We start from the raw sequence: 57671 nt of genomic DNA, 5'->3' as shown, positions 1-57671 counted from the left end.
CGCCCCACGGCGCGCATGACGAGGACCGAGCAGGTCACGGTCACCAGGCAGGTGGAGGCGTCCAGGGCCACCAGCCCGCGCAGGCCCACCAGGGGCAGGAGCAGGCCGGCCAGCAGCGGGGACAGGAGGTAGCGGGCGGAGGAGGCGGCCTGCAGCATGCCGGCGCTGCGCACGTAGTCCGCCTCGTCCACCAGGTCGGACACGGAGGCGCGCAGGGCGGGCTCGGTCAGGGCCGCCAGGCAGGAGGAGGCCGCCACGCCCGCCAGGATGAGGCCGAGCCTGGGCGCGGACGTGCTCAGGGCGGCTATGACGACGCCCAGCCCGAGCACGGAGCCGCCGTCGCCGATCACCATCATGAGCCTGCGGTCGAAACGGTCGGCCAGGGCGCCGGCCACCGGGGCCAGCAGGACGATCGGGGCGAAGGCGCACAGCTGGACCAGGGCCACGGATGAGGCTGTTCCGTAGGCGGCGTAGGCGAAGATCGCCAGGCCGAAGGCGGTCAGCCCGCTGCCCACGGAGTTGACGAGGGTGCCGGTCAGCAGCAGGTGAAGGTGCTTCATGTCTCATCCTCCGGAGATGCCGAGAGCGCGCCGGGCCCGTGTCCCGGCCGGGGCTCGAATGGGTGCGCAGTGGGGGTCATGGGCTCCTCGCAGGGTTGTGCCGTCTGGGTCCGTCCCGGCCTCCGGGGCGGACGGCCGATCGGTGGCCCGGTACGCGAAAAGGGTTCCGGACCTCAACTAGACCGACCGTCGGTTTAGTGTGAGGCTAGCGCCTTCGGGAGGCGCGGTCAACTCCGGTGGCGCGGACCGGGCCGTGCCCCGTCCGGCCTGCTCGTGCCGGTCCCGGTCCTGCCGGCGGTGTGATCCGGTGCGTCCACGGCGGGTGGTTCGCGTGAGACGACCCGGTCGTGGCAGGGTTGACCCGCAAGAGCGGCGGCCGCGCCCGCCGAGTGGATCGAGAACAGGATTGTCCGCAGTGGAGATCTGGTACGGCTCCGGGCAGGTGCCCGCGAGGCTGAGGGATCCGCAGGGACCCGGGACGGTTGTCACCGTCGGCATATTCGACGGCGTCCACCGCGGGCACCAGGCCATCCTCGCCCGCGTCGTCGAACGCGCCAGACAGATGACCCGCCCCGGCGGCGAGCGCCCGCTGGCGGTGGCCGTCACCTTCGACCCGCACCCGGTGCTGGTTCACCGGCCCGAGACCCACCTGCCCATGGTCGCCTCCCTGACGGACCGGCTCGCGGCCCTGGCCGCCACCGGCCTGGACGCGGTCCTCGTGGTCCACTACACCCTCAGCTTCGCCGACCAGAGCCCCGAGGAGTTCGTGCGCACCTGGCTGGAGGGGCTGCTCGGGGCGCGGGCGGTCGTCGTCGGCGACGACGTGCGCTTCGGGCGCGGCAACAGCGGCGACGCGGCGCTGCTGGAGCGGATCTGCCGCGCCGACGGCCTCGAGGCGGAGATCCTCGACGACGTGCGCTCGCCCTCGGGGCGCCGCTGGTCGTCCACCTGGGTGCGCGAGCTCCTCGAGGCGGGGGACATGCGCGGCGCCGCCGAGGTCCTCGGACGCGCCCACCGCCTGCGCGGCACCGTCGTCCGCGGGCGGTGGCGCGGCCGCGAGCTGGGCTTCCCCACCGCCAACCTGGATGCGGCCAGCGCGGGCGTGGTCCCGCCCGACGGCGTCTACGCCGGCTGGCTCGTGCGCTCGCCGAGCGCCGCGGCCCCGCCCGGCTCACGGGACCGGGCGCGGCGCGAGCGGCGGCTGCCGGCCGCGATCTCCATCGGCACCAACCCCACGTTCGACGACGTGCCCCGGCGCACCGTCGAGGCGCACGTGCTGGGGCGAGCCGACCTCGACCTGTACGGGGAGGTCGTCGCCATCGAGCTCGTCGAGCTGCTGCGCCCCATGCGCGCATTCGACGGCCGAGAGCCGCTCATGACCCAGATGCGTCAGGACGTCGTCGATGCCGCTCACGTGCTGGCGGTGCCGGTTCCCGGGCCGATCCGCCCCGAGGACGTCACGGCCGGCCGATGAGGGACAGCCGAGCGCGGCTGGCGGCGCGGGCCGGGAGCGCCGCGCGCCGTCAGCCCTTGGGGTGCGCGGTGAAGAACTCCCACATGAGCTGGGAGGCGCTGATCTCCTGGGTCGTGGCTCCCAGCGCGCTGATGTCGGCCGAGGTGCCCGGCCAGGTGTGCCCGCCGTCGGTGACCGTGTAGGAGACGACCTCCGCGCCCTGGGCGCAGCCCTGGTGGGTCGTGCGCTGGACGTGCTCGGTGACCTGCTCGGTCGCCGTCTCGGTGCACTGGTCGAGATCGGCCCAGCTCTGGACGGCGGTGGCGACGTCGTAGCCCCAGCGCGGATCGCTGTTGCCGTTGTAGGGGTTGACCAGGTCGGCCGTCCCGTGGAAGGTCATGACTGACACGCCCTGAGCCGCGGCGCACTCGGTCGTGTCGACGGCGGCGGGGTCCTCGGCGCTGGGGCGGCCCGCGCGCAGGCCCGCCACCGGGGCGATGGCGGCGATCAGGTCGGGCCGGGCGCAGGCCAGGGCGGAGGCCATGCGGCCGCCGCCGGAGAAGCCGGTGACATAGACGCGCTGCGGGTCCGCGCAGCTCTCAGAGGTGAGCTCCTCGATGACTGCGGACAGGAAGGCGACATCGTCGCGCGCGTCGTCGGGCGGGAGCTGGCCGGTGGTGGTGGGGACGCCCGGGACGTTCCAGGCCCAGTTCCCGTCCGCCAGCGGACTGCTGGTCGTCATGGCGATCGCGGCGGACGGCTGCGCCACGATGAAACCGGTCTCGTCGGCGTCGGCGACGGCGTCCAGCTCGGAGATGGTGGCCTGGAAGACGCCGTTGGAGTCCGAGCCGTGCAGGTCCATGACCAGGGGCAGCGGGGTGGCGGGGTCGGCCGTCTCGGGAACGTGCACCCGCACCGGGTAGGAAATGCCGTCGAAGTCGACATCGACGGTCTGGGTCCCGCTGAGCACGCGGCTGCACTGCGTCGTGGCCGGGGCCGTGGCGGCCGGCGGGGCCTGGGACTCGCTGCTCTCCGGCGGCTCGGGGCTGGGGGTGGAGGCCGCGGGCTGCGTGGTGGTGCGCTGCAGGAACGTCGTCGCGGCGAGGAGCGCGGCGATGATGACGAGGGCGAGGCCTCCGATGAGGAAGGGACGACGTGACATGAGGTCTTCCTTGTCCGCCGGGGCTCCTGGCTACGGCTCGAGAATGGGCGGGGGACGGTCCGTGCAGACCCACCTTCCAGTGGACGAACCCGTCCCAGGGGCACGTCGAGATTATAACGACGGGGTCTCTGCGGCCGTGACGGGCCGCGCCAGCACGTGTGCGCGAGCCCACGGACCCGGCGGCGCGAGGCGGGCTCGGGCACTGGTAAAGTTGCCGCGCCGTCGATCGGCCGCGGACGTGTCATGCCCGGGAGGACCAGCCCCGGCGCTCCGCGCAACGAGAGTCAGGAGCCGCAGTGTCGATTTCCGCCAAGCGCAAGCAGGAGCTCATCGCCGAGTACGCCACCCACGAGGGCGACACGGGCTCCCCGGAGGTGCAGGTCGCCGTCCTGTCCGAGCGCATCGCCAACCTCACCGAGCACTTCAAGACCCACACGCACGACCACCACTCGCGCCGGGGCCTCTACCTGCTCATCGGTAAGCGCCGTCGTCTCCTGGACTACCTCATGAAGGAGGACATCGAGCGTTACCGCGCGCTGATCGCCCGCCTCGGCATCCGCCGCTGACGCGCCCGCGCCGCCCGCTGCCTCCCCGCCCTCGGCCGAGACCGGTCGTTTCCTCGTCGAGGCCGGTTCAGGAGTTCTGCGGGCGCCTTGCCTGCGGCCACGCGGACGGCGACGACGGGCCGGGCAGGACTGGCGCGCGCCAGCACCCCGGATGAGGAGGATGATCATGGACATTGTCGACGGGCGCCGCGACGGCGCGCAGGCGGCGGGAGCGGACCGCCCCGGGGCGCGGGCCTCCGGCGGCGGGTCCGGGACGACCGCCCCGCAGACCGCCGTCGAGGGGTCCACGACGCCGCGGCGCTCGTTCGCGCAGGCCGGGATCCGGCTCGACCGCAGCCGGTTCGCGGACGTCCTGTCCGCCTGCCTCGGCCCGTCGGCGGCGATCCAGGACGCGTGCGCGCAGATCGTCCTGGACGCCCCCCGGTGGTTCGTCGACTTCGACGCCGGCACCCTGTCCTTCGGCGAGGACTCCTACCCGGTGCAGCTCCTGGGCAGCGAGTCCTTGGCCGACGGCACGTGGATGTGGGGGTGGAACAATATCAACGGCTTCCCCGCATCCGTCCTGAAGGTGGCCGAGTGGGTCCGGGGCCTGGGCCGCGAGTGGGGCCTGAAGGAGCTGACCACCGACTGCTTCCCGCTGACAGAGGGGCTCAGCGGCCCCGGGCTCGCCGCGGTCGCCACCGTGCTGGCCCCCGGGTCCCTGTGCTACTACCGGGGCCCGCACGACGGCGGGGCCGTGCTCCTGGCCTTCTCCGGCCTCCCGAAGAGCGTCTTCGCGCCGGTCGACGCGGTCCGCTTCGCCCGCATCCTCGCCGACTGCCTCCAGGTCCCCTGCGACCACCGGATTCTCACCGAGAGCTTCCTGGCCTGGAACGGCACCGCCTACCGGTGGGAGGGGCGGCGGGTCATCGCCCGCTTCCCCGCCGAGATGGTCATCGAGTTCGACGAATCCGGGCGCCTGACGCGGATCGCGACCGCCTGAGGGGGCCGGGCCCGTCCTCCGGCCGGGCCCGGCCGGGCTCACGGCGCAGGCCTCACAGCAGCGAGCGGTAGAGGGCCTCGATGTCCTCGCGGGTCGCCGGGCGCGGGTTGCCCGGCGTGCACACGTCGTTGAAGGCGTCCTCGGTCAGGGCCGCGACGCCGGAGGCGTCCACGCCGACCTCGGAGATCCGCGTGGGGTTGCCCAGGTCGGCCGTCAGCGCCGCGACGGCCGCCACGGCGGCGGCTCGGGCGTCGGCCAGCTCCATGGCGCGGGCCCCCGCCACGCCGAAGGCCTCGGCGATGTCGCGGTACTTCTCCCCGGTGAACTCGGCGTTGTAGGCCATGACGGGTGCGAGCAGGATGCCGTTGGCCACCCCGTGCGGGGCGCCGTAGCGCCCGCCCAGGGGGTGGGCCATGCCGTGGACGAGGCCCAGGCCGACGTTGGAGTAGGCCATGCCGTTGATGTAGGCGGCCAGGCCCATCGCCTCGACGGCGTCGGGGTCGCCGTCGGCCGCGGCGCGCAGGCTCCTCGCGATCATCTGGATGGAGCGCAGGCACAGGGCGTCGCTCAGCTCCCAGGCGCCGGGGGTGATGTACCCCTCGATGGCGTGGGTCAGGGCGTCCAGGCCGGTGGCGACCTTCAGGGAGCGGGGCATGGCGTCCATGAGGTCGGGGTCGACGACGGCGACCACCGGGATGTCGTGCGGGTCCACGCACACGAACTTGCGCTTGGCGGCGGTGTCGGTGATGACGTAGTTGATCGTCGTCTCCGACGCGGTCCCGGCGGTCGTGGGCACGCCGATGATCGGCACGCCCGGGTTCTTCGTGGGGGACAGGCCCTCCAGGCTCAGCACGTCCTCGAACCCGGGGTTGGTGGCGATCACCGAGATGGCCTTGCAGGTGTCCTGCGGGGAGCCGCCGCCCAGGCCGATGAGGATCTGGGCGCCCGAGGCGCGGAAGGCGGCCAGGCCCGACTGGACCTTCTCAATGGGCGGGTTGGGGACGACGTCGGAGAAGATCTCCCAGGCGATGCCGGCGGCGTCGAGCAGGTCGGTGACGCGGGCCGCCGTCCCGTTGCCGGCCAGGACCGGGTCGGTGACGACGAAGGCCCTGGTCAGGCCGCGGCCGGTGATCTCCGCGGGGATGGCGGAGATGGCGCCGCGGCCGAAGTGACCGGTCTGGTTGAAGATCATGCGGTGGGTCATGACGGTCTCCTTAACGTGTCTTTTGAGCGTCTGCAGCCTCTGCGGCTCGTCGTCTCTCGGGCGGGGACGGCGCCTCCGGCCCGATCCGGACGGTGTGGTATGCCCACCATCACATGCGGGGCGGCCCGCGGGGCAGGCCCGAAGGTCCCTGGCTGTCGCGGCCGCGGGGCCCTACGGGGGCGGAGCGCCGGGCCCGGCCCGGTTCGCGTCCCATATCACGCCGTCACGGCGGCGCCTTCACGCCGATACCGGTACCGCCACGGTAGGATCGCCGTGCCCGTATGTGTGCGCGTGACTGCGATATCAGGGATATCAGGGCCGCACGCGCCGAGGACCGGTGAGGACCGACGTCGATGTGGCGCCGCCCCTCCGGTGCGGGCCCGGGACCCGGGAACAAGCCGTGGCCCCGGACGGCAGGAGCCGTCGGTTTTCGGTGGTGGCCTCCGGATCGGGTCGCGTCGGTCGCGGCGCGGCTGCTCCGTGGGCCTCGATCGAAGACCGCGCTCCCGTCCCAGAGGAAACCTGAGAAAGAGACGCATCGCAGATGTTCATTGACGACCCCGAGGTCACCGCCGCCGAGGCAGTGATCGACAACGGCTCATTCGGCAGGCGCGTGGTCCGCTTCGAGACCGGGCGCCTGGCCAAGCAGGCCGCCGGAAGCGCCATGGCCTACCTCGACGGCGAGACGGCCATCCTGTCCGCCACCACCGTGGGCAAGCACCCCAAGGACCAGTTCGACTTCTTCCCGCTCACCGTCGACGTGGAGGAGCGCCAGTACGCCGCCGGGCGCATCCCCGGCTCCTTCTTCCGCCGGGAGGGACGCGCCGGGACCTCCGCCATCCTCGCCTGCCGGCTCATCGACCGCCCGCTGCGCCCCTCCTTCGTCAAGGGGCTGCGCAACGAGGTCCAGGTCGTCGAGACGATCCTGGCCATCGACCCCGACGACGCCTACGACGTCCTGGCCATCAACGCGGCCTCCATGTCCACCCAGATCGCCGGCCTGCCCTTCGCCGGCCCCGTCGCGGGCACCCGCCTGGCCCTCATCGACGGCCAGTGGGTGGCCTTCCCGCGCTACTCCGAGCTCGAGCGCGCCACCTTCAACATGGTGGTGGCCGGCCGCGTCCTGGAGGACGGCGACGTCGCCATCATGATGGTCGAGGCCGGCGCCACCGAGAACGCCTGGGGACTGATCGCCGCCGGCGCCACCGCCCCCACCGAGGCCGTCGTCGCCGGGGCCCTGGAGGCCGCCAAGCCGCACATCAAGGCGCTGTGCGAGGCCCAGATGGAGGTCGCCGCCCGCGCCGCGAAGCCCACCGCCGAGTTCCCGCTCTTCCTGGACTACTCCGACGAGCAGTACGACGCCGTCGAGAAGGCGGCCCAGGCCCGCGATCTGGCCGGCGCCATCGCCACCGAGGGCAAGCAGGCCCGCGACCTGGCCATCGACAAGGTGCGCGAGGAGGTCCTGGCCGACCTCGCCGAGCGCTTCGGCACAGAGGAGGACCTCAAGGCCCTCAGGGCCGCCTTCAGGTCCGTCACCAAGAAGCTCGTGCGCCACCGCACCCTGACCGAGGGCGTGCGCATGGACGGCCGCGGCCCGAAGGACATCCGCACCCTGGCCGCCGAGGTCGAGGTCCTTCCCCGCGTGCACGGCTCGGCCGTCTTCGAGCGCGGCGAGACCCAGATCCTGGGGGTGACCACCCTCAACATGCTGCGCATGGAGCAGCAGATCGACGACCTCTCGCCGATCACGCACAAGCGCTACATGCACCAGTACGTCTTCCCGCCCTTCTCCACCGGCGAGACCGGCCGCGTGGGCGCCCCCAAGCGCCGCGAGATCGGCCACGGGGCCCTGGCCGAGCGCGCGCTCGTGCCCGTGCTGCCCGGCCGCGAGGAGTTCCCCTACGCCATCCGCCAGGTCTCCGAGGCGCTCGGCTCCAACGGCTCGACGTCGATGGGCTCGGTGTGCGCCTCCACGCTGTCCCTGCTCAACGCGGGCGTGCCGCTGCGCGCCCCCGTGGCGGGCATCGCCATGGGCCTGATGCACGAGGAGATCGACGGCGAGACCAGGTGGGCCACCCTGACCGACATCCTCGGGGCCGAGGACGCCTTCGGCGACATGGACTTCAAGGTCGCCGGCACCCGCGACTTCATCACGGCCCTCCAGCTCGACACCAAGCTCGACGGCCTGCCCAGCGACATCCTGGCCGGGGCGCTCGGCCAGGCCCGCGACGCCCGCATCTTCATCCTCGACGTCCTGGCCCAGGCCATCGACGGCCCCGACGAGATGGCCCCCACGGCCCCGCGCGTCCTGTCCGTGCGCATCCCGGTGGACAAGATCGGCGAGGTCATCGGCCCCAAGGGCAAGATGATCAACCAGATCCAGGAGGACACCGGCGCGGACCTGACGGTCGAGGACGACGGCACCGTCTACATCGGCGCCTCCGACGGCCCGAGCGCCGAGGCCGCCCGCGACGCCGTCAACGCCATCGCCAACCCGCAGATGCCCGAGATCGGCGAGCGCTTCGTCGGCACCGTGGTCAAGACCACGACCTTCGGCGCCTTCGTCTCCCTGACCCCCGGCAAGGACGGCCTCCTGCACGTCTCGCAGATCCGCCGCCTGGTGGGCGGCAAGCGCGTGGAGAACGTCGAGGACGTTCTGAACGTCGGCGACAAGGTCCAGGTCGAGCTCGCCGAGATCGACCAGCGCGGCAAGCTGAGCCTGCACGCCGTCCTGTCCGACGAGCAGCTGGCCGCCGAGGCGGAGAACAAGGCGGCGCACGCCGGCGGGGAGCGGCGCGAGCGCCGTCCGCGCCGCGAGCGCACCGAGGGTGACGGCGAGCGCCGTGAGCGCCGTCCGCGCCGGCGCCGCACCCGCACCATCGAGACCTCCGACGAGGAGGAGTGAGCGTGGGCGGCCGGTAGCCGCGCACTGACGACGGCGGGGGCCGGGCGGCGCGAGGCGGCCCGGCCCCCCGCCCCCATCCCTTCTTTCGCCGAGATCGGTCCGGTTCCGGCTCGAGATCGGTCCGGTTCCGGCTCGAGATCGGTCCGGCGCGGTGAGCCCGCGTGCCCCGCGACGCCGCGCTACGCCGTCGGCGAGGAGAACCAGTCCGGTGGACAGCGCCACCGCCGGGCCCGTTAGGCTCGCCGGGTGACCAACCCAGCCCCCTCAGCCGCCAGCGCCTTCCGGAGCGGCGCCACCAGCTACTCCGAGGTCGATCTGGCGCGCGGCGCCGCAGGCGATCCCGGCACCGAGCTGCACCTGACCGACGACGGCGCCGTGCTGCGCCGCTCGATCCTGCCCGGCGGGGTGCGCGTCATCACCGAGTCCGTGCCCGGGCTGCGGTCGGCGAGCCTGGGCATGTGGTTCGGCGTCGGGTCCTGCGACGAGGCCGTCGGGCAGGAGGGATCGACCCACTTCCTGGAGCACCTCATGTTCAAGGGCACCGCCACGCGCTCCGCCCGCGAGATCGCCGAGGCCTTCGACTTCATCGGCGGCGAGTCCAACGCCGCGACGGCCAAGGAGCACACCTCCTACTACGCGCGCGTGCAGGGCTCGGACGCCATGGGAGCCCTCGACGTCCTGACCGACATGGTGACCTCCTCCTCACTCGATCCCGCAGAGGTCGAGACCGAGCGCGGCGTCATCATCTCCGAGCTGGCCGACGCCGCCGACGACCCCGCGGACATCGCCCAGGAGGCCTTCGCCCGCGCCGCCTTCGGCGACGACACCCCGCTCGGGCGGCCCATCGGCGGCACCTACGAGACCGTCGCCGCCGTGCCGCGCGACGCGGTGTGGGAGCACTACCAGCGGACCTACGCCTCCGACTCGCTGGTGGCGGCCGTCGCCGGCGCCGTCGACCACGACCAGGTCGTCGAGCGCGTTGCCGCCGACCTCGCCTCCGCCGGCTGGGACACCACCAGCGCAGTCCCGCCGCGCCCGCGCCGCTTCGAGACCGAGCCCGATATCGCCCTGGCCGTCCACGACGTGCGCATAGAGCGGGACTGCGAGCAGTCCCACGTGTACCTGACCTGCCAGGGCATTCCCGTACGCGACGAGCGGCGCTGGGCCATGAGCGTCCTCATCACGATCCTGGGCGGGGGAATGTCCTCGCGCCTGTTCCAGGAGGTCCGCGAGAAGCGGGGGCTGGCCTACACCACCTACGCCTTCGACGCCTCCTACGCCGGGACGGGAGCGCTGGGCCTGTACGCCGGCTGCGCCCCGCAGGCGGTGGACGAGGTGTGCGCCGTCATGGTCGGCGAGTTCGAGAGGCTCGCCGCCGACGGCGTCACCGACCGCGAGCTGGCCCGCGCCCGCGGGCAGATCCGCGGCGCCATGGTGCTGGGCGGGGAGGACTCGCTGGCCCGCATGGGGCGCCTGGGGCGCAGCGAGGTGGTCACCGGCCGGCTGCGCAGCATGGAGGAGAACCTGCGGCTGCTGGGCGCCGTCACCGGCGAGGATGTGCGCCGGCTCGCCGAGTGGCTCGTGAGGCAGGAGCGCGCCCGGGCCCTGGTGGGGCCGGCCCTCTGAGAGGCGGGCCGCCGGACCGATCTCGAGCCGGGGCTGAACCGATCTCGGTGCGGAACTCGACCGATCTCGGCGGGCGGGGCGGCTAGGCTGGCGGTATGACGATTCGCGTTGCTGTCACGGGCGCCGCCGGGCGCATGGGTTCCACTGTCTGCCGGGCCGTCGAGGAGGCCGAGGGCCTCGAGCTCGTCGCCCGCCTCGACGTGGGTGACGAGATCACCGCCGCGCACCTGGGCGGCGCCGACGTGGCCGTGGACTTCACCGTCCCGGCCGTCGCCGAGGCCAATGTCCACGCCCTCATCGACGCCGGCGTGGACGCCGTCGTCGGCACCACCGGCTGGACCGAGGAGTCCTACGCCCGCGTCCGCGAGCACCTCGCCGAGCCCGGCGCCGCGGGCCGCAGCGTCCTCATCGCCCCCAACTTCGCCCTCTCGGCGGTCCTGGCCATGAGCCTCGCGGCCAGGGCGGCCCGCTACTTCGAGTCCGCCGAGGTCGTCGAGCTCCACCACCCGGATAAGGTCGACGCCCCCTCCGGCACCGCCATCGCCACCGCCCGGGGCATCGCGGCCGCCCGCGCCGAGGCCGGCCTGGGGCCCGTGCCCGACGCCACGCAGGCCGATCCGCTCGGCGCGCGTGGCGCCGTCGTCGACGGCGTCCACGTCCACGCCGTCCGCCTGCGCGGGCTGACCGCCCACGAGGAGATCGTGCTGGGCAACCCCGGCGAGCAGCTGACCATCCGCACAGACTCCTTCGACCGCGCCAGCTTCATGCCCGGCGTCATCCTCGCCGTCCGGCGAGTGGGCGAGCGGAAGGGTCTGACCGTCGGCCTGGACGCCCTGCTCGACCTGTGAGGAGGGAGACCTCAGCGAGGTCTCCCCGGGAGCGGGTCACGGAAGAGCCTCGGCGCCTGCGTCTTCCCCCCAGTCGGTCCCACCCGGGGATGGGCCGGTGCGGGAGCCGAAGAGCTCCGCAGCGGTGACCCTGCGAGGAGCTCGCCAGGTTCTTGATGCCGCGCGCAACCCAGGCAGCCGGTCCTGGAGCGTGATCTCCTCGGGTTCTTCAGCGCTCATAGTGCGGCGGCCCAGCAGTCCTCGGTGATGCCGTCACCCACCGGCAGCGCGCGGTGGGAGCCGGTCGGCTCCAGGCCCGCGCCGGCGAGCAGCCGCGCCAGCGACTCGTCCCCGCGCACGGCCCACACCGTGAGCATGGCGGCGCCGTCGTCCCGGGCCAGGTCCACGGCCGCCGCGAGCAGCCGGGAGCCGTGCCCGCGGCGCTGGTGGGCCGGCGCGACACCGAGGGCTGTGACCTCGGCGGCCGCGGCCGGCCGTTCGGCTGTGCGGGAGGGATCGCTTTCGCAGACGCCGTCAGGGCCTTCGGTGGTGACCGCCTCCGTGGGCGCGAGCCCCAGCAGCCCGACGACGGCGCCCTCCGCGGTGGCGACCAGGGCGTGGTGGGCCCGGGTCGGGGGAGCGACGACCGCGGACTCCCAGCCGGCGGCGATGACCGGGGCGGACACCATGGCCCGCACGCCCTCGGGCAGAGGCCCGTCGTGGCCGGCGGCCAGCGAGGCGAGCATGGACGCCGCGTGGACCCGGCCCATGGCCGGCAGGTCGGCCTGCGCGGCCGCGCGCACGAAGCCGCCCGCCTCGGACGGGCGCGAACCGGCCTCCGGCGCCCCCAGGCCGTCGCGGTCGGCCCCGCCGCGCCGGCAGGAGGCGGCGTGCGGGCGGCCCCCGTCGGTGCGCGCGCGGAGCCCGCCGCGTGCGCCGGCCGGCAGGCCGGAGGAGGGGTCGGCGTCGAAGACGGAGTCGGGAGGCGTCATGGCCGCGAGCCTATCGGTGGGAGGGACGGGCCGTGGGGCCGCGCAAGCACGCCATCACCGCAACCGGCGGACCTGTGCCCGATGCGCCGGGCATCCCGCTCCCGAATTCGTCGGGGCCTACGGCCGATGCTCCCGACAGAGCCCCGTTACACTGCTGGCATGAGCGCTCTTCCGACTCGTCCCTTCGGCTCCGTCGGCGTCGCTATGGTCACGCCCTTCACCCCCGAGGGGGAGATTGACGTCGAGGCCGCCCAGGCCCTGGCCGTCACCCTCGTCGAGGACGGCGCGGACATGATCCTGCTGGCCGGCACCACCGGCGAGGCCCCCACCACCCACCTGCCCGAGAAGCAGACGCTGCTGCGCGAGGTGAAGGACGCCCTCGCCGGCCGCGCCATGCTCGTGGCCGGGGCGGGCTCCAACGACACCGCCCACGCGGTGCGCATCGGCGCGGGCAGCCAGGCCGCCGGCGCCGAGGGCCTGCTCATCAACGCCCCCTACTACAACCGCCCCAGCGCCGAGGGCGTCTACCGGCACATTATGGCGGTCGTGGAGGCCACCGACCTGCCCGTCATGATCTACGACATCCCCGGGCGCACGGGCGTGAGGATCACCGACGCCACCCTGGCCCGGCTGGCCGAGCACGAGCGGGTCCTGGCGGTCAAGGACGCCACCGGCGACGTCGAGCAGGGCTTCCGGCGCATGGAGGCCACCGGCCTGGCCTACTACTCGGGCGACGACGGGCTGAACTTCGCCTGGCTGGCCCACGGCGCCTCGGGCGTGGTCTCGGTCGTGGCGCACGCCGACGCCCACTCCTGGCGGCAGATGCTCACCGAGGTCGACGCCGGGGACCTGGCCGGGGCCCGGGCGGTCGCCCGCCGCATCCGCCCGCTGGTGCAGGCGATCATGGGCGGCGGCCAGGGCGCCGTCATGGCCAAGGAGGCCCTGCTGCTGCAGGGGCGCGTCCCCTGCGCCGCCGTCCGCCTGCCGCTCGTGCGCGCCGAGGCCGACGACGTCGCCGCCCTGCGCGAGGTCCTGGACGCCTCGGGGCTGCTGTGAGCCGGCGGCCGGGAGCAGGGTCCGCCGCACGGGCGCTCCACGTCTTCCCCCTCGTCGTTCCTCGGCCTTCTTCATCGCTCCCTGCCGGCTGACGCCTCTGGAGCTTTCCCATGGTGACTGAGTTCTCTGAGTTTTCTGAGTCCTCTGAGTCCTTGCCCGGTGTGCTCGAGGTGTCCGGACTGGAGTTCCGTTACTCGGCGCACGGCTCGCTGGTCCTCCGGGGCGTGGACCTGAGCGTGGGCGCCGGCGAGCGCGTGGCGGTGATGGGGCCGTCGGGGTCGGGCAAATCGACCCTGCTGCTGTGCGCGGCGGGCCTGTTGCGTGCCGGCGCGGGGCGGGTGCTGCTCGACGGGGTGGATGTGGTATCCGCTTCGGAGAGGATGCTGACGGCGATGCGCCGCGACCGGGTGGCCTTCATATTCCAGGACCTGAACCTGGTGGAGTCGCTGACGGCGGCCCAGAATGTGGCCCTGCCCGGGCTGATGGGCGGGCGGATGCGCTCACCCGGGGACGTGACGGGCGTGCTGGAGCGTGTCGGACTGGCCGGCCTGGAGGATCGTCTGCCGTCCCGGCTGTCGGGGGGTCAGCGGCAGCGGGTGGCGGTGGCCCGGGCCCTGGTGTCGCGTCCGGCGATGGTGTTCGCCGACGAGCCGACGGGGGCGCTGGACGTGCGGGCGGGCGCTGCGGTGCTGGGGCAGCTTGACCTGCTGTCCGATGCCGGCGGCGGGCTGCTGGTGGTCACTCACGACCCTCGCGTGGCCGCGTGGGCCGACCGGGTGGTGTGGCTGGTGGACGGGTGCACGGCGGGCGGGGTCTCCGGGGCGGGTGCCGCCCAGATTGCCGGGCACCTGGCCGACCTCCAGGCCCGGGTCGAGGCACAGTCCCGGGGCTGAAGGGGAGACACGGCCATGACCCGCATGAGCAGGAACAGCCACCGGGAGAGCCGGGACCGCCGAGGCCCGAGGAGGCGGCGGGACGGCCGAGACGCGGACGGTCGGTCCTCCGGTCCTCAGCGGCGGGCCCGGCGGAGCGAGCGGAACGGGGGCCTGCGCGGGCGGGTCGGGCGTTCCCGGGCCCGGTGGGCGGTGGCCCGGTCGATGCTGTGCGACCACCGGGTGCCCTATGCGGGGGTGGCGGTGGTGGTGGCCATGGCCTCGGCGCTGGTGGGCTCCCAGGTGCTGTTCTTCCAGGCCTCGCGCCTGTCGGGGGTGGACACGACCGGCATGAGCGCGCCCCGGGCCGTCTGGTTCCTGGGGCGGGTCTACGCCGGTCACCTGACGTCGGTGCTCATGCTGGCAGGCGGGGCGCTGGCGGCCCTGGTCCTGGTGGCCCAGGCCATGAGCGTGGCGGTCCAGGGGCGGCGCCGTGAGCTGGCGCTGCTGCGGCTGGCCGGGGCGAGCCCGGCCCGGGTGCGCGTCATGGTCGCCCGCGAGGCCCTCCTGCTGGGGCTGGCCGCCTCCACCGCGGGCGCCCTGGCCGCGGTACCGTGCCTGCGGCCCCTGGCGGGCCTGCTGGCCTCCCAGGACAACTGGGCTCCTGGTCACGTCCCGGCGGTCACGCCCTCCGGCCTGGTGCTCACGGTGGCGCTCATGACCGCGGTGACCGCGGTCGGGGCCCTGGTCGGAGTCCGCGGGGCTGCGCGGGCGGCCGCAGTGGAGGCGGTGCGCGAGTCCGCCGCCGAGCAGCGGCGGGGCATGACCCCGGCCCGGTGGGCGGTGGCCGCCGCAGGCGCCGCCCTGACCGCCTGGGTCTGGGCGGCCGGGCCCGCCCGCCTGCCCTGGGAGGCCGACGACGGGGTCGCCCTGTGGGTCGGTGGTGGTGTGGCGGTGGCCCTGTGCGCGCTGGCTCCCCTGCTGGCCGGGCCCGCGGTGGGCCTGGCCCGCCTGCCGGTGCGCGCCCTGGACCCGGGAGCGGGCCTGACCGCCTGGGCCCATGCCCGCACCGCCGCCCGCCGCGCCGGTGCCGTCGTCGTCCCCATCACCGCCGTGGCGGTCCTGGCCACCGTCCCGGTGATGGCCTCGAACCTCGGCTCCGGGCGCGACTACAGGGCCGACTACACCCTGTCCAGCCAGGTCGACGCCGCCCTCCACGCCCGGTCCGACCGCCCCCGGGACGACCTGGAGACCGCCTGGCGGGACGCCTCCGCCCTGCCCCAGGCCACCGGTGCCGTGCGCGCCAGAACCAGCTCCACCTCCTGGATGGTCGCCCCCGCCGGGGCGACCGGCGCCCAGATCCTCGACCGCGCCCGCCAGGAGTCCTTCCCCCTGACCACCCTGGCCCGCTATCAGGCGACCGTGACCGCTGCCAGTGACCCGACCGCCCTGGTGGCGGCCGCCGGCCCCCGGCTGGTAGAGGGCGAGGCCGACGACATCCACGGCACCGGAGTCGCGCTGCGCACCGATGCCACCCGGGAGGACGGCAGCGCCTACCGGGTGGGGGACTCCATCACCCTGCTGGGCGCCGACGGGGGCGAGGTCACCCTGCGGGTGGCGGCCCTGTTCGAGTACGGCTATCCCTTTGTGAGCACCCGCCTGCTGGCCGACGACACTGTCCTGCCTCCGGCTGCGGGCGAGCCGGTCACCGAGGACTGGTTCCTCACCGCCGCCCCTGGCGGCCAGGACCGGCTCCTGGCGTCCCTGGCTCGCGTCGCTCCGACCGGCGCCGCCGTCACCACCGGCCAGGGGTGGACCGACGACGCCATCGCCGCCGAGAGCAGGCGCGGAGCCTCCAACGACGCGACCCTCGTCGGCGGCGTCTGCCTGCTGGCGGCCGCCGTCATCATCCAGCAGACCCTGGCCCTGATCCGATCGCGCCGGGACGAGAGCCGGGTACTGCGACGCACCGGCGCCTCCCGCACCACCATCGTCCTCAGCGTCCTGACCGAGACCGCCGGCCTCCAGCTCCTCGGCCTGGCCATCGCAGCCGTCACCGTCGCCACCACCTGGGCCTGGCTCGCCTGGGCCCTGGTCCCCTACTACGACGACCTCACCGCACCGCCCGCCGTCCCCTGGACACTCCTGATCGCCAGCACCGCTGTCGCCCTCGTCGTCCCCCAGGTCGTGGCCCTGGGCGCAGCACTGCGAGTCGCGCCCTCCGGCACACCGCCTCGCGGTGCAGGTGGTGGCAACCGCGGGCCGCGGTAGCCGGTGGTGAGAGGAGCGCAGGGCCAGGGGCCGGCATCCGGCTGGCGCCTGGCCGGATTCCCCGGACCGATCTCGGCGCGGAACTGGACCGATCTCGAGCCGGAATACGACCGATCTCGGTGAAAAAGGGGCTGCGCCGCCCGCGGGCATCACCTAGCCGATAGGCTCTGCGATCGTGTGATCCGCTCGCGCACGACCCGGCGCAGCACCTTGCCGATCGCGCTGCGGGGCATCTCGTCGATGATCTCCAGGTAGCGGGGCAGGGCGTAGTGGGGGAGCGCCCGCTCGGCGTGGGCGCGCACCGCCTCCAGGGTGACGGCGCCCGCGGGAGCCCCGTCCTCCAGGACGACCGCGGCGCACACGAGCTCGCCCCCGGCCCCGCTGTCCAGCCCCACGACGGCCACGTCCGCCACTGCGTCCATGTCCCGGATGGCCGCCTCCACCTGGGAGGGGTAGACGTTGAACCCGCCGGTCAGGATCAGCTCGCGCCTGCGGTCGGCCATCCACAGGAAGGAGTCCTCCCGGCGCACCATGTCCCCGGTGCGCAGCCACCCGCCGGGCAGCACGGCAGCCGCCGTCGCCTCCGGCTCGCCCCAGTAGCCGGCGAAGACCTGCGGCCCGCGCACGAGGAGCTCTCCCGGCTCGCCGTCGGGCACCTCCCGGTCCGGGTCCGGGTCGTCGGGGTCCACCACGCGCACGTCCGTGGAGGGGAAGGGCAGGCCCAGCGCCCCCAGGCGCCGGCTCGGCCCCATGGGCGTGCCGGCCACGATCGGGCTCGTCTCGGTCATGCCGTAGCCCTCGACGAAGAACCCGCCGGTGGCCGACTCCCACTCGGCGCCCACGGCCGGCGGCATCGGGGCGGCGCCGCACACCCCGTAGCGCAGCGTGTCCAGGGCCACTCCCTTCTTCTGCGCGCCCCGCAGGATCCGCTCGAACATGACCGGCACCCCCACGAAGAAGGTGATCGGCCGGCGCCGGTGGGCCTCCAGCACCTGGCTGACGGAGAACTTCGGCAGCATCACCTGCGTGGCCGCCTTCTGCACCGCGCAGAACAGGTTGAAGGTCAGCCCGAAGGCGTGGAAGAAGGGCAGCAGGGCCAGGAAGGTCTCCGCGCCCTCGTGCAGCATGGGGACCCAGGCGATGGCCTGGTTGGTGTTGGCCCGCAGGTTGGTGTGGGTGAGCATGGCGGCCTTGGGCGCCCCCGTGGTGCCGCCGGTGTGCAGCAGGACCGCGACGTCGCCGCCGCCCGGGTACGGCCACGACGCCGGCAGCCGTGGGGCCCGGGCGACCTCCCGGTCCCAGGAGCGCACGCCGGCGGGCAGCCGGTCGGCCTTCATCGAGGCGCGCGTCTCGCGGGCCCGCGCCACCGGCAGGCGCAGGGCGGCGCGCAGCCGGACCGGCATGGCCGCCGACAGGTCCACCGAGAACACCGTGCGGCCCGACAGCGGGTCCGTCCCCTCCTGGCCGCCGGCCGCCGGGGCCGGGTCGAGGAGCAGGTCGATGCCCTTCTCCCAGACGATGACGACTCGCGCCCCGTGGTGGTCGAGCTGGGCGCGCACCTCTCGGGAGGGGGCGAGCGGGTTGTGCTCGGCCACGATCGCCCCCAGGCGCAGGGCCCCGTAGACGGCGATCATGTGCTGGGGGCAGTTGGGCATGATCATGGACACCCGGTCGCCCGCCTCGACGCCCGACTCGCGCAGCAGCTGGGCGGCGCGCTCGGAGGCCTCCAGGAGCTCGGCGTAGGTCAGCCCCGCCCCCAGGAAGTCCACGGCGCAGCGCTCGCCGTAGAACCGCGCGGCCGTCTCCAGCAGCTCGCTCAGCGGGGCGTCGGGCACCTCGATGACGGCGGGGATGTTCGGCTGGTAGTGGGGGCGCCGGTAGGCGTCTGAGTCAGCCGGGTCAGCCGGGTCAGCCGGGGCCACCGGGCCGGCTGGAACCGCGGGGCCCCCGGCCCCGGACGCGCGGGAGGCCTGCCCCGGCCGCGCGCCCCCGCCGGCGGGAGCCCTCACCCGGCGTCCCCGCGGGCCCGGCGGTCGGGCGGCGCGGGCCTGGAGGCCGTCCCGACGCCGCGCCTGCCCTCGGAGCGGGCTCCCGCCTCCCCGAGGCGCTCGACGATGGCGCTGGCGGCACTGGCCGACGCCGTGGCGGCCGCGCTGGCCGCCCCTGAGGCCGCCTCACGGGCCGCCAGCAGCTCCTCGCGCACCACCCGGCGCAGCACCTTGCCGATCTGGGAGCGCGGCATCTCGCTCAGGATGGCGATCTGGCGGGGCAGGGCGTAGTGCGACAGGGTCTTCTCGGCCCACGCGCGCACCTGCTCCAGGGTGACGGTCTGGCCCTCCTTGGGCAGGATGGCCGCCACCACCGACTCGTTGCCGCTCTCAGCGGGCAGCCCGACGACGGCGACCTCCTCGACCTGCGGCATGGAGCGCACGGCCGCCTCGACCTCGGTGGGGTAGACGTTGAAGCCCCCGGAGATGATCAGCTCCTTGCGGCGGTCGGCGATGACGTAGAAGCCGTCCTCCTCCTGGCGCACCAGGTCCCCGGTGCGCAGCCACCCGCCGGGCAGCATGACGGCCTCGGTCTCCTCGGGGTTCTCCCAGTAGCCGGCGAAGACCTGGGGGCCGCGGGCGATGAGCTCGCCGATGTCGCCGGGGGCGACCTCCCGCTCGGGGTCCTCGGGGTCGACGACGCGCACCTCGGTCGAGGGGTAGGGCACCCCCAGGGTGCCGGCGCGCCGCTCGGGGGAGATGGGGTTGCCCAGGATGATGGGGGAGGTCTCGGTCATGCCGTAGCCCTCGATAATGACTCCGCCGGTGGCCCGCTCCCAGGCCTCGGCGACCGCCCTGGGGTTGGGGGCGGCGCCGCACACGGCGATCTTGCAGCTCGACAGGTCGGCCCCGGTCGCCCGGGCGCGCGAGACAATGCGGTCGAACATGACGGGCACGCCGGGGAAGAAGGTCGCCGGGTGCCGCTTCCAGGCGGACAGGACCATGTCGGCGCCGAACTTGGGCAGGACCACCTGGGTGGCGGCCAGGCCCACGGCGCACAGCAGCGACAGGCTCAGCCCGAAGGCGTGGAAGAAGGGCAGGACGGCGTAGAAGGTCTCCTCGCCGGCCTCGCAGGTCCGGGAGGCCCACGCCAGGGACATCTCCGCGTTCGACCGGGCGTTGGCGTGGGTGAGCTTGACCGCCTTGGGCACCCCGGTGGTGCCCCCGGTGTAGAGCAGGACGGCGACCGCGTCGACGCCGGGCAGCGGGTGCCCGACGGGCAGCGGCGTGGCGGTCGCCACCAGGTCGTCGAAGGAGGCCACCCCGGCCGGGACCCTCCCGCGCAGCTCGCTGCGCCGGGAGCGGGCCGCGGCCACCGGGAGCCTCAGGGCCAGGCGGCTGGTCCACGGCAGCCCGCGCGACAGGTCGACCGCCAGGACCCTCAGGCCGGCCATGCCGGCGCCCTCGAGCGAGCCGGTGGTCTGGACCAGGCGGGCCAGGGACTTCTCCCAGGCGATCATGACCCGCCCGTGGTGGAGCTCGATCTGCTCGCGGATCTGCGCCGCCGGGGCCAGCGGGTTGTGCTCGGCGACGATGGCGCCGATGCGCCAGGCGGCGTAGGCGATGACGACGTGCTGGGGGCAGTTGGGCAGGATGACGCCCACGACGTCCCCGCGGCCCACGCCCAGGCGCCGCAGGGCCTCGGCGGCGCGCGCCACCTGCTCGCCGAGCCGGCGGTAGGTGGTGGCCTGCCCGAGGAAGTCCAGGGCGACCCGGTCGGGGAAGCGCCGGACGGCGTCGTCGAGCATGCGGGACAGCGGCTCGGTGACCGGGGCGACGACGCCGGGAACACCCGGGGCGTAGTGGGGGCGCGCGGGGGCGTCGGGGACGGCGGCGCTGCCGGTGGACCGGGGCTCGGGCGCGGAAGCGGCGTCGGACCTGCTCACGGGCTCCCCTTTCCTCGAAGGTGCTCCGGCCACGGCCGGGGGCGTTGATAGATGCGACCGTACGCAACCGTAACCTACGGTTGCGTAGGTCTGCAGGCGGGGGCGGCGGAGGCGCCTGTGTCGTCCCGCTCACGGCCGGCGGGCGCCCATGGGCGCCGCAGGCCCTCGGGCAGGGGACCGCGGGAGACCACCCGCAGCCGGCGGGTGGGCCGCGTCATGGCCACGTACAGGTCGCCGGGGCTCGCCCCGCCCACGACGGCGGGCTCCACCAGCACGACGACGTCGAACTCCAGCCCCTTGCTCAGCCGCGGCGCCATCACCGCCAGGCGGCTGCGCAGCACGTCCCCGCCGGGGGCCGCCAGCGCCCGCGCCAGCTTCGGGTCGTCCTCCAGGATCGCGGTGTCCTCCTCGGGCCGCGGGGTGATGACGGCGATCCGACCGCCGTCGGCGCCCACGGCCCGGTCCAGGGCGGCGGACTCCTCGCGCACCGCGGCGCGCAGGGCCCGGGCCCAGGCCTGCTCGTTCCGTGCGCCGTCGGCGCCGGGCCGGTCGAGCGGGTCGTCGACCGCCAGGCAGTCGGGCAGGTCGCGCACCGAGCGGACCGGGAAGACCGGCGGCTGCCCCAGGGCGGCCGCCACATCCTCCGCCGCGGCCACAATGGTGGCCGGCGTGCGGTAGCACACGGTCAGCGCCTCCTGGCGCAGGGGCGTGGAGGCGGACGGCCCGCCGTCCGCCTCCGCCGTGTCTGCCGTATCCTCCGCGACCCCGCCGGCTCCGCTGTCCCCGCCGGCTGTGCCGGGCGTGGCCGCCCGCGTTCCCAGCGCGGCCAGCACGTCGGCCCACGAGCCCGGGGCGCTCGGCCCCGAGTACTGCGCCAGGTCGCCGACCACCGTGAAGGAGCGCACCGGGCACCGCCTCGCCAGGGCCCGCCACGCCATGGCGCCGAGCTCCTGCGCCTCATCGACCACGATGTGCCCGTAGGTCCACGTCCGGTCGGCCCGCGCCCGCTCCGCCAGGGTCAGTGAGGGTCCGGGGGCCTCCACGCGGTCCGCCAGCATCTCGGCGCTCACCATGCCCTCGCCCAGGTCCTGGGCTGCGATCGCGTGGGCCGCATAGGAGACCAGCTCCTGGCGGCGGCGCGCCTCCAGGCGCGCCCGGTGCGCCTGGGCGTCCTGGCTCGGGCCCAGCAGCTCGGCCAGCTCGTCGATCAGCGGCACGTCGGCCGGGGTCAGCTCGGCGCCGGCGGCGCGCTCCAGCAGCGCCCGGTCCGCCGCCGTGAGCTCGGGCGCCAGGCGCTCCAGCAGGGCCGGGCGCGCCCACAGCCGCTCCAGGAGGCCCACCGGCGTCGTGGGCATCCAGCACAGGTTGATCTCGCGGCGGGCGTCGCGGGCGGTGCGGACGTCCTCGCGGATCCACGCGCGCGTGTCGGCGTCCGAGGCGTCCCGGTGGGTGGCGGCGGCGAGCTGGTCGGTCAGGCGCTCCAGCAGCCACAGCACGAAGGTCTCGCGCGCCAGGTTGTGGGGCCTGCCGGACCGGCGGGCCCGACCGATCGCCTTGCGCACGTCCTCGGGATCGAGCTCTAAGCGCGTGCCGTCCACGACAATGGGGCGCGGCGAGTCGGGCACGCGCTGCAGGTCCCGCACCGCCCGGCGCAGGATCGTGACCCACACCCGCCGGGACTTCACCTCTGCCGCCGCCGCCGTCTCCGCACCGCGGGCGCGAACCCCGGGAACCAGGTCCGCCGGGGTGGTGGAGACCACGCCGGTCTCGCCCAGCGAGGGCAGGACCTGCTCCACGTAGCGCAGGAAGGTGCGCGAGGGCCCCACCAGGAGCACGCCGGAGCGCTCCAGGCGCTCGCGCTCGGAGTAGAACAGGTAGGCGACCCGGTGCAGCGCCACCGCCGTCTTGCCCGTGCCGGGTCCTCCCTGGACGACGAGCACCCCCGTGCCGTCAGAGGTGACGATCCGGTCCTGCTCGGCCTGGATCGTCGCCACGATGTCGCTCATGCGCCCGTCGCGGGCCGTGCTCATGGCGGCGATGAGGGCGCCCTCGCCCTGCAGGCCCGTCGCCGCCGCCCGCCCGCTGCTCGCCGAGGCCGTGTCCAGGCCGCCGACGTCGATGAGCTCGTCCTCCACCCCCAGGACCGTGCGCTGCCGGGTCTCGATGTGCCGGCGGCGCACCAGGCCCATCGGGTCGGAGGCGGTTGCCTGGTAGAACGCCCGCGCCAGCGGGGCGCGCCAGTCCAGGACCACCTCGCGGTGCTGGGCGTCCCGCAGCCCGGTACGCCCCACGTAGTGCCGCCTCCCGGCGTCCGTGACCGGTCCGGCGGAGGCCGGGGCGGCGACGGCCCGCGGGTCCAGGTCCATCCTGCCGAACACGAGCCGGTCCTCGACCCCCTCCAGGGAGGAGATCAGGTTCGTGTAGTGCACGGCGTAGGCGTCCCTCTCCCCGCGGGACTGGTGGGTGCCGCTGCCCCCGCGGGCCTCCGTGGCCGCCAGGGAGCGCCTGGCCTCGGCCAGCTGGCGGTCGAGCTCGCGGTAGGCCAGGTCGACGACCCTCTGCTCGGAGGCGATCTCGCGCTCGCGGGAGGCCCCGACGGCGGCCCCCTCCGGCTGGGCGGGCGTGAAGGCTTCGGCGGGGGAGACGTGCGTGTGGCGGGGCTGAGTCACATGACCTCACTGAGGACGGCGGGCGGGCGCGGATGCGCCGGGGCTGTGCCGGCGAGCCGTCGGGCTCGCCGCGGTTCGCAGGGCGACTCATTATTCTCCTGACCGGATGTGTTCAACGACGTCGACGACGAAGACATCCAAGATGTGACACGATCGCCGTATCGGATGCGGCGCGGCCCCCCCGGGCCGAGGGAACAGGCCGCGGGCGCCGGGCGTTGCACCCGTTGGTGGTGCGGCTGTCGCCGGTGCGCCCAGCGCACCCGTGATGACCGTCATCGTGGTTAGGCGCCTCGAGCGCGAGAGGAGGAGCAGTGGGATCGCTGTACACCGTCGAGCACCCGGCCGGGGACCCGGCGTCCCCGCGCGTGCTCCTGCACCATTTCGACGGCGCCATGGACGCCGGGCACGCCGGCGCCCTCGCCATTGAGCAGCTGCTCATGACCCTGCCCCATGAGCGCATGGTCACCTTCGACGTCGACACGCTGGTCGACTACCGGGCCCGACGGCCCGTCATGACATACGCCACCCACACCTATGAGAGCGCGGTCGTGCCCGAGCTCGTCCTGGACCTCTTCCAGGACGACGAGGGCGAGGACCTGCTCGTCCTCCACGGGGCCGAGCCCGACTTCCGGTGGAACGAGTTCGTCGGCGCGGTCACGCACCTGGTGGTCTCCATGGGCGTGTCCCAGGCCGTGGGCATGACCGGGCTCCCCCTGGCGACCCCGCACACGCGCCCCACCTACGTCCACCACCACGGCAACCGGCCCGAGCTGCTGCCGGACCAGCCCGACTTCTTCGGCCGGGTCGAGGTCCCGGGCTCCATGGGCGCCTTCCTCGAGCTCCGGCTCGGGCAGGCCGGGCTCGACTCGCGCGGCCTGTCGGCCGGGATCCCGCACTACGTGGCCCGCGACGACTACCCCGCCGGGGCGGCGGCCCTGCTTGCCGCCGTCTCGGAGGCCACGGGCCTGGCCCTGCCGGTCGGCGACCTCGAGGCGGCCGCCAGCATCAACCGCGCCGAGATCGACGCCGAGGCGGCCGGGCAGCCCGAGGTCGCCGCCGTCGTCAGCGCGCTGGAGGCCCAGTACGACGCCGTCGCGCCGGTGAGCGGCGCCGACCTGGCGCGGGCCGTGGAGGTCCCCTCCGCAGACGAGATCGGTGCGCGCCTGGAGGCCTTCCTCCAGGCGGCCGAGGCCGATCCGGACGCCTGGCACCTCGACGACCGCCGGGAGGACTGAGGCACGCCCCGGCAGGCTGCGGCTGCGCGCCGGTCGTGAGCCGGTCGGGGCGCTGCCCGGACGGCTGCCGGCGCGCCGGTCCGCCATGATCGCCTCGACGACCACCACGGCCCTGGGCGCGTGGTGCGCCGGCCCGGCCCTGCCCGCCGCGATGCTCGCGCCGCGGCTGACCGGCAGACCGGTCTCGCCCTGGCCCACAGGGCGATGAGGCGGCGCCGGCGGGCCCGCCGCCCGCCTCTGACGGTCCTCTCTGACGGCCCTGCCCCGGGCGGCGCGGCCTCCGCCCGCTCGCAGTCAGGAGAACGACATGACCGAGAGCCCAACCGGGAGAACGACCGAGAGCATGCGGGCCCTGCTCGGGGAGCCCGCACGCATGGTGATCGAGGCGTGCGAGCGCCCCGCGCCGGGACCGGACGAGGCGGTGATCAAGATCGCCCGGGTCGGCGTGCGCGGCTCCGACACCCACGGCTTCGGGCCCTGCGTCCCGCCGGAGCCCGGCCGGAGCGCCGGGCTGGGCCATGAGCCCTCCGGCGTCGTCGTCGAGGTCGGGCGGGGGCTGGCCTCAAGGCCGGCGCCGCCGTCAACGCGCGGGAGGCCGACATCGCCGGGCGCATCCGCCAGATCGTCGGGCGCTACGGCGCGGATGTGGTCTTCGGGACCGCCGGGGCGGCGGCCACGGTCGAGCTCGGCCTCGCGGTCGTCAAGCGCCACGGGAGGATCCTGGTCGTCGGCACGGTGCCGGGGGAGGCGCCCGTCTCCTTGCCTCAAGATCAACCGCGAGATGACCATCCAGACGGTGTTCCGCTCCTGCAACAGCTGCCCGACGACGATCGCGCTCATGCGCTCGGGCGCCGTCAACGTCTCCTCGCTGGTCGACAGGCACTTCGACCACGCCGACATCCAGCCGGCCTTCGAGCTCGCCGCCGACGAGCCCGACGAGTTCACCAAGGCTGTCGTCGTCGACGCGGACCTGACCTGAGGGGGATGGGCATGACGCACCTCGACGCGAGGGGCTGCTCGGCTCGGCCAGGATCCTCGCCTTCGGGTCGATATTCAACAACCCACTGATCTCCGGGGGGCGGATGGCCTCGCTGTTCCGGCGGGCGAAGGCCACCGGTATGACGGTGTGCGCCGACATGGTGCCCAGTCGGGCGGGAGCCGGCCTGGAGGACATTGCGGAGGCGCTGGGGTGCGTGGAGTACTTCTTCCCGAACGCCGACGAGGCCGTCGAGCTGACCGGGGCCGACGACGAGCGCCGGGCCGCCGCCGTGCTGTCGGGGTCCACCAGCCCGACCAGCCGGGGCGGGGCGTCCGGCGGCGGCGAGTCGAGCAGCTCCCTCCTGAGCACCTCCGCGGACGGGACCATGCTGCTGGCGCGGCAGGACTCGGAGAAGCTGGAGATGTGCGCGATCTTCCTGGCCGTCTTGCTCTCGCGGACGAAGGTGCCCTTGCCCTGCCGCTTGATCAGCAGGCCGTGCTGGCAGAGCTCCTCAATGGCGCGACGGATCATGATTCGGCTCACTCCGTAGGTGGTGGCCGGCTCCGGCTCGGTGGGGATCTGCTGTCCCGGCCGGAAGTCGCCCGACGCGATGGCGGCACTCAGGGACTGGGCGACCTGCGCGAAGAGGGGCTTCGTGCTTGTCCGCTCCAGCGAGATCTCAGGGTTCGGCCTCGGGGCATCCACTCCGGGCGGCGCTCGGCAGCAGCAGCCCATGCCCGGGGCATCTCGCGGGCGGGGAGCGGTCGCCCGGCGCGGCCGACGGCGAGGAGGCCGGCAGCGGTCAGGACAGGGCCGGATCGGCGGCGCGCCAGGTGCGCGCGGGCAGCGGCAGGCGGCGCACCGCCCGCTCGACGGCGTCGGCCTCGCGGGCCGTGAAGGGCGCGTCGCGGGCCACGATCACGAGGTTGCCCCGTCGTCGGCCCCGGGCGACCGCGGCGTCGGCCACCGCCAGCACCCCGCCGAAGACCCGCTGCGCGACGGCGAGCTCGCCGGCGACCGTCCGACGCGGCCCGCCGGGCGCACTGGCCGTGTTGGCCAGGTAGAGGCCACCGGGCGCCAGCGCGCGGCGGCAGGCGGCGGCGAGCTCTGGGGCGCGGCAGGCGGCCGGCACCTCGCCGTCGCGGAACACGTCTCGCACGACGACGTCCCACTCGCCCGCGCGCAGGTCCGCCGCCACCCGGGCCGCGTCCCCCACGCGGATGCGCAGCCGCGGGGCGCGCGGCAGGTCGAACCACTCCCGCACCCGCCGCGCCAGGACGGCGTCGATCTCCACCGCGAGCTGGGTCGAGCCGGGGCGCGTGGCGTCCCAGGCCCGCGCCAGCGCGCACCCCGCCGCGCCCAGGTGGACGGCCCGCACCGGCTCGCGCTCGCCGCGCAGCGCCGTGAGTGCCGCGTCCATCTGCTGAAGGTACTCGAAGTCCAGGTGCGCGGGGTCGTGCAGGTCGATCCACGACGACTCCGCGCCGTCCAGCAGGAGCAGGACCCCGCGGTCGCGCACCTGGAGCTCGGCGGTCGCCACAGATGTGCGCACCGGGGACGAGGGAAGCGCCCGCAGCGGCAGCGACGCCCCTGCCGCCCGGCCGGCCTGGCGGGCGCGCCCGCCAGGCCGGCCGGCGGATCCTCTAGCCGACCGCCTGGGTACCACAGGCCCACGCTATCGTGGATGCGACCGGGCGGGCCGGTGGCCCCCCGGCCGCGCGGCCGGGGCGGCCGTGCAGGCTTCGCAGGGCGCGCAGGACGGGAGGCGGTCATGAGTCGGTCCCCTCGCGCGCAGGCGGCGCGCCGCTCCTGGGGCGACGACGACTCCGCCACGCCGATCCTCCACGTCGACATGGACGCCTTCTTCGCCTCGGTCGAGCTCCTCGAGCACCCCGAGCTCGCCGGGCGCCCCGTCATTGTGGGAGGGACCGCGGGGCGGGGCGTCGTCTCGGCCGCCTCCTACGAGGCCCGGGTCTACGGCGTGGCCTCGGCCATGTCGATGACCGAGGCGCACCGGCGCTGCCCCCAGGCGGTCGTCCTGCCCGTGCGCCACGGCCTGTACTCCCGGGTCTCGCGCCGGGTGATGGACATCCTGGAGCAGGTCACGCCGCTGACGGAGAAGGTCAGCGTCGACGAGGCCTTCCTCGACGTCTCCGGAGCGCGCCGGCGCATGGGCCCGCCGGTCGCGATCGCCCGCTGGATCCGCGCCGAGGTCCGCGATCGCATCGGCGTGCCCGCCTCGGTGGGCGTGGCCGCCACCAAGTTCGTCGCCAAGCTCGCCTCCTCCCACGCCAAGCCCGACGGGATGCTGCTCGTGCCGGCCGACGCCACCCAGGACTTCCTCGACGTCCTGCCGGTGGGGGCGCTGTGGGGGGTGGGGGACAAGAGCGCCCGGGCCCTTCAGCGCTGGGGGATCCGCGACGTGCGGACCCTGGCCGCCACCGACGTGCGGCGCCTGGAGAAGATCCTCGGGCCCGCCGCCGGCCGTCACCTGCACGACCTCGCCCACGGCATCGACCCGCGGCCCGTGAGCCCGGGGCGCGAGGAGAAGTCCGTGGGGACCGAGTCGACCTTCTTCGAGACCATCACCGACCGCGCCCACGCCCGCCGCGTCCTGCTCGACCAGACCCACCAGTGCGCCGCCCGCCTGCGCGCGGGCGAGCTGCGCGGCCGCGTTGTCGTGCTCAAGGCGCGCGGCGCCGACTTCGTCACCGTCACCCGCTCGCGCACCCTGTCGGCTCCCACGGACCTGGCCCGCGACCTGTTCGCCGTCGTCGAGCGCCTCTTCGACGCCCTGCCCACCCCGGGGGGCGGCTTCCGGCTGCTGGGCGTCAGGGTCGAGGACCTGGCCCGCCCCGACGACGGCATCCAGCTCCTGCTGGACGACGACCCCCGGCGCGGGGCGCCCGAGCGCGCCGCCGACGCCGTGCGCCGGCGCTGGGGCGCCGGGGCCCTGGCCCCCGCGAGCCTCCTGGACCCGCCTGCCGGTCCGCCCCCGGGGGCCGCGGCCCCAGGATCGGCGCCATGAGTTTCCCAGATGCGACGCTCACCGATTATCCTGGAAGTGTCCGGAACCGCGCCGGCGCGGGCCGACCTGTCGCGGCGCCGCCACCGGAGCACGAGACTCGGGAAAGCGAGGTGCGCTGTGGCGTTGTCAGAGCGTGAGCAACAGGTGCTGCGCGATCTGGAGGAGCAGCTCCACGTCGAGGACCCGTCGTTGGCTCATACGATGGACAGCGCGGAGGTCCCCGCGGGGCGGGTCTCGCCGCGCCACGTGGGCGCGGGCGCCGCCCTGGTGCTGGTGGGGCTGGCCCTCGTGATCACGGGAGTGGCCGTGGGTCACTCGGTGGCCTCCATCTTCCTGGGCGTGGCGGGCTTCGGGCTCGCGGTGTGGGGCGTGACCCTCATGCTCACCCGGGCCGATTCCCCCGGCTCCCGGGGCTCGCGGCGCAAAGGGGCTCCCGGCGGGCGCTCCCCCGGATCGTCGTTCATGGGCCGCCAGTCCGAGCGCTGGGACCGGCGCCGCAGCCGCGAGGACTGACTTGAGGCCCGGCTGGGCCCCGACCCGGTCCTGAATCCCTCCACTTCCCTCCACCCGCAGCTCTTCGAGCCCCGTCACCCCCCGGTGACGGGGCTTCTTGTGCTTGACATCACGTCCGCGGCCGGTGGCGGCGCCACGCCGGAGGACGACCGCCGACCGGCTCCCCTCCACTTCGCTCCACCGCGGAAAACGGCGACTTCGTGCCTTCTGAGACGGGAGCGTGACGCGGATGCGACGCCTGGTGTGGGAGAAAAGGGAGGGAAGTGGAGTACTGTGGGGCCCATTGGATCGTCGAGGTGGGGAAGGAGGGATGCTCAATGTTCCTGGGCACCCACGCCCCCCGCCTCGATCAGAAAGGACGACTCATCCTCCCGGCGAAGTTCCGGGACGAGCTGGCCGGGGGAGTGGTTCTCACCCGAGGACAGGAACACTGCCTCTACGTCTTCACCGCCGCGGAGTTCGAGCGCATGTACGCCCAGCTGCGCGAGGCTCCGCTCGCCCAGAAGCAGGCGCGCGACTACGTGCGCGTCATGCTGTCGGGCGCGGACTCTCAGATCCCGGACAAGCAGGGGCGCATCACCCTGCCCGCCTCCCTGCGAGCCTACGCGGGGCTGAGCCGGGACCTGGCCGTTATCGGCGCCGGAGCCCGCGTGGAGATCTGGGACGCCGAGGCCTGGAAGACCTACCTGGCTGCGCAGGAGCAGATCTTCGCCGACACCGCCGAGGAGGTCATCCCCGGCTTCTTCTGACCATCGCTCCGCGGCCGCGCGCCGCGAGCACAACCGCATACCCGATACCCGTGCCGAGCACCCGCGGCCCCGTCCCGTGAGGTCTCCGCCCGCCGCAGCATCCGACGCCACTTCCCCGGCGCCGGAACACGCGGGAGGAGTCCTGGTGGGACAGGGCCGGGCCCGCCCAGCGGCTCGCGCCCGCTCGCGCACCATCCAGACCCGCAGGACCGACCAGGAAGGAGGAGGCGGTGAACGAGATCGGAGCAGCCGTCGACTCCGGTTCCGCCGGTCGCCCCGGGGCCGCCCCGGCGGCTCGACCCGGCGCCGGGCGGGCAGCCGAGCTCCATGCGCCCGTCCTCCTGGACCGCTGCCTCGACCTGCTCGCACCGGCCCTGACCGGGGCGGGGGCGCCCGAGCGCCCCGTCCTCATCGACTGCACGCTCGGCATGGGCGGGCACGCCGAGGCCGCTCTGGAGCGCTTCGGTACCCTCGCGGTCGTCGGGATCGACCGCGACCCCGAGGCCATCGCGCTGGCGTGCTCGCGGCTGGACCGCTTCGGCGAGCGCTTCCGCGCGGTGCGCACCACCTACGACCGCGTCGACGTCGTCGCGCGCGAGGCCGCGGGAGCGGCCGGACGGTGGGACGGCGTCGTTGACGCGGTCCTCATGGACCTCGGAGCCTCCTCCTTCCAGCTCGATCGCGCCGAGCGGGGCTTCTCCTACGCCCGCAGCGCTCCCCTGGACATGCGCATGGACCAGTCCGGCGGGCCCACCGCCCAGGACCTCCTCGACACGGCCGGGGAGCGCGAGCTGGCCCGCATCCTGAGGGCCTACGGCGAGGAGCGCTTCGCCTCGCGCATCGCCGCCGGCATTGTGCGACGGCGCGAGGCGGGCGACCCGGTCAGGTCCACCGACGCCCTGGCGGACCTGGTGCGCGCCTGCGTGCCCGCCGCCGCGCGCCGCACCGGCGGCCACCCGGCCAAGCGGACCTTCCAGGCGCTGCGCGTGGCGGTCAACGCCGAGCTGGAGCTGCTCGAGCGCGCCGTGCCCCGGGCGCTGAACTCCGTGCGGGTCGGCGGGCGCGTCGTCGTCGAGTCCTACCAGAGCCTGGAGGACCGCATCGTCAAGCGGGCCCTCGCCGCGGGGGCCTCGCCGTCGGCGCCCCCGGGACTGCCCGTCGTGCCCCGGGACGCCCTGCCCTATCTCGAGCCGGCCACCCGCGGGGCGGTCAGGGCCGACGACGACGAGCTCGCCGCCAACCCCCGCAGCGCGTCCGTGCGGCTGCGGGCCGCCACCCGCATCCGCCCCGCCGCCGAGGCCCCCGCGCCGGAGCCCGCCCCCAGACCCCGCCCCCATCCCGCCAGAACGCCCGCACAAGGAAGGAGAGGCAGATGAGTACAGCCGCGGCCCGAGTCCGCCGTCCACGTACCGACGACATCGCCCTATCCGGTCGGCGCTCCACGGCGCGCGACCAGGTCAAGCAGGTCAGGGAGCAGCCCCGGCTCCGCGTCGTCCGGGGGGTCGCCCCGGCGCGATCCACCCTGCCGTTTCTGCTGGTGGTCGTCGCGATCCTGGTGGGAGCACTGGCGGCATCCATGCTCCTGAACGCCAAGATGGCGGACACCGCCTACAAGATGAAGGCGGCGCAGGCCGAGCTCAACGTCCTGAACGACCACATCGAGACGGTCCGCTCGGACGTCCAGGAGGCCTCCTCGCCCGACGCGCTCGCGTCGCGGGCGGCCGCGCTGGGCATGGTCCCGGCCGCGGCCCCCGGCGTCATCGACCTGTCCAGCTCGACCCTGTCCGGCGGCACCGCCGCCACGGCGGACTCCAAGTAGGGACCCCGTGAACCCCAGCCGCCGTCGGGCCCTTCAGGTCATGGGCCTGGCCGGGTTCACCGCCCTGGCCGGCCGCACCGCCTGGCTCCAGGTGGTCGCCGGCCCGGAGCTCGCCGCCAGGGCCAAGGACGAGCGCACCGTCACCTGGGTCAACCGCGCCCCCCGCGGGGAGATCCTGGGACGTGACGGCACGGTCCTCGCCTCCTCCGCCGTCTCGTACGACATCGGCGTCAACCAGCTCAAGATCGCCCAGTACGAGCAGACCGAGGACCGCGTCGACCCGGCCACCGGCCAGGAGTCGCAGGCCGTCGTCGGGCACGGGGCGGCGGCCGCCGCCAGGCAGATGGCCGACATCCTGGGCGTGGACGCCCAGGAGCTCGGCGCCCAGATGGTCGGGGAGTCCCCCTACACGGTCATCGCCGAGGCCGTCTCGCCGGACACCTGGCGGCAGATCAAGGCGCTGGCCATCCCCGGCGTCGAGCCCGACCAGCGCACCCGCCGCACCTACCCGGCGGGGAAGGTGGCCGGCAACGTGCTCGGATACACCTATGAGGGGGACGGCCGCGTCCTCATCGGCACCGCCGGCCTCGAGCTGACCCAGAACGAGCAGCTCACGGGCGTCGACGGCGAGGGCAGCGTCGAGATCGGCAAGACCGGGGCCATCATCCCCACCGGCGAGCAGGAGGAGGTCGAGGCGGTGCCGGGGACGACGGTGCGCACCACCGTCAACCCGGACCTGCAGGCCATCGCGCAGGACGCCATCGACGAGGTCGTCAAGGCCCAGGGAGCCGACTGGGGGTGCGCGGTGGTCATGGAGCCCTCCACCGGCAAGGTGCTCGTGCTGGCCGACTCCAACGCGGTCAACCCGGCCGACTTCCAGGCCACCGCCGAGGAGGACCGCACCGCCCGCAGCGTCCAGGCGATCTTCGAGCCCGGCAGCGTCGGCAAGGTCATGACCTTCGCCGCCGCGCTGGAGGAGGGGGCGATCACCCCCGAGGACTCGTGGACCGTGCCCTACACGTGGACGGCCGCCAACGGGCAGACCTTCCGTGACTCCCACGAGCACCCGACCCAGAGCCTGACCACCGCCCAGGTGCTGGCCGAGTCCTCCAACGTCGGCACCGTGCAGATCGGCGAGAAGCTGCCGGCACAGGTGCGCCACTCCTACATCGAGCGCTTCGGCTTCGGCAGCCTCACCGGCATCGAGATGCCCGCCGAGTCCGCCGGGATGCTCGGCGCCGCCGAGGACTGGGACGACCGGACCAGCTACACCACCATGTTCGGCCAGGGGATCGCCGGGACCGCGCTCCAGGCCGTCCAGGTGCTGGCGACCGTCGCCAACAAGGGCGTGCGCGTCGCCCCGCGCATTATCGACGCCTGGATCGACCCCAAGGGAAAGGAGACTCCTCAGACCGCTCCGGAGGGGGAGCGCGTCATCTCCGAGCCCGCCGCAAACGCGCTCACGGAGATGCTCATCGGCGTCACCCAGGAGGGGGGCACCGCGGAGGCCGCCTCGATCAACGGCTACCTGGTGGCGGGCAAGACCGGCACCACCGAGATCCTCACCGAGGACGGCACGGTCGCCTCCTTCGTGGGCTTCACGCCCGCCCGCGACCCCGCCATCGCCGTGGCCGTCATCGTCTACCGCCCCCGGGACACCTACGGCGGCACGGTCTCGGCCCCGGTGTTCCGCAAGATCGCGCTCGCCACCATGCACTCCCTGGGCATTGCGCCCGATCCGTCCATCGCGGCGACCCAGGCCGCCGAGCAGGCCGACGCCGAGGCCGCCCAGGCCGCCCAGGCCGCCGGCGACCACGGCTAGCCGAGCCCCGGCGCGCGGGCCGCTCGGTGTGGGGGAGCGCACCCCGTGGCGGTCACCTGGGCCGTGACCAGGGCGTAGCCTTCGACCTGCGCGGTCCCCTGCACGTTCCGGCGGCGCGAGCCGTCACCTTCCGGCCACGATAGATTGAGGAACCATGAGCAACCACGCGTACGAGTCGGCTGCCGCGCTGCGTCCGCACCACAGCGCTCCGGTTACGGTGAAGGACCTCGCTACGCGCTTCGCGCTGCGCCCCGCCTCCGGGGCGGAGGCGCCCGACGGCCTGGCCGTCACCGGCGTCAGCGTCGACTCCGCGGACGTCGCCCGCGGCGAGATATTCGTCGCTCTGCCCGGCTTCACCCACCACGGCGCGCAGTTCGCCCCCGAGGCGGTCGCGGCCGGCGCGGTCGCGGTGCTCACCGACGAGGCCGGTGCGGCCGCGGTCCGCGCCTCGCTCCCGCAGGTGCCCGTGCTGATCGCCGACGACCCGCGCGCCGTCGCCGGCCCCCTGGCGGCCGAGGTCTACCACCACCCCGCCGAGCGCCTGACGGTCACCGCGGTCACGGGCACCAACGGCAAGACCACGACCTCCTACTTCAACGACGCGATCCTGACGGCCCACCTGGGCGGGTGCATGGTCGCGGGCACGGTGGAGCTGCGCGTGGGCGGCCTGTCGATCGAGTCCCCCCGCACCACCGTGGAGGCCCCCGTCCTCCAGCGCATGATGGCGCTGGCCGTGGAGGAGGGCGTGGGGGCCGCCAGCCTGGAGGCCTCCAGCCACGCGATCGTCCTGCACCGCCTGGGAGGCACAGTCGTAGACGTCGCCGGCTTCACCAACCTGCAGCGCGACCACCTCGACTTCCACAAGACCATGGAGGCCTATCTCGACGCCAAGGCCCTGCTGTTCACCCCCGAGCACGCCCGGCGCGGCGTCGTCTGCGTCGACGACCAGTGGGGGCGCCGGCTCGCCGACCGCATCGAGGGGGCCGGCCTGATCCCCGTGGACCGCCTGCGGGCCTACCCCGCCGACGGCGCCGATGGATCGAAGGCGGCCCCCGCCGACTGGTGGGTCAGCGACGCCGCCGTGTCCATGACCGACTCCGCCACCACCTTCGTCCTGCACGGCCCGGACTCCGAGCGCGTCGAGGCATCCTGCCCGCTGCCCGGTCTGGTCAACGTCCAGAACGCCGCCCTGGCCCTGGTGATGACCATGCGCGCGGGCGTCCCCGCCGACACCGCCGTGGCCGCCCTGGCGAGGGCCCACAACATCCCCGGGCGCATGCAGCGCATCACCCACCGCGACGGCGTGCGCGGGCTGTGCATCGTGGACTTCGCCCACACGCCCGACGCCCTGGAGCTCGCCCTCAAGGCCGTCCGCCAGATCACCCCGGGCCGCCTCATCGTCGTCTTCGGCTCCGACGGCGACCGGGACCGGGGCAAGCGGCCCATGCTCGGCGAGGTCGCCGCCCGCCTGGCCGACGTCCTGGTCGTCACCGACGAGAACCCCCGCAGCGAGGACCCCCAGTCGATCCGCGACGCCGTCCTGGCCGGCGTGCGCTCGGTGCGCCCCGACCTGGCCGACGTCGAGGAGATCACCACCTGCCGCGGCGACGCCGTGCGCCGCGGCGTCGAGATATGCGGGCCCGAGGACACCGTCATCGTCACCGGCAAGGGCCACGAGCCCTTCCAGGAGGTCGCCGGGAAGTTCATCCGCTACAACGACGCGCCCGTTATGCGCGCGGCCGCCGAGGCCACGTGGGGGCCGGTGACGCCCGCATGATCCCCCGCCCCCTGCCCCGCATCGCCTCCCTCGCCGGCGCCCCCGCCGGCAGTCTCGCCGGCGCCGACGACGGCGCCGCCGCCCGGACGGTCACCGATGTCGTCACCGACTCGCGCAGGGCCGGCCCGGGCGCCCTGTTCGTGGCCATCGCCGGTGAGCGAACCGACGGCCACGCCCACGTCGGCCAGGTCGCCTCGGCCGGGGGCGCGGCCGCCCTGGTGAGCGACCCCGGCGCCGCCCGCGCCTCCCTGGCCGCCGCGGGCCACGACCCGGACGCCTTCCCGCTCCTGGTCGTCCCCGACACCGTCGAGGCCCTCGGCGAGCTCGCCCGCGGCCACCTGGTGGACCTGCGCGAGCGCGCCGCCGCGCGGGGCGAGGCGCTCACGGTCGTGGCCGTGACCGGCTCGGTGGGCAAGACCACCACCAAGGACCTGGCCCGCCAGCTCCTGGCCGCGCAGGGGCCCACCGTCGCTCCCGTCGCCTCGTTCAACAACGAGGTCGGCCTGCCCCTGACCGTGCTGGAGACCGACGAGTCCACCCGCTACCTCGTGCTGGAGATGGGCGCCTCCGCCCCCGGGCACATCGCCTACCTCACCCGGATCGCCCCGCCGGACGCCGCCGCCGTCCTCGTGATCGGCCACGCCCACCTGGAGGGATTCGGCTCGATCGACGGCGTGGCGGCCGCCAAGAGCGAGATCGTCTCCGGCCTGGTGGCCACCGGGACCGCGGTGCTCAACGCCGACGACCCGCGGGCCGCGGCCATGGCCCGGCTCGCTCCGGCCGACGTCCTGACCTTCTCGGCCACGGGCGCCCCGGCCGACCTGCGGGCCACCGGCGTGCGCCTGGGGGACGACGCCCGGGCGGCCTTCGACCTGCACGCCCCCGGCCTGACCGGGTCCCGCCGCGTGCGCCTGGCGCTGCCCGGCGCCCACAACATCGTCAACGCGCTGGCCGCCGCGGGCCTCGCGCTCGCGGCCGGGGCGCCCGCCGGGGCCGTCGCCGAGGCGCTTGGCAGCGCACGCATCGAGAGCCCGCACCGCATGGACGTGCGCGAGGTCCCCTTCGACGGCGGCGGCATCCTGCTGATCGACGACTCCTACAACGCCAACATCGACTCCATGACGGCCTCGCTGGCCTCCCTGCCCGCCCTGGCCGCCGACCGGCGCCGCGTCGTCGTCGTCTCCGAGATGCTCGAGCTGGGGGCGTCCGAGGCGGCGGACCACGCCCGCACCGGCGAGCTCGCGGCCCGGGCGGGGGCGGCCCTGCTGATCACCGTCGGCGGCGGCGCCGCTCCCGCCGCGCGCGCCGCCGCCGCCGACGGCGTGCCCACCGTGGAGCTGCCCGACGCCGACGCGGCACTCGCCCTGCTCGACTCACCCGACTGCCCGCTGCGCGACGCGGACGCCGTTCTGGTCAAGGGGTCCCACGACTCCGGCGCCTGGCGCATCGCCGACCGCCTCAAGGAAGGCCTCAAGGAGATGGACGCCTGATGACCGCGATCCTCGCCGCTGCCGCCGTCGGCATGCTCGTCACGCTGCTCGGCACCCCCTTGCTGATCCGCTTCCTCCACCGGCGCCAGTACGGCCAGTTCATCCGCGAGGACGGCCCCCAGGGCCACTTCACCAAGCGCGGCACCCCCACCATGGGCGGCCTGGTCATTATCCTGGCCACCGTGCTCGGGTACGCGGTCGCCAACCTCATCGAGCTGCGCCCCCCTCGCGCCAGCGGGGTGCTGCTGCTCTTCCTCGTCGTGGGACTGGGCCTGATCGGGTTCCTCGACGACTTCGAGAAGATCTCCAAGGAGCGCTCGCTGGGGCTGCGCGCCTGGCAGAAGATGCTGGGGCAGGCGCTCATCGGCATCACCTTCGCCGTGGTGGCCCTGTGCTTCGCCGACCGCTACGGGCTGACCCCCGCCTCCACCCGCGTCTCCTTCGCGCGCGACACGAACCTGGACCTGGCCTTCGCCGGGACGGCGGCGGGCCTGGCCCTGTTCGTCCTGTGGGCGAACTTCCTCATCACCGCCTGGTCCAACGCCGTCAACCTCACCGACGGCCTTGACGGGCTCGCGGCCGGCTCCTCGGCCATGGTCTTCGCCGCCTACACCCTCATCGGCGTGTGGCAGACCAACCAGTCGTGCGCCTACGGCCATCCCGACGTCGTGGCCACGCTGTGCTACCAGATCCGCGACCCGCGCGACCTGGCCATGATCGCCGCCGCCCTCATGGGCGCCTGCTTCGGCTTCCTGTGGTGGAACGCCTCCCCGGCCAAGATCTTCATGGGCGACACCGGCTCCCTGGCCCTGGGCGGGGCGCTGGCGGGCCTGTCGATCCTGAGCCGCACGGAGTTCCTGGCCGTCATCCTCGGCGGGCTCTTCCTGGCCGAGGTGCTCAGCGACGTCATCCAGGTGGCGTCCTTCAAGTCCACGGGCAGGCGCGTCTTCCGCATGGCGCCGCTCCACCACCACTTCGAGCTCGGCGGATGGACCGAGGTCAACGTCGTCATCCGCTTCTGGATCGTCGCCGGGGTCTGCGTCGTGGTGGGGCTGGGCCTGTTCTACACCGAGTACCTCGTGTCGTGACCGGGGCGCCGCGCACACCGTCTTCCTCACAACCGCTTCGCACGACCCCAGGATCGAGACCGCCAGTGACCACCGCCGACGCCATCACGCTTAAGGACCTGGCCGGGGCGCGTGTCGGCGTCGTCGGCGCCGGCCGCACCGGGCTCGCCGTCATCGAGGCGCTGACCGGCCTCGGCGCGCGCATCCACCTGCTCGACGCCCGCCGGGACGCGGCCGACGCCGTGACGGCGCCGCTCGAGCGGGTCACCCTCGGCGACGACCGCGCCCAGGCCGACGCCCTGGACCGGGCCCGCCCCGACCTGCTCATCGTCTCCCCGGGGGTGCCGGCGACCGGTCCGGTCCTCGCCCGCGCACGCCGGGACGGCATCCGGGTGTGGAGCGAGATCGAGCTCGCCTGGCGCTTCCAGCAGGCCACCCGCCCCGAGGTGCCGTGGATCGTCGTGACGGGGACCGACGGCAAGACCACCACCGTCGGCATGCTGGCCGCCATCCTGACCGCGGCCGGGCTCGATGCCCCGGCCGTGGGCAATATCGGCTCCCCCACCATCACCACCGTCCTTGAGGGCCGGGCCGACGCCATGGCCGTCGAGCTGTCGAGCTTCCAGCTCCACACCACCCGCACGCTCAGCCCGCTGGCCGCCGCCTGCCTCAACCTCGCGCCCGACCACCTCGACTGGCACGGCGGCATGGAGGCCTACAGGGCGGACAAGGCCCGCGTGTATGCGCGCGCCCGGCAGGCGGCCGTGTACAACGCCGCCGATCCCGCGACCCGGGCCATGGTCGAGCAGGCCGACGTCGCCGAGGGCTGCTGGAGGGTCAGCTTCTCGCCCGGACCGCCGGACGCGGGCCAGGTCGGCCTGGTCGACGACGTGCTCGTCGACCGGGCCTGGTGCACTGACCGCCCGCACCACGGACGCGAGCTGGGCACCTTGGAGGACCTGGCGCACCTGGCGCCGGGCGGGGAGGCGGGCCGCCTGCCCGCCCACATGGTCGCCGACGCCCTGGCCGCTGCCGCCCTGGCCCTGGCCCACTGGGCGGTCGCCCGCGACCCCGGCGCGGTCGCCCGCGGCCTGCGCGCCTTCACCCCCGGCGCCCACCGCATCGTCACTGTGGCCCAGGGCGGGGGCGTCACCTGGGTCGACGACTCCAAGGCCACCAACCCCCACTCCGCGAGCGCGGCCCTGACCTCCCTGCCCGCGGGCACCGGCGTGTGGATCGTCGGGGGCGACACCAAGGGCGCCTCCTTCGACGACCTCGTGCGCGCGGTGCGCCCCGCCCTGCGCGGCGCCGTCGTGATCGGCAAGGACCAGGCCGACGTGCTGGCCGCCCTGCGCGCCCGGGCGCCCGGGCTGGCGGTGACCCGCGTCGCCGACGGCGACAGCGCCTCAGTCATGGACGGGGCCGTCGCGGCGGCCGCCGCCCTGGCGCGCCCCGGGGACACCGTCATGCTCGCCCCGGCCTGCGCCTCGTGGGACCAGTTCAGCTCCTACGCCCACAGGGGCGACCTCTTCGCGGCCTCGGTGCGCGCCCTCCTCGGCGGCGGGCGGACGGGGGACAGGCCATGATGGCGCGCTCGCACGGCCGGTCCACGCGCGGCAGAGCCCATCGCACCGGTGTGGCGCGGCTCGGGCGCGCCCGCAGGCCGGTGACTCCGCCCTCGGCCGAGACGACCCCGCGCCAGCGCTCTGAGCCTGCCCGCAAGCCGGCCCGCAGGCCGGCTGAGCCGTCCGCCGGGAGCCCCGAGGCCTCGACGACGCCGAGGACCTCGGAGGCCCCGGCGCCCCGCGGGCCGCGGCAGTGGTGGCACCGGGTGATGGGCGGCGACGGACCCCGGCCGGGCGAGCCCGCCACGCTGACCTACTACGCCCTGCTGCTGTCCACTCTCTTCCTGCTCCTGTTCGGCCTGGTCATGGTCTTCTCGGTCCAGTCGGTGACCGTGGCGGCCCAGGGCCAGGACGCGTTCACCGAGTTCGCGAAGTACCTCATCTTCGCCGTGGTCGGCCTGGCGGGCATGACCGCCGTCGCCCACGCCCCCGTGCGCCTCCTGAAGCGGATCGCCGTCCCCGCCCTGATCCTCGCCATCCTCGGACAGGTCCTCGTCTACGCCCCGGGCGTGGGCAGCTGCGTGGGGGGCAACTGCAACTGGGTGCGCGTCCCCGGCATCGGCACCATCCAGCCCTCGGAGTTCATCAAGCTCGCCCTGTGCCTCTACCTGGGGGCCATGGTCACCACCCGTCAGGACATCTTCCTGCCGGGGGTCGACACGTGGCGCAAGCTCGGGCGCCTGGCCGGATGGATCTTCGCCCCGGTGGCGCTGGCGGTGGTCCTCGTCCTGGGCGGCGGGGACCTGGGCACGGTCGTCGTGCTGGCGCTGCTGGTGGCCGGGGCCCTGTGGATGGGAGGACTGGGCCGGCGCTGGTTCGTGGGGCTCGGCGGCCTCGGGCTGGGCGCCTTCGCGCTGCTGTCCGCGCTCTCGTCCAACCGCCGCGCCCGCATCCTCGCCTGGTGGCGCCCCGACGACGGAGACATGTACGACGTCGGCTACCAGCCCAAGCATGGGCGCTGGGCGCTGGGCACCGGGAACCTGTGGGGCGTGGGCCCGGGCTCGTCGCGCCAGAAGTGGGGCTATCTCACCCAGGCCGACTCCGACTACATCTTCGCCGTCCTGGGCGAGGAGTTCGGCCTGATCGGCACGCTCATCGTCATCGCCCTGTTCGCCGTCATCGGCTGGTGCTGCGCGCGCATTATCAGGCGCTCCCGCTCCCTGTACGTCTCGGTGGTCACCGGCGGCCTCATGGCCTGGATCGTCGGGCAGGCCCTGATCAACATGAGCGTCGTGGTCGGCCTGCTGCCCGTGCTCGGCGTGCCCCTGCCGCTGATCTCCAAGGGCGGCTCCGCCCTGGTCTCGGTGCTCATGGGCATAGGCGTGCTGCTCGCCCTGGCCCGCAACGAACCCGGCGCGCCCGAGGCCCTGCGCGCCAGCGGAGCGGCCGTTCGCCGTACTCTTGCCGTGATCGCCCCCCGCAGGAGGAACCGTGCCTGACACCCATCTCACCGGTGCGCCCGAGGACGCCCCCGCATCCGCGGCCCGCCGCCCGCTGCGCGTGCTGCTCGCGGGCGGCGGCACCGCCGGACACGTCAACCCGCTCCTGGCCACGGCCGCCGCCCTGCGCGACCCGGCGATCGGCGGGGACGAGCGCGCCGAGCTCCTCGTGCTGGGCACCCGGGAGGGGCTGGAGGACCGCCTCGTGCCCGAGGCCGGCTACGAGCTCGCCTACGTGCCCCGGGTGCCGATGCCGCGCCGCCCCACCGGGGACCTGTTCATGCTGCCGCGGCGGCTGCAGAAGGCCGTGGCCGCCGCCGGGGAGGCCATCGGGCGCGTGGGTGCGCAGGTCGTCGTCGGCTTCGGGGGCTTCGTGTCGACGCCCGCCTACCTGGCCGCCCGGCAGGCGGGCGTGCCCGTGGTCATCCACGAGCAGAACGCCCGGCCCGGCCTGGCCAACCGCCTGGGCGCCGGCTGGGCGGCGGCGGTGGCCCTGACCTTCGCCTCGACCCGCCTGAAGGCCTCCAAGGGGCGCACCGAGGTCACCGGCCTGCCCCTACGGCCCGCCATCGGAGCCCTGGTGGCCGAACGGGCCGACGCCGAGGGGGCCGCGCGCGCCCGCAGCCGGGGCGCGGCCGCCCTGGGCCTGGATCCCCTGGCCCCGACCCTTCTCATCACCGGCGGCTCCCTGGGCGCCCAGCACCTCAACGAGGTCATCGCCTCCTCCCTGGCGCGCCTGCCCGCCGACCTCCAGATCCTCCACCTGACGGGGCGCGACAAGGACGCGCCCGTGCGCGCCGCCCTGGAGCGGGCCGCCGCCGAGGGCGAGTGCGCCCCCGACCTGACCGACCGCTACCACGTGCTGGACTACCTGTCCGCCATGGAGCAGGCCTACGCGTGCGCCGACGGCGTCATCTGCCGCTCCGGCGCGGGCACCGTGGCCGAGCTGACCGCCCTGGGCCTGCCCGCCCTCTACGTGCCGCTGCCCATCGGCAACGGCGAGCAGAGGCTCAATGCCGCCGACACCGTCGCCGCCGGCGGGGGCCGCCTCGTGCCCGACGGCGACCTGGCCGCCGACGACATCGTGTCCTTCACCGACCTGCTGGCCGACGCCGAGGCCCGCGCCGAGGCCGCCGAGGCCGCCGCCTCCACCGGGGTGCGCGACGCCGCCGCCCGCCTGGCGGCGCTCGTCCGCTCCGTCGCCGCCGGACCAGGGGCCGGTCCGCAGCCCGAGACGAGACCCGAGGCCGATTCCACCGGAGAGTCGGCGGACCAGGAGGCCGATTGATGCGAGTGATGACGACGGACGAGCCGACCGACCTCAGCGGGCGCGCCTTCCACCTCATCGGCGTCGGCGGCGCCGGCATGAGCGTGCTCGCCCAGCTCCTGACCGAGCGCGGCGCCACCGTCACCGGCTCGGACGCCGTCGGCGGCGACGCGTTCGACCACCTGCGAGAGCTGGGCCTGGCGGTCGTGCTGGGCCACGACGCCGCTCACGTGCCGCCCGGGGCCACGGTCGTGGTCTCGACCGCCATCAAGGAGACCAACCCCGAGCTGGCGGCCGCCCGCGAGCGCGGGCAGGAGGTCATCCACCGCTCCCAGGCGCTCGCCCTGGCGGCCCGGGGGCGCGACTTCGTGGCCGTGGCCGGGGCCCACGGCAAGACGACCACCTCCGGCATGCTCGCCCAGGCCCTGTCGGTGGCGGGGGAGGACCCCTCCTTCGCCGTCGGCGGCGTCGTGCGCGACCTGGGCACCGGCGCCCGCCTCGGCGCCGGCCGCGCCTTCGTGGCCGAGGCCGACGAGTCCGACCGCTCCTTCCTCAACTACGACCCCTACCTGGCGGTCGTCACCAACGTCGAGCCCGACCACCTCGACAGCTACGGCACCCCCGAGGCCTTCGAGCGGGCCTTCCTCGACTTCGCGTGCAGCATCCGGCCCGGCGGCAGGCTCATCGTGTGCACCGACGACCCCGGCGGTGCGCGCCTGGCGCGCGCCGCGGTCGACCGGGGCGTGCTGACGACGACCTACGGCACCGACGGCGCCTGCCCGGGGGAGTCGGGGGGCTGCTGCGGCGGGGCCCATCGTGCCCACGCGCGCGTGGAGATCACCGAGCGCCGCGCCGGCGGCACCAGCGCGCGGCTGACCCTGTGGAGCGGCGAGGCGGGCCCGGCGACGCGGCAGGGCCCGGCGCGCCCGGAGGAGCGCACGGTCACCGGTCCGATCCGCCTGGAGCTCGCCCTACCCGGCGACCACGTCGCCCTGGACGCCGCCGGCGCCTGGGCCGCCGGGATCGAGCTGGGCGTGGCCCCTGAGGCCATGGCCCGCGCCCTGGGCGCCTTCGGCGGGACCGGGCGCCGCTTCGAGGTGCGCGGGGAGGCGGCCGGGGTGCGCGTCATCGACGACTACGCCCACCACCCCACCGAGATCGAGGCGCTGCTGACCGCCGCCCGCGAGGTCGCCGACGCCCGCGGCGGCCGCGTCCTGGCGCTGTTCCAGCCGCACCTGTTCTCCCGCACCCGCGCCTTCGCCGACCGCTTCGGCGTCGCCCTGGGACACGCCGACGTCGTCGTCGTGACCTCCATCTACCCCGCGCGCGAGACCCAGGAGGACTTTCCGGACGTCACCGGCGCCACCGTCGCCGACCGGGTCGAGGGCGCCCGGTACATAGCGGACCACGACCGGGCCGCCCGCGCCCTGGCCGATGCCGCCCGGCCCGGCGACGTGGCGCTGACCATCGGCGCCGGGGACGTCACCCGGCTCGGCCCCGTGATCCTGGAGCGGCTCGGCGCCCGTCAGGACGGTGCGGCATGAGGAAGCCGAGGGCCCCGCGCCCCGAGGTCCCCGACCCGCAGGAGGTCCCCGAGGCCGCCTCCGGCGCGGACGGCGCCCCGACGCCTGGCCGCGACCTCGTGGCCAGGCCCGTCCCCGGGGCGCGCTCCGAGGGCGCCCTGGACGTCTTCGGTCGGCGCGCCGGGGCGGCGCGCGCCGACCGGCGCGACCGCGTGGTGTCCACCGGGCTGACCGACCGGCTCGCCGAGCGCCGCCGCGCCGACCGCGCCCTGCTCCTGCGCCGTCTGGCGTGGACCCTCGCTGCTGCGGCCGGCGCGGCCGCGGGGGTGTGGGCGCTCGCCTACTCCCCCCTGCTCGCCCTGCGCACCGGCGACGTCACGGTCTCCGGGTCCGACGGGAGCGTCGAGGCCGCCGACGTGCAGGAGGCGCTGTCCGGGCACGCGGGGACGTCGCTGGTGCGCCTGGACGTGACCGAGCTCGGCGACGAGGTCGCCGGCGACCTGGTGCGTGTGAAGTCGGCCGCCGTGACGCGGTCGTGGCCCCACGGGCTCGCCGTCGCGCTGACCATGCGGGTGCCGGTGGCGCAGCACAGGACCGAGACGGGCTACGAGATCCTCGACGGGGAGGCCGTCGTCCTGGGGACCGCCGAGCAGTCCCAGTCGGGCCTGGCCGAGATCACGGCCGACAGCGAAGCGGCGCTGACGCAGGAGCAGGTCGGCGCCGTCGCCGAGGCCGTGGGCAGCCTGGACACGCAGACCCGCCAGCAGGTGGCCTCGGGCAGCGCCACGACCACCGGGCAGGTCACCCTGGTGCTCAGCTCGGGCGCCCGGGTCGTGTGGGGGGACAGCGCGGACTCGGCCCTCAAGGCGGAGGTTCTCGCCGTCCTGCTGGGGCAGCCGGCCTCCACCTACGACGTCTCGAGCCCGCACAGTCCGACGACGTCGGGAGGGGGCTGAGTGTCCGGGGCACGAGTCGTGGGACTCGCGCAGAAACACGCCGAGCGCAAATGCGACGGCGCCGCGCGAGAGCCCCATAGCGTTGCCCATGTCATCGTCAGAATGACATAAGTATAAACCTTAACTTGAGGTTGAGGGTTGAGGGAGTCCCACGGGGCTCGGCACGAACTCGCGGAGGCAGACAGTGGCGGAATCGCAGCACTACCAGGCAGTCATTAAGGTGGTGGGCGTTGGCGGTGGCGGCGTCAACGCCGTCAACCGCATGATCGAGGCCGGACTGCGCGGCGTCGAGTTCATCGCCGTCAATACCGATGCCCAGGCCCTGCTCATGTCGGACGCCGACACCAAGCTCGACATCGGCAGGGACCTGACCAGAGGGCTGGGCGCCGGAGCCGACCCCTCCATCGGCCGCAAGGCGGCCGAGGACCACGAGGACGACATCCGCGAGGCCCTCGAGGGGGCCGACATGGTCTTCGTCACCGCCGGCGAGGGCGGCGGCACCGGCACCGGCGCGGCGCCCGTCGTCGCCAGGGTCGCCCGCGAGCTGGGGGCTCTGACCATCGGCGTGGTCACCCGGCCCTTCATCTTCGAGGGGCGCCGTCGCGCCGCCCAGGCCGAGGACGGTGTCGCCAACCTGCGTGCCGAGGTTGACACCCTCATCGTCATCCCCAACGACCGTCTTCTCCAGATCGCGGACCGGAACATCAGCGTCGTCGACGCCTTCAAGCAGGCGGACCAAGTGCTCCTCCAGGGCGTTCAGGGCATCACCGAGCTCATCACCACTCCCGGCCTGATCAACGTCGACTTCAACGACGTCAAGTCCGTCATGCAGGACGCGGGAAGCGCCCTGATGGGCATCGGCTCGGCCACCGGCGAGGGTCGGGCGCTGTCCGCCACCGAGCAGGCCATCGCCTCCCCGCTGCTGGAGTCCTCCATCGAGGGCGCCCATGGCGTCCTGCTGTTCTTCCAGGGGGGCTCCGACCTCGGCCTGTTCGAGATCTCCGAGGCGGCCAACCTCGTGCGCGAGGCCGTCCACCCCGAGGCCAACATCATCTTCGGCAACGTGGTCGACGGGGCCCTGGGCGACGAGGTGCGGGTGACCGTCATCGCCGCGGGCTTCGACGAGGAGCCCCTGCCCGCCAGCAAGGCCGCGCCGGTCCAGAAGCCGGCCCAGAACCTGACCAAGGCGCCGCCATCGCCGGCCCCGCCGGAGCCCGCCGCGTCCGTGTTCGCCTCGCGCGGAGGCGCCCACGCCGCCGAGAACCCCGTCGTCCGTCCCGTGGTGCGCCCCTCGCTGCCGGTCGCCAGCATGCAGCCGCCCGCTCCCGCCCCGACGCCTACGACGGCCCCCACCAACGAGGTTCCCGCCTACGTCGACGACCCGCTGTCCGAGGCCGGGCCCGAGCTGGACGTCCCGCGCGTCATCGGCGTGGACGCCGAGAAGGAAGAGATCGAGCTGCCCGACTTCCTGCGCTGAGCCATGGGGCCCGACGACCTCCTGCGGGTTGCTCTGGGCCCTGGTGCGCGCGGGTGCTTCACCACCCGCGGCGCGGGGGCGCCGCCCGTGACGCCGGCCGATCCCTACGCCGGCTTCAATCTCGCCGCCCATGTCGGCGACGACCCCAAGAGGGTGGAGCGCCACCGGCGCCTCCTCGCGGGCGCGCTGGAGCTCGCCGCCGACGACATCGGCTGGATGGCCCAGGTCCACTCCGCCGTCGTCGCCACGGCGCGGCGCGGCCGGACCCCGACGGCGGACGCCCTGGTGGTCGAGTGCCGGGACCCGTGGGCGCCGCGCGCCGCAGGGGTGCTCGTGGCCGACTGCGTCCCGGTGCTGCTCGCCACAGACGACGGCGCCCTCGTCGCCGCCGTCCACGCCGGCAGGCGCGGCATGCTCGACGGCGTCGTGCCCCGGGCGCTGGCGGCGTTCGCTGCCCGCGGAGCGCGTGCGGGCGACGTGTGGGCCGCCATCGGCCCGGCGGTGTGCGGCGCCTGCTACGAGGTCCCCGAGGAGATGCGCCGGGCCGCGGCCGAGATCGAGCCCGAGTGCGCCGCCACGACGCGCTGGGGCACGCCCGGGCTCGACGTCGCCGCGGGGGTGCGCGCCCAGCTGGGACGGGCAGGCGTGACCCGCATCGCCGGCGGCCCGTGGTGCACGGCGGAGGACCGGCGCTTTTTCTCCTATCGGCGCGATGGGACAACCGGCCGTATTGCGGGAATCGTCGTCACCCGGGCTTGTCAAGCCGTCACCGAAGCGTGACCGGTCCGGCGCTACCGGGCCGGGACACGCCGCGACGAATCAGCAGCCCCCCTCCTAAACGCCGATACCGTCAGCACGTCCGGGCTGCTCAGGGATCCGGACGGAGAAGGAGCACACCATGAGCGCGTTGCGCAAGATGACGAACTTCCTCGGTTACTCCGAGCCCGTTGAGAACGCTTATGAGGGCGGCTACCAGGCCGAGGCCGCCTATGACGACGAGGAGTACGCGCCCGCTGAGGAGGAGGAGTACGACGAGCCCTACGACCGCGCCTATGAGGAGGCCGATGCCCCCGAGCCGGCGGCCGCCCCGGATCTTCGCCGGATCGTCACGGTCCACCCCTCCACCTACAACGAGGCGCGGGTCATCGGCGAGTCCTTCCGCGACGGCGTGCCCGTCATCGTCAACCTGACCAACATGAGCGAGTCCGACGCCCGCCGCATGGTCGACTTCTCCGCCGGCCTGGTCTTCGGCCTCCACGGCGCCATCGAGCGGGTCACGCCGCGCGTCTTCCTGCTGACGCCCGCGTCGGTCGACATCGACGGGGGCGCCATCGCCACCGCCGCCAACGGCCGCTTCTTCAACCAGAGCTGAGGAGGAGGGCGACGATGATCGCCGCGACGGCCTCGATCCTCTCGAGCCTGCTCAGCCTCTACATGCTGGTCCTGCTCGTGCGCGTCGTGATCGACTGGGTGCAGATGTTCGCCCGGGACTGGCGTCCCACCGGCGTGGTGCTCGTGGTGGCGAACCTGGTCTACGGGCTGACCGACCCGCCCCTGCGGCGACTGCGCCGGATGATCCCGGCGCTGCGGCTGGGCGGCATGGGCATCGACCTGAGCTTTCTGGTGCTGGTCGTCGCGATCGTCATCCTCCAGCGCCTGCTTGCGCTCTTGCGCTGACGGCGCTCCGCTGGCCGCTGAACTGCCGTGACACGCTCCTCGTCAGGCTTTTCCAGCAGCGGAGTAATGGGCGTCAGGCCGAGAATCGGGCGCTTTGCGCGGGCTATCGATATCGCACCGTGACATGAGCGGGTGCATCCAAAGTGGCCTGAACCTCGAGTTCAGGTACCCTAGTTGCATGAGTGACCGGTTGAACCGGTGACCGTGACATCTTCCGTAACGACACCGAGGTGACGACCATGACGCTGCTGACGGCAGACGACGTCCTCAACAAGAAGTTCCAGGCGACCAAGTTCCGCGAGGGCTACGAGCAGGACGAGGTCGACGAGTTCCTCGACGAGGTCGTCGAGGCGATGCGCCAGCTGGAGGCTGAGAACGCCGACCTCAAGGCCAAGCTCGAGGCCGCCAACAGGCGCGTGGCCGAGCTCGGCGACACTGCCGCTCGCGGGATCTCGGAGACCACCGTCGTCGAGCCGGTCGTGCAGGAGCCCCAGCCCCCGGTCGCCCCGGTCGCCCCGGTCGCACCGGTGATGACGCCGCCCACCATGTTCCAGGGCGGCGGTCCCGGTGGCGGCGAGGAGCCCAGTGCCGCCTCCGGCATGCTCGAGCTGGCGCAGCGCCTGCACGACGAGCACGTCGCCAACGGCCGCGCCGAGGGCGAGCGCATCATCGGCGAGGCCCGCGCCACCGGCGAGCAGATCGTCCGCGAGGCGGAGGACCAGCGCAACCGCACCCTGGCCCAGCTCGAGAAGGAGCGCTCCGGTCTGGAGCACAAGATCGACGAGCTGCGCCGCTTCGAGTCCGACTACCGCACTCGGCTCAAGAGCTACCTGCAGGGTCTGCTGTCCAACGTCGAGGACGGGGAGGAGGCGACCGCCGCGGGCCTGTGAGCCCGGCCTCCGCGGCGCGCCACTGCCGGGCGCGGTGCGGACGGACCGCACCCGTCGGCCGAGGGCGGCGGCCCCTCCCGGGCCGCCGCCCTCGGCCGCGCATGACGACTTCAAGGAACCATGAGCCAGATGCCCGACCCCGCACCCGCCGACATCCCTGCGCCGCGCGCCTCCGCCGCCCGCGGCGGCACCCGCGGGCGACTCTTCTCCAGACCGGCGACGGCGCGCCTGCCCCGCCCCAGCCGCTGGATCGTCGTGCTGTGGTGCCTCGCGCTGGGCGTCGTCGTGGTCGACCAGCTGACGAAGGCGTGGGCGGTGACCGTCCTGAGGGGCGCGGGGCGCATCGACCTGCTGGGCCACTGGCTGGGCCTCGTGCTCGTCCGCAACCCCGGCGCGGCCTTCTCCTTCGCCACGGGCCAGACCTGGGTCTTCACCGCGGTCGCCGTGGTCGTGACCGTCATCGTGCTGCGGGTGTCGAGGCGGCTGGGGTCCATGTGGTGGGCGGTCACGCTCGGCCTCGTCCTGGGCGGCGCCGTCGGCAACCTCATCGACCGGCTCGCCCGCGAGCCCGGGATCTTCCGCGGGCACGTCGTCGACTTCATCGACTACGGGGGCCTGTTCGTCGGCAACGTCGCCGACATCGCCATCGTCGGCGCGGCCGCGGCCATTATGGCCCTGTCCGCCGCGGGCTTCGAGATCGACGGCAGCCGGGCGGGGGACCACGACCCCGACGGCACCGATGAGCAGGAGGTGGACGACGCTCCCGCAGGCGGAGACGGGCGGGACGGGCCCCCCTCCGCCGCCACCGCCGCGGACGCCTCCGCCGGCACCGCCGCGGACGGTGCCCCGACGACGGTGGGCGCCGCCGGGCCGGAGGACGAGGCCGCCCGGGACGAGCGGCCATGAGCCTGCGGCTGCTGCCGGTGCCCGACGGGCTGGCGGGGGAGAGGGTCGACGTCGCCCTGTCCCGGATGACCGGCCTGTCCCGCTCCAAGGTGGGCGAGCTGTGCGCGGCCGGGGCGGTCCGCCTCGACGGCGCCCCGGCCGGCAAGTCCGGGCGGGTGGCCGCCGGCGCCATGATCGAGGCGGACATGCCCGAGCCGAGGCCCGCCGGCCCCGCGGCCACCCCGGTGGACGGCATGGGGCTGCTCTACGAGGACGAGGACATCGTCGTCGTCGACAAGCCCGCCGGCGTGGCCGCCCACCCCACCATGGGCTGGGACGGCCCCGACGTGCTCGGCGCCCTGAAGGCGATGCGGGTACGGGTGGCGACCTCCGGGGCGGCCGAGCGCCAGGGCATCGTCTCCCGCCTGGACGTGGGCACCTCCGGCGTCATGATCGTGGCCAAGGGGGAACGGGCCTACTCGGTCCTCAAGCGCGCCTTCCGGGAGCACGAGGTCTCCAAGGTCTACCACGCCCTCCTCCAGGGGCACCTCGACCCCATCAGCGGCACCATCGACGCCCCCATCGGCCGGCACCCGGGCCGGGAGTGGAGGATGGCGATCCTCGACGGCGGGCGCGAGTCCGTCACCCACTACGACGTCATCGAGGCCATGCCCGCGGCCTGCCTGGCGCGGGTCCGTCTCGAGACCGGGCGCACCCACCAGATCCGGGTGCACATGGCCGCCGTCGGCCACCCCTGCGTGGGGGATCTCACCTACGGCGCCGACCCGGCCCTGGCCGCCCGCACCGGCCTGGCGCGCCAGTGGCTGCACGCCCGCGAGCTCGGCATCGCCCACCCGATCACGGGGGAGCGGATGACCTTCCACGCCGACTATCCCGACGACCTCGCCCACGCCCTTGACGTGCTGCGCGTGCCGTGATCATTCATAGATCGAACCGCACACCAACCGGCCCTGGAGGAACCGATGACCTTGTCCACCACGCACCCCGGGTTCCCCGACCTACTGATCCCGCCCGTGAGCGCCGCCGTCGAGCCCTACCGGTTCGAGACCTGCGCGGGCGACGCCGCCGACCCGGCCGCGCAGTCCGTCCGCGCCGGCATCGCCGACGTCCGCCTGGAGGTCTTCGTGGCCGAGCAGGACGTCCCCCTGGCCCTGGAGATCGACGCCCGCGACGATGAGCCCACCACCATCCACGTGCTGGCCCGCGGGGCGGACGGGGCGCCGCTGGCGGCCGGGCGGCTGCTGGCCGACCCGGGGCGCCCCGGCCTGGTCCACCTGGGGCGGCTGGCCGTGCGGCGCGTCTGCCGGGGCACCGGCCTCGGCGTCCGGATGGTCGCCGCCATCGAGGACGCGGCCCGGCGGCGGGCCGCAGTGGCCCAGGAGGACGGCGGAGCCGCCGTCACCGTCATGCTGTCCGCCCAGGAGCAGGCCATGGGCTTCTACGAGCGCTGCGGCTACACCGTCGTGGGCGGCGAACGGTACCTGGACGCGGGGATCTGGCACCAGGACATGGCGCGGACCGTCTTCGCCCCCGCAGTCCCGGGGCGGCGCCGGGCCCGGTGACGGGCCCCGGTCGACGACGGGAGACGGCATGGACATCGTGGTCATCGGCGCCGGAGGGATCGGCGGCTGGCTCGGGACGCGGCTGGCCGACGCCGGTCACCGCGTCGGCTTCCTCGTCCACGGCGCGACGCTGGAGGCCCTGGGCCGCCGCGGGCTCACCCTGACCGGGCCCGGAGGCTCGGTGCGCGCCCGGATCGAGACGCCCGTGGCCGCGGCGGACCCGGCCGAGCTCCTCCGGGCCCTCGGCCCGCGGCCGCAGACGGTCCTCCTGGCCACCAAGGTGGGGGCCATCCACGGGCTGGCCCCGGCGCTGCGGGCCCTCGCCGGGCCGCGCACCGCCGTCGTCACCACTCAGAACGGGGTGGAGGCGCCCCGGCTCGTGGCCCGGGCCGTGGGGCGGGAGCGGGTCCTGCCCGGCGTCGCCCGGGTCTACGCCCGGGTGGTGGAGCGCGGTCGTGTCGAGACCATGAGCGACCTGGGCGCCATGCAGGTAGGGGAGTGGGACGGCGGGACGAGCCCCCGGGTGCGCGAGCTCGTGGCGGCCCTGCGCTCGGCCGGGGTGAGCGCGCGGGCCTCGGAGAACATCTGGGCCGAGCTGTGGCGCAAGGCCGCCTTCGTCGTGCCCCAGGGGGGCCTCGGGGCGGTCGCGGGAGCCCCGATCGGCGTCCTGCGGACTGCGCTGCGCGACAGCTATCGGGCCATGGTCCGTGAGACCGTCGAGGTGGCCGCGGCCCTGGGGCACCCGGTGGCCGAGGACCCGGCCGCGTACGTGGAGCGGGTTCTCGCGCTGGCCGACCAGCAGCCCGAGCACGCCACGACCTCGATGCAGCGGGACATCGCCGCCGGTCTGCCCAGCGAGCTCGACGCCCAGGTAGGCGCCGTGTGCCGCGCGGGGGACGAGGCCGGCGTGCCCACCCCGATCCACGACCTGGTCCTGGCCGCCCTGGTTGGCCGGGAGCGCGCGTCCCGGACGCAGTAGGTCGGCCCCGTGGGGTGGGCGAACCGACGGGGCTGACCTGACCGGCCCGTTCGCGCCGCACCGAGTCGAGAGACGCAGCGCCGGGATGTTGGCGCACAACCAGGCCCACGCCGACTGCCGGTCGTCACCTCCGTAGGGGCCCGAAAGACTCCTGGATGGCGCCCTGGCCGAGGACGCAGGCTTCCTGCATGAGCCGACGCCGTCCGCAACCAGGACTCCTGGAAGCTGTCGCCATAACCAGGTGGTCGACCCTGCGGAAAACCCGGAGCCTGACGCCCCTCACAAACGGCTCGGCCCCGCCCCTGGCATCTATACGGCTGCCGCTTCTCACGACACACTATGGTGAGGCGACTGCAACGAACCGGGTAGTAACGCACATCCAGTAACTTCGCCAGCATCGACCACTGACTCAAGGAGCTTTCGTAACACCGCTATAAGCAAGTTCGCGAACAAGTAAAGCGCTCGAACGGATGCGTGCGGCTCGAAAAGGTGATAGTCTTCATCCCAGCGAAGGAGCTTGGGTTCGTGTGCTGAAGTAAAGGAGGTGAGTCTAATGGAGCAGGAGAAGAGCAACGAGATCAACCTTGATGAGCTCGTTGAGCTTGAGGAGGACGTGTCTCCGACAAGCGGCATCAATTGTGGCGGTGGCTGCTATTAGCAAGGACGGGGCTTGTGGTTGGCGGAACCGCTGCGTTCCGCCAACCACAATTTGAGGTGAATGAACTAGGCGGAGGTAACGTGAGACTCGGGGTTGACGGGCTGGGGAAATCGTTTGGGAATCGAGTTCTGTTTGAGAAGCTCAGTTGCGACTTCGTGCCTGATGAAGTCAATATTATATTGGGCGAGAGCGGGTCCGGAAAGACGACGCTGCTCAATATCGTCGGACTGTTCGAACGAGCCGATGCCGGAGTTGTGAGCTATGATGGTGAGCCGGTCTCCGGGCTCTCTAAGAATAAAACCCGGCAGCTCATCCGCTCGTACGTCGCCTATATCTACCAGGACATTCGAATCTTCGAGGATCTCACCGTCGATGAAAACCTCCGACTCGCCCTGAGATTCTCTCAAGTCCCCAAACAGGAGCATCGAGGCGTGATCGACTCCATGCTCGTGAGGGTCGGACTCGACGGGTTCCAGCCCAGAACCGCGAAAGAGCTGAGCGGTGGAGAGAAGCAGCGCATCGCGATCGCACGCGCGCTGGTCGCGTACAAGAAGCTCATTCTCGCGGACGAGCCGACGGGGGCTCTTGACGAGGACAGCTCCCAATCGGTCATCGACCTCATTCGAGATATTAATGAGCGGGAGAGCTGCACGGTACTGCTCGTCACCCACTCGACGCTCGTGGCCAGCCAGTTCGAGCATCGGTTCTGGCTCCGAGGCGGAGAGCTCCACCGTGAAGGCGGGGAGCAGTGAAGACCGTCATCCGTTTTATTCTTCTAATTGTTCTCATTCATGCTGTCAGCACGATTGCTTTGCAGAGCTTTCAGGAATCCAAAAGAGCTGCCTATGCCCATACCGGAGCGTACTACGTCAGCAATAACCGAAGTGGGGTTCTAGCAGATCCCGGAGACCTCATAGAGCAGCTCGCCGACTCATCGGCCACCATCATCGGTACCGACCAGGATGGCCGGGTACTCATGTCGAGCTTCTCAACGCTGTCTCTGGTTCGAGGGCGCGCCCCCGCACGCGCGGACGAGTATGTCGCTCCCGACGGCGGTGGCTCGGATTGTGATTCCTCCGATGCAGACGGCGACAGCCAGTGCGTTGGAACGTACGCGGAGACGCTGACCCTCAATGGTCTGGGCGACATCTACCTCATGGAACCGGGAGCGAAGGTGACGCTGCGTGAGATCCGATGCGACCGGGAGCCGGACAAAGTCGTCGCGGATCGTCTCGTCGACGCGGGCTTCGTGCGGTTGACCGCCGAGAACATCGACCAGAAGATCAATGCCGAGACCTATTCACTCATCGAGTTGATACTCAGGATCTTCTCGGCCACCCTGTTGATCATGGGCGGTGTCGCATGGATTACTCTGATCCTTCGTCAAGTTGTCGATTCGTCACGGCAGCTGCAGGCCCTGGCCGGTTTCGGCGCGAGTCCCTGGGAGATAGCGACCAGCTATGTGACGATCCACCGGAAAGAGCTCAGACGGGTGGCATGGGAAACCGGCTCGGTCTTTCTTGTCGCGGGTATCGTCGCGGCCCTCGTGACGCACTGGTACTGGATTCTGCTTCTCGCTGCCGCATGGATGGCAACATTTGCGCTGCTGATCGCCTCATTGATCCTGGTAGTTCTTGTTAAAGTTCGCCTGGGAGATACTGCCAGATTCCAGGCGCCGCCGTCGCTTTTATATATTCTCAGTGTCGCCGCAGGGGCGGCCGGGTACATGTGCACGAGGAACGGTCTCGTCATCATCGCCGCGGTTCTGCTCGTTATTATGGAGATCGTGATTCAGCGTCATCTGATGGTGTCATCCCTCTACAGGAGCATGGGAGCGACCCTGGTGAGCCTGCTGGTTATCCTGACCGTGCTCACGGGTCTCAATATCGGTACGGTATCCATCGGGCTTGATGTAATGCGGAAGGAGAACCTATCGGTAGACACGACAATGCCCTTCGAGACGCAGATCGTAGCCGCCAGTATCCCGGACTCTATAGAGGATAAGCATGACCTTCATCGATTTGCGTACATCAATCCCGTCAGTGGAATTGAGGTCAACGGCGAGCGAGCCTATCCGCTGATTTATGCGACCGATCTCTCCCGGTATGAGGGCTATGTGGTGTCCGGCTCGGCGTTCAATGACGATTCTGTTGCTATCGGGCGCGCTCTGGCCAGGAAGTACAATATCGGGGTCGGGAATACCGTGAACATCAATGGCAAGATGGTGACGATAACGGACGTCGTGGGTACGGAACAGTATGCAGGCATGATGATCTACATGTCTAACGCTGAGTTCGAAGAATTGTACAAAGGGAAAGGGACGACCTACTATGCGACTGATCTTCCGAAGGAGGAGGTTGAGGATGCATTTCCTGACGGTACGACGATCATGTCCAGGGCGGACTATAGAAAATTCTATCAGAACTCGGCCGCAGGGACCTTGTCGCTTGTCTACGGACTGACCGCCGTCATCCTCCTGGTCAGCGCGTATATTGCCTACAAGCTCTTCTCCGCGTTCATCGACTTCATAGAGTGGAAGATCAATCTCATGCGGGGGTTCGGGATGTCGAGGGGCGAGTTCATGCGCAGCGTGATTATACTGTTCGCGGCCATCGCTCTGGGTGCTCTGCTGGTCAACCTCATTTTTTCCGGCCAGCTCTCCAGCCATCTGACTCAGTGGATCCTCGATAGCACTGACTCCTATGTTGACATCTCGATCGAGCCGACAACGATCGGGGCGGTTGCGGCTGAGAATATTATTCTGATCGTCCTTCTCTCTGTGCTCGCCCATCGCGGGATCACCCGCGAATCGATTTACCAGCAGTTTCTGCGTACTAATCCTAGGGTATGAGTGACGACCATGGACTGTGATGTCTCAGGAGATTGGTGATGGTTGGTGTGTCAGGGCATCGGTGACGTTTCGGGGGTTCTTGCGGGGGCGGTCTCCTGGGGTGGCGCGTGTGGCGGGGCCGTGGTGGGAGGCGTGCCTGGTTCCCGGTTGCGGCCACGGGTACTGGGGGAGTGGGCCTTGCCGTGGGGGTCGGTGATGGTGGTCCTGTGGGCGTCCCAGGTGATCAGGGCCTCCTGGCCCGCTCGGGATCTGGAGACGAGGTAGGCGGTCCCGGCGAGGCTGATGGTGCCGTTGTGGAGTGAGTGGTTTTTCTTGGACAGTGGGGGCCCGGTGTTCTGGTGGCGGGACAGGGTGGGGTTGTGTCGGGAGCGTGGTGCTCGGATGGGCTCGGGGTTGCGGGTTGTGCGTGAGAGCGTGGGTGAAGGGGTCGGAGGATCGTGTTGGTGTCTGCTTGTCAGTGGTCTGCCGGCGCAGAGGAGTGGTGGGCTGGGTGGGCGGGTAGTGCAGGGGTCATTCCGCCGTCCGGGGGTGAGGAGGGTTTCCGCGGCGGGTCGGCTGGGGCCCGGGGGGCTGCGCGCCTGGCAGTCCGCAGCGCCGGGAGTGGTGGTGCGGGCTGTCTGGAAGAAGCAGCGGCGTACTTCGCGAAGGGTGGGGGTGCGGAAGCGGCTCCCGGGGTAGGAGGCCACTGGTCGCCAGGGGCACGGCTGCCCGGCCTGTGCTGGTGTGCCGGCGGGGCCGGGGTGCCCGGGGGTCGGGCTACCGCGAGCCGGCGGGCCGGGTGTCGGCGGCTGCCACCAGACGACGCGGACTGGTCCTTTTCATCAGGACTGAGCTCGGTGCCTCGGACGGAGCCCTGCGGGTACCGGCGCGTCACCGCGGCCCTGCGGCCGCGGGGGCGCGGGCGCAGGGCCGCGAGGCGGTGCGCACCCGCCCGTGCGTTCCCAGGGCCCGCCAGGCCGCGGCCCCGCCGAGAGGGACCCGGCGCCACCGCCCGGGCCGCCGGGCCCGGAGTCTCGCGTCCCGGCCTGGTCAAGCGGGGCTCCCGCCGCCAGCAGGCCCGGGAGTGAGGTGGGTGGGCGGCATCCACCTGTATCAGAACCCGGGGAGGGACCCGATCTGTCTGGCGACCGTCCCCGGGCTGCTGCACCCAGAAAGCGGTCGGGTACGCCACTGGGGCGACCACGCGCGGCACCGGCCCCTGGTGTGCGAGGCGATCGATATGGCGGCCCGCAGGTGCCCGACGAGGAGGGACAAGACGATCTTCCGCCCCGCCCCGGGCCGCGGCAGCCCGGCACGCCTCCGCCCGGCTCGCCAGGCACCTGAAAGGCTACGGCACTCCTCCTTCGGTGGGCAGGACCGCGGGGCGTGCTGGGCGGGCGCCCGGGCGGAGGTCGGCGGGTGCGACCCTGAAGGAACGAAAGAGCCCACGCCAATGGTGCACCCCACCAGACGCAAGGCCATCAACGACACTGCCTCCCGGATCGAGCCCGGTACACAAGTCAGACGCGTCTTCACTCGGCGCTCGGGTACCGGACGCAGAGCGAGGCCGAACACGATCCGGTAAGCAGTAACAAAGCCGCCCGACCAACACAATCAACCACAGCCCGAGACACACCCAGCAGCCCACCACCGGGTGCCTGGTCAGGCACGCCCCTCTACGCACCCTACCTCTGGCCCCGTAGAACATGTCTGGGGCGAGGCCAAGAAGAACACAGGCAACACCCAGGCAGCCGCACTCAAGAGAACTGGACTGCTGGGCGTGTCTCGGACAGCCCTGAAAGCGGTCTTTCAGGCTGCTTGTCTTACTGCTCGGTGCTCCTCCTCAACCTCGTTGGGCGTCCTGTACCCCAGGGCGGAGTGGAGTCGTTTCTGATTGTATTCCAGCTCGATCCAGGAGGCAATATCCCGGACGGCCTTGCTTCTTGTGGGATACACCATCTGATAGACCCTCTCGTTCTTCAGGGTCGCACCCGCCGACTTCCGCCCAGGCATTGTCCCAGCACACCCCGGTCCTGCCCACCGAAGGGCGAATGCCGTAGCTCTCCAGGTGCCTGGCGAGCTGCTCGGAGGTGTACTGGCACCCCCGGTCCGAGTGGAATACCGTCTCTCCTCTTGTGTACGGGCACCTGCGGGCCGCCATATCGATCGCCTCGCATATCAGATCGGTGCGCATGTTGTCCGCCATCGCGTACCCGACTGCTTTCTTCGTGCAGCAGCCGGGGACGGTCGCCAGGTACACGAACCCCTCCCAGGTGCGGATATAGGTGATATCGCCCACCCACCTGCTCTCCCGGCCTGTTGGC

Annotated in this window: 46 protein-coding genes and 4 pseudogenes (1 of these 50 running past the window's edge); 39 read left to right on the top strand and 11 right to left on the bottom strand. The window is 73.3% G+C overall.

Going from position 1 to position 57671, the window contains the following annotated elements; genetic code table 11:
- A protein-coding gene (locus O145_RS05425; RefSeq protein WP_084682397.1) for an MFS transporter crosses the window boundary here: on the bottom strand, positions 1 to 560 show its 5' portion. Its footprint begins 802 nt before the window's first position; only the first 560 of its 1362 coding nucleotides appear in the window; it begins with the start codon at positions 558 to 560; its stop codon lies off the left edge, out of view.
- Between the two features lie 415 nt (positions 561 to 975).
- On the opposite strand from O145_RS05425, the gene O145_RS05420 reads away from it, so the two are divergent.
- Positions 976 to 2034: a bifunctional riboflavin kinase/FAD synthetase gene (locus O145_RS05420; protein WP_043560747.1), complete on the top strand. Its 1059-nt coding sequence runs from the start codon at positions 976 to 978 to the stop codon at positions 2032 to 2034.
- 49 nt (positions 2035 to 2083) lie between these two features.
- Here the strand turns inward: O145_RS05420 and O145_RS05415 are convergent, their stop codons facing one another.
- On the bottom strand, positions 2084 to 3175 hold the full coding sequence (locus tag O145_RS05415; RefSeq protein WP_043560744.1) for an extracellular catalytic domain type 1 short-chain-length polyhydroxyalkanoate depolymerase: 1092 nt from the start codon (positions 3173 to 3175) through the stop codon (positions 2084 to 2086).
- A 296-nt stretch (positions 3176 to 3471) separates the two neighbouring features.
- Here O145_RS05415 and rpsO point away from each other — a divergent pair, with 296 nt between their 5' ends.
- A complete protein-coding gene (gene rpsO, locus O145_RS05410; protein WP_043560741.1) occupies positions 3472 to 3741 on the top strand; it encodes a 30S ribosomal protein S15 in 270 nt (89 codons plus the stop codon).
- A 166-nt stretch (positions 3742 to 3907) separates the two neighbouring features.
- Positions 3908 to 4723: a DUF6882 domain-containing protein gene (locus tag O145_RS05405; RefSeq protein WP_156966610.1), complete on the top strand. Its 816-nt coding sequence runs from the start codon at positions 3908 to 3910 to the stop codon at positions 4721 to 4723.
- Positions 4724 to 4775: 52 nt separating this feature from the next.
- Here the strand turns inward: O145_RS05405 and fucO are convergent, their stop codons facing one another.
- Positions 4776 to 5927, bottom strand: coding sequence for a lactaldehyde reductase (fucO, locus tag O145_RS05400; protein WP_043560738.1), 1152 nt, complete (start codon positions 5925 to 5927; stop codon positions 4776 to 4778).
- Positions 5928 to 6471: 544 nt separating this feature from the next.
- Between fucO and O145_RS05395 the strand changes: the two genes are divergently transcribed.
- The 3 genes from O145_RS05395 (at position 6472) to dapB (ending at position 11306) form a co-directional block, all read left to right on the top strand.
- Positions 6472 to 8832: a polyribonucleotide nucleotidyltransferase gene (locus O145_RS05395; protein ID WP_043560736.1), complete on the top strand. Its 2361-nt coding sequence runs from the start codon at positions 6472 to 6474 to the stop codon at positions 8830 to 8832.
- A gap of 246 nt (positions 8833 to 9078) precedes the next feature.
- A complete protein-coding gene (locus O145_RS05390; RefSeq protein ID WP_043560735.1) occupies positions 9079 to 10458 on the top strand; it encodes a M16 family metallopeptidase in 1380 nt (459 codons plus the stop codon).
- A gap of 95 nt (positions 10459 to 10553) precedes the next feature.
- Positions 10554 to 11306 (top strand): 4-hydroxy-tetrahydrodipicolinate reductase, encoded by a 753-nt coding sequence (dapB, locus tag O145_RS05385; RefSeq protein ID WP_043560734.1) that lies wholly within the window; start codon positions 10554 to 10556, stop codon positions 11304 to 11306.
- Positions 11307 to 11521: 215 nt separating this feature from the next.
- Here dapB and O145_RS05380 read toward each other — a convergent pair whose 3' ends face one another.
- Complete coding sequence (locus O145_RS05380; protein ID WP_043560732.1) at positions 11522 to 12277, bottom strand: GNAT family N-acetyltransferase; 756 nt, start codon at positions 12275 to 12277, stop codon at positions 11522 to 11524.
- 159 nt (positions 12278 to 12436) lie between these two features.
- Between O145_RS05380 and dapA the strand changes: the two genes are divergently transcribed.
- The 3 genes from dapA (at position 12437) to O145_RS05365 (ending at position 16476) form a co-directional block, all read left to right on the top strand.
- Positions 12437 to 13333 carry a 4-hydroxy-tetrahydrodipicolinate synthase gene (gene dapA / locus O145_RS05375; protein ID WP_043560731.1) on the top strand — a complete coding sequence of 299 codons (897 nt, stop codon included), beginning with the start codon at positions 12437 to 12439 and terminating at the stop codon, positions 13331 to 13333.
- 110 nt (positions 13334 to 13443) lie between these two features.
- Positions 13444 to 14226: an ABC transporter ATP-binding protein gene (locus O145_RS05370; protein ID WP_043560729.1), complete on the top strand. Its 783-nt coding sequence runs from the start codon at positions 13444 to 13446 to the stop codon at positions 14224 to 14226.
- A gap of 204 nt (positions 14227 to 14430) precedes the next feature.
- Positions 14431 to 16476: an FtsX-like permease family protein gene (locus O145_RS05365; protein ID WP_043560727.1), complete on the top strand. Its 2046-nt coding sequence runs from the start codon at positions 14431 to 14433 to the stop codon at positions 16474 to 16476.
- A 149-nt stretch (positions 16477 to 16625) separates the two neighbouring features.
- Here O145_RS05365 and O145_RS05360 read toward each other — a convergent pair whose 3' ends face one another.
- The 3 genes from O145_RS05360 to O145_RS05350 all read right to left on the bottom strand — a co-directional run bounded on the left by O145_RS05360 (position 16626) and on the right by O145_RS05350 (position 22983).
- Positions 16626 to 18398 carry an AMP-binding protein gene (locus tag O145_RS05360; RefSeq protein ID WP_043560725.1) on the bottom strand — a complete coding sequence of 591 codons (1773 nt, stop codon included), beginning with the start codon at positions 18396 to 18398 and terminating at the stop codon, positions 16626 to 16628.
- 83 nt (positions 18399 to 18481) lie between these two features.
- Entirely contained in the window at positions 18482 to 20410 is a 1929-nt protein-coding gene (locus O145_RS05355; protein ID WP_052374714.1) for an AMP-binding protein, read from the bottom strand.
- A 74-nt stretch (positions 20411 to 20484) separates the two neighbouring features.
- The gene (locus O145_RS05350; protein WP_229118382.1) at positions 20485 to 22983 is read right to left on the bottom strand and encodes a HelD family protein; all 2499 of its coding nucleotides are present in this window, start codon (positions 22981 to 22983) and stop codon (positions 20485 to 20487) included.
- Between the two features lie 407 nt (positions 22984 to 23390).
- Here O145_RS05350 and O145_RS05345 point away from each other — a divergent pair, with 407 nt between their 5' ends.
- The 5 genes and pseudogenes from O145_RS05345 (at position 23391) to O145_RS17970 (ending at position 25843) form a co-directional block, all read left to right on the top strand.
- Positions 23391 to 24314: a proteasome assembly chaperone family protein gene (locus O145_RS05345; RefSeq protein WP_043560723.1), complete on the top strand. Its 924-nt coding sequence runs from the start codon at positions 23391 to 23393 to the stop codon at positions 24312 to 24314.
- Positions 24315 to 24621: 307 nt separating this feature from the next.
- A pseudogene (locus O145_RS19855) lies at positions 24622 to 24810 on the top strand (hypothetical protein); the annotation flags it as partial.
- A gap of 104 nt (positions 24811 to 24914) precedes the next feature.
- Positions 24915 to 25016 (top strand): annotated as a pseudogene (locus tag O145_RS19850) (hypothetical protein); the annotation flags it as partial.
- A gap of 79 nt (positions 25017 to 25095) precedes the next feature.
- A complete protein-coding gene (locus O145_RS18975; RefSeq protein WP_229118373.1) occupies positions 25096 to 25293 on the top strand; it encodes a hypothetical protein in 198 nt (65 codons plus the stop codon).
- Between the two features lie 139 nt (positions 25294 to 25432).
- Entirely contained in the window at positions 25433 to 25843 is a 411-nt protein-coding gene (locus O145_RS17970) for a hypothetical protein (protein WP_169740323.1), read from the top strand.
- On the opposite strand, the pseudogene O145_RS19845 reads toward O145_RS17970, so the two are convergent.
- Positions 25810 to 26028 (bottom strand): annotated as a pseudogene (locus O145_RS19845) (GntR family transcriptional regulator); the annotation flags it as partial. The gene O145_RS17970 and the pseudogene O145_RS19845 overlap by 34 nt on opposite strands.
- Before the next feature lie 67 nt (positions 26029 to 26095).
- Positions 26096 to 26845: a spermidine synthase gene (locus tag O145_RS05330; RefSeq protein ID WP_043560714.1), complete on the bottom strand. Its 750-nt coding sequence runs from the start codon at positions 26843 to 26845 to the stop codon at positions 26096 to 26098.
- A 219-nt stretch (positions 26846 to 27064) separates the two neighbouring features.
- On the opposite strand from O145_RS05330, the gene dinB reads away from it, so the two are divergent.
- The 25 genes from dinB (at position 27065) to O145_RS05205 (ending at position 55368) form a co-directional block, all read left to right on the top strand.
- Entirely contained in the window at positions 27065 to 28321 is a 1257-nt protein-coding gene (dinB, locus tag O145_RS05325) for a DNA polymerase IV (RefSeq protein WP_043560706.1), read from the top strand.
- 117 nt (positions 28322 to 28438) lie between these two features.
- Positions 28439 to 28834, top strand: a complete 396-nt coding sequence (locus tag O145_RS05320) for a DUF3040 domain-containing protein (protein WP_043560702.1) — start codon at positions 28439 to 28441, stop codon at positions 28832 to 28834.
- Between the two features lie 317 nt (positions 28835 to 29151).
- Positions 29152 to 29583: a division/cell wall cluster transcriptional repressor MraZ gene (gene mraZ, locus O145_RS05315; RefSeq protein WP_043560699.1), complete on the top strand. Its 432-nt coding sequence runs from the start codon at positions 29152 to 29154 to the stop codon at positions 29581 to 29583.
- Positions 29584 to 29822: 239 nt separating this feature from the next.
- Positions 29823 to 30959, top strand: a complete 1137-nt coding sequence (gene rsmH, locus O145_RS05310; protein ID WP_052374724.1) for a 16S rRNA (cytosine(1402)-N(4))-methyltransferase RsmH — start codon at positions 29823 to 29825, stop codon at positions 30957 to 30959.
- On the top strand, positions 30956 to 31402 hold the full coding sequence (locus O145_RS05305) for a cell division protein FtsL (RefSeq protein WP_043560696.1): 447 nt from the start codon (positions 30956 to 30958) through the stop codon (positions 31400 to 31402). Before rsmH ends, O145_RS05305 begins: the two co-directional genes overlap by 4 nt.
- A 7-nt stretch (positions 31403 to 31409) precedes the next feature.
- Positions 31410 to 33224, top strand: a complete 1815-nt coding sequence (locus O145_RS05300; protein WP_043560694.1) for a peptidoglycan D,D-transpeptidase FtsI family protein — start codon at positions 31410 to 31412, stop codon at positions 33222 to 33224.
- 154 nt (positions 33225 to 33378) lie between these two features.
- A complete protein-coding gene (locus O145_RS05295) occupies positions 33379 to 35001 on the top strand; it encodes a UDP-N-acetylmuramoyl-L-alanyl-D-glutamate--2,6-diaminopimelate ligase (protein ID WP_043560691.1) in 1623 nt (540 codons plus the stop codon).
- Positions 34998 to 36491, top strand: coding sequence for a UDP-N-acetylmuramoyl-tripeptide--D-alanyl-D-alanine ligase (locus O145_RS05290; protein ID WP_043560885.1), 1494 nt, complete (start codon positions 34998 to 35000; stop codon positions 36489 to 36491). Before O145_RS05295 ends, O145_RS05290 begins: the two co-directional genes overlap by 4 nt.
- Entirely contained in the window at positions 36491 to 37579 is a 1089-nt protein-coding gene (gene mraY / locus O145_RS05285; protein WP_043560689.1) for a phospho-N-acetylmuramoyl-pentapeptide-transferase, read from the top strand. The genes O145_RS05290 and mraY overlap by 1 nt, the downstream gene beginning before the upstream one ends.
- A gap of 65 nt (positions 37580 to 37644) precedes the next feature.
- Positions 37645 to 39144 (top strand): UDP-N-acetylmuramoyl-L-alanine--D-glutamate ligase, encoded by a 1500-nt coding sequence (murD, locus tag O145_RS05280; protein WP_043560686.1) that lies wholly within the window; start codon positions 37645 to 37647, stop codon positions 39142 to 39144.
- A gap of 248 nt (positions 39145 to 39392) precedes the next feature.
- Positions 39393 to 40622, top strand: coding sequence for a peptidoglycan glycosyltransferase FtsW (locus O145_RS05275; RefSeq protein WP_043560684.1), 1230 nt, complete (start codon positions 39393 to 39395; stop codon positions 40620 to 40622).
- Positions 40615 to 41910: a UDP-N-acetylglucosamine--N-acetylmuramyl-(pentapeptide) pyrophosphoryl-undecaprenol N-acetylglucosamine transferase gene (locus O145_RS05270; RefSeq protein ID WP_043560681.1), complete on the top strand. Its 1296-nt coding sequence runs from the start codon at positions 40615 to 40617 to the stop codon at positions 41908 to 41910. Before O145_RS05275 ends, O145_RS05270 begins: the two co-directional genes overlap by 8 nt.
- 8 nt (positions 41911 to 41918) lie before the next feature.
- On the top strand, positions 41919 to 43433 hold the full coding sequence (locus tag O145_RS05265) for a UDP-N-acetylmuramate--L-alanine ligase (protein ID WP_052374723.1): 1515 nt from the start codon (positions 41919 to 41921) through the stop codon (positions 43431 to 43433).
- Positions 43430 to 44368, top strand: coding sequence for a cell division protein FtsQ/DivIB (locus O145_RS05260; protein WP_043560676.1), 939 nt, complete (start codon positions 43430 to 43432; stop codon positions 44366 to 44368). The genes O145_RS05265 and O145_RS05260 overlap by 4 nt, the downstream gene beginning before the upstream one ends.
- Before the next feature lie 184 nt (positions 44369 to 44552).
- The gene (gene ftsZ, locus O145_RS05255) at positions 44553 to 45845 is read left to right on the top strand and encodes a cell division protein FtsZ (RefSeq protein ID WP_043560674.1); all 1293 of its coding nucleotides are present in this window, start codon (positions 44553 to 44555) and stop codon (positions 45843 to 45845) included.
- 3 nt (positions 45846 to 45848) lie between these two features.
- Positions 45849 to 46625 (top strand): peptidoglycan editing factor PgeF, encoded by a 777-nt coding sequence (pgeF, locus tag O145_RS05250; RefSeq protein WP_043560671.1) that lies wholly within the window; start codon positions 45849 to 45851, stop codon positions 46623 to 46625.
- A gap of 118 nt (positions 46626 to 46743) precedes the next feature.
- On the top strand, positions 46744 to 47217 hold the full coding sequence (locus O145_RS05245) for a cell division protein SepF (RefSeq protein ID WP_043560669.1): 474 nt from the start codon (positions 46744 to 46746) through the stop codon (positions 47215 to 47217).
- 14 nt (positions 47218 to 47231) lie between these two features.
- Positions 47232 to 47522, top strand: a complete 291-nt coding sequence (locus tag O145_RS05240; RefSeq protein WP_043560666.1) for a YggT family protein — start codon at positions 47232 to 47234, stop codon at positions 47520 to 47522.
- 239 nt (positions 47523 to 47761) lie between these two features.
- The gene (locus O145_RS05235; RefSeq protein WP_229118372.1) at positions 47762 to 48412 is read left to right on the top strand and encodes a DivIVA domain-containing protein; all 651 of its coding nucleotides are present in this window, start codon (positions 47762 to 47764) and stop codon (positions 48410 to 48412) included.
- A 120-nt stretch (positions 48413 to 48532) separates the two neighbouring features.
- Positions 48533 to 49318: a signal peptidase II gene (lspA, locus tag O145_RS05230; protein ID WP_084682392.1), complete on the top strand. Its 786-nt coding sequence runs from the start codon at positions 48533 to 48535 to the stop codon at positions 49316 to 49318.
- Entirely contained in the window at positions 49315 to 50235 is a 921-nt protein-coding gene (locus tag O145_RS05225; protein WP_043560659.1) for an RluA family pseudouridine synthase, read from the top strand. Before lspA ends, O145_RS05225 begins: the two co-directional genes overlap by 4 nt.
- A 45-nt stretch (positions 50236 to 50280) precedes the next feature.
- A complete protein-coding gene (locus O145_RS05220; RefSeq protein ID WP_043560656.1) occupies positions 50281 to 50880 on the top strand; it encodes a GNAT family N-acetyltransferase in 600 nt (199 codons plus the stop codon).
- Between the two features lie 28 nt (positions 50881 to 50908).
- Positions 50909 to 51859 carry a 2-dehydropantoate 2-reductase gene (locus tag O145_RS05215; RefSeq protein WP_043560654.1) on the top strand — a complete coding sequence of 317 codons (951 nt, stop codon included), beginning with the start codon at positions 50909 to 50911 and terminating at the stop codon, positions 51857 to 51859.
- A gap of 672 nt (positions 51860 to 52531) precedes the next feature.
- Positions 52532 to 53269, top strand: a complete 738-nt coding sequence (locus tag O145_RS17115; protein ID WP_169740322.1) for an ATP-binding cassette domain-containing protein — start codon at positions 52532 to 52534, stop codon at positions 53267 to 53269.
- Positions 53266 to 55368 carry an ABC transporter permease family protein gene (locus O145_RS05205; RefSeq protein WP_156966607.1) on the top strand — a complete coding sequence of 701 codons (2103 nt, stop codon included), beginning with the start codon at positions 53266 to 53268 and terminating at the stop codon, positions 55366 to 55368. The genes O145_RS17115 and O145_RS05205 overlap by 4 nt, the downstream gene beginning before the upstream one ends.
- Positions 55369 to 57156: 1788 nt before the next feature.
- On the opposite strand, the gene O145_RS18970 is transcribed toward O145_RS05205, so the two are convergent.
- Together O145_RS18970 and O145_RS19840 are read right to left on the bottom strand one after the other, a co-directional pair.
- Positions 57157 to 57360 (bottom strand): integrase core domain-containing protein, encoded by a 204-nt coding sequence (locus O145_RS18970; protein ID WP_084682390.1) that lies wholly within the window; start codon positions 57358 to 57360, stop codon positions 57157 to 57159.
- Positions 57361 to 57382: 22 nt separating this feature from the next.
- Positions 57383 to 57646, bottom strand: a pseudogene (locus tag O145_RS19840) (DDE-type integrase/transposase/recombinase); the annotation flags it as partial.
- Positions 57647 to 57671 lie beyond the last annotated feature (25 nt).

It is taken from the genome of Actinomyces israelii DSM 43320 (assembly GCF_000711965.1).
GTDB classification, from domain to species: Bacteria; Actinomycetota; Actinomycetes; order Actinomycetales; family Actinomycetaceae; genus Actinomyces; species Actinomyces israelii.
The sequence above is the reverse complement of the archived record's forward strand: the minus strand, read 5'-3'. Positions and strand labels throughout refer to the sequence as shown.

Bases quoted from the DNA above. Each gene is read 5' to 3' on its own strand.
- O145_RS05415 (WP_043560744.1), bottom strand. From the start codon at position 3,175: ATGTCACGTCGTCCCTTCCTCATCGGAGGCCTCGCCCTCGTCATCATC.
- O145_RS05405 (WP_156966610.1), top strand. From the start codon at position 3,908: ATGGACATTGTCGACGGGCGCCGCGACGGCGCGCAGGCGGCGGGAGCG.
- fucO (WP_043560738.1), bottom strand. From the start codon at position 5,927: ATGACCCACCGCATGATCTTCAACCAGACCGGTCACTTCGGCCGCGGC.
- O145_RS05395 (WP_043560736.1), top strand. From the start codon at position 6,472: ATGTTCATTGACGACCCCGAGGTCACCGCCGCCGAGGCAGTGATCGAC.
- dapB (WP_043560734.1), top strand. From the start codon at position 10,554: ATGACGATTCGCGTTGCTGTCACGGGCGCCGCCGGGCGCATGGGTTCC.
- O145_RS05380 (WP_043560732.1), bottom strand. From the start codon at position 12,277: ATGACGCCTCCCGACTCCGTCTTCGACGCCGACCCCTCCTCCGGCCTG.
- dapA (WP_043560731.1), top strand. From the start codon at position 12,437: ATGAGCGCTCTTCCGACTCGTCCCTTCGGCTCCGTCGGCGTCGCTATG.
- O145_RS05370 (WP_043560729.1), top strand. From the start codon at position 13,444: ATGGTGACTGAGTTCTCTGAGTTTTCTGAGTCCTCTGAGTCCTTGCCC.
- O145_RS05365 (WP_043560727.1), top strand. From the start codon at position 14,431: ATGCTGTGCGACCACCGGGTGCCCTATGCGGGGGTGGCGGTGGTGGTG.
- O145_RS18975 (WP_229118373.1), top strand. From the start codon at position 25,096: ATGACCATCCAGACGGTGTTCCGCTCCTGCAACAGCTGCCCGACGACG.
- O145_RS17970 (WP_169740323.1), top strand. From the start codon at position 25,433: ATGACGGTGTGCGCCGACATGGTGCCCAGTCGGGCGGGAGCCGGCCTG.
- dinB (WP_043560706.1), top strand. From the start codon at position 27,065: ATGAGTCGGTCCCCTCGCGCGCAGGCGGCGCGCCGCTCCTGGGGCGAC.
- mraZ (WP_043560699.1), top strand. From the start codon at position 29,152: ATGTTCCTGGGCACCCACGCCCCCCGCCTCGATCAGAAAGGACGACTC.
- O145_RS05305 (WP_043560696.1), top strand. From the start codon at position 30,956: ATGAGTACAGCCGCGGCCCGAGTCCGCCGTCCACGTACCGACGACATC.
- O145_RS05295 (WP_043560691.1), top strand. From the start codon at position 33,379: ATGAGCAACCACGCGTACGAGTCGGCTGCCGCGCTGCGTCCGCACCAC.
- O145_RS05290 (WP_043560885.1), top strand. From the start codon at position 34,998: ATGATCCCCCGCCCCCTGCCCCGCATCGCCTCCCTCGCCGGCGCCCCC.
- mraY (WP_043560689.1), top strand. From the start codon at position 36,491: ATGACCGCGATCCTCGCCGCTGCCGCCGTCGGCATGCTCGTCACGCTG.
- O145_RS05275 (WP_043560684.1), top strand. From the start codon at position 39,393: ATGGGCGGCGACGGACCCCGGCCGGGCGAGCCCGCCACGCTGACCTAC.
- O145_RS05265 (WP_052374723.1), top strand. From the start codon at position 41,919: ATGACGACGGACGAGCCGACCGACCTCAGCGGGCGCGCCTTCCACCTC.
- O145_RS05260 (WP_043560676.1), top strand. From the start codon at position 43,430: ATGAGGAAGCCGAGGGCCCCGCGCCCCGAGGTCCCCGACCCGCAGGAG.
- pgeF (WP_043560671.1), top strand. From the start codon at position 45,849: ATGGGGCCCGACGACCTCCTGCGGGTTGCTCTGGGCCCTGGTGCGCGC.
- O145_RS05245 (WP_043560669.1), top strand. From the start codon at position 46,744: ATGAGCGCGTTGCGCAAGATGACGAACTTCCTCGGTTACTCCGAGCCC.
- O145_RS05240 (WP_043560666.1), top strand. From the start codon at position 47,232: ATGATCGCCGCGACGGCCTCGATCCTCTCGAGCCTGCTCAGCCTCTAC.
- O145_RS05235 (WP_229118372.1), top strand. From the start codon at position 47,762: ATGACGCTGCTGACGGCAGACGACGTCCTCAACAAGAAGTTCCAGGCG.
- lspA (WP_084682392.1), top strand. From the start codon at position 48,533: ATGAGCCAGATGCCCGACCCCGCACCCGCCGACATCCCTGCGCCGCGC.
- O145_RS05225 (WP_043560659.1), top strand. From the start codon at position 49,315: ATGAGCCTGCGGCTGCTGCCGGTGCCCGACGGGCTGGCGGGGGAGAGG.
- O145_RS05220 (WP_043560656.1), top strand. From the start codon at position 50,281: ATGACCTTGTCCACCACGCACCCCGGGTTCCCCGACCTACTGATCCCG.
- O145_RS05215 (WP_043560654.1), top strand. From the start codon at position 50,909: ATGGACATCGTGGTCATCGGCGCCGGAGGGATCGGCGGCTGGCTCGGG.
- O145_RS18970 (WP_084682390.1), bottom strand. From the start codon at position 57,360: ATGCCTGGGCGGAAGTCGGCGGGTGCGACCCTGAAGAACGAGAGGGTC.